The sequence below is a fragment of the Burkholderia sp. LFS061 genome (assembly GCF_047978125.1).
In the GTDB taxonomy this organism is placed as follows: domain Bacteria; phylum Pseudomonadota; class Gammaproteobacteria; order Burkholderiales; family Burkholderiaceae; genus Burkholderia; species Burkholderia pyrrocinia_C.
The window spans coordinates 57,672-115,342 of record NZ_JBFPFS010000003.1; the positions used below are offsets into that span (position 1 = coordinate 57,672).

At 67.1% G+C, this 57,671-nt stretch carries 44 protein-coding genes (2 of these 44 cut by a window edge); 4 read left to right on the top strand and 40 right to left on the bottom strand.

Annotated features, from left to right (window positions below; all coding sequences use genetic code 11):
- Positions 1-1,143: the beginning of an amino acid adenylation domain-containing protein gene (locus ACNQQL_RS03260; RefSeq protein ID WP_347063189.1), read on the bottom strand. The gene continues 8,523 nt to the left of window position 1, outside the view; only the first 1,143 of its 9,666 coding nucleotides appear in the window; the start codon lies at positions 1,141-1,143; its stop codon lies beyond the left edge, outside the window.
- Positions 1,144-1,427: 284 nt separating this feature from the next.
- On the opposite strand from ACNQQL_RS03260, the gene ACNQQL_RS03265 reads away from it, so the two are divergent.
- The gene (locus ACNQQL_RS03265) at positions 1,428-3,173 is read left to right on the top strand and encodes a cyclic peptide export ABC transporter (protein ID WP_347063190.1); all 1,746 of its coding nucleotides are present in this window, start codon (positions 1,428-1,430) and stop codon (positions 3,171-3,173) included.
- A 179-nt stretch (positions 3,174-3,352) separates the two neighbouring features.
- Here the strand turns inward: ACNQQL_RS03265 and ACNQQL_RS03270 are convergent, their stop codons facing one another.
- The 12 genes from ACNQQL_RS03270 to ACNQQL_RS03325 all read right to left on the bottom strand — a co-directional run bounded on the left by ACNQQL_RS03270 (position 3,353) and on the right by ACNQQL_RS03325 (position 15,657).
- Positions 3,353-4,375, bottom strand: coding sequence for an iron-siderophore ABC transporter substrate-binding protein (locus tag ACNQQL_RS03270; RefSeq protein ID WP_347063191.1), 1,023 nt, complete (start codon positions 4,373-4,375; stop codon positions 3,353-3,355).
- Positions 4,372-5,172: a siderophore-iron reductase FhuF gene (gene fhuF / locus ACNQQL_RS03275; RefSeq protein ID WP_072441448.1), complete on the bottom strand. Its 801-nt coding sequence runs from the start codon at positions 5,170-5,172 to the stop codon at positions 4,372-4,374. The genes ACNQQL_RS03270 and fhuF overlap by 4 nt, the downstream gene beginning before the upstream one ends.
- Positions 5,169-7,259, bottom strand: coding sequence for a Fe(3+)-hydroxamate ABC transporter permease FhuB (gene fhuB / locus ACNQQL_RS03280; RefSeq protein WP_347063192.1), 2,091 nt, complete (start codon positions 7,257-7,259; stop codon positions 5,169-5,171). Before fhuB ends, fhuF begins: the two co-directional genes overlap by 4 nt.
- Entirely contained in the window at positions 7,256-8,104 is an 849-nt protein-coding gene (locus ACNQQL_RS03285; protein ID WP_347063193.1) for an ABC transporter ATP-binding protein, read from the bottom strand. Before ACNQQL_RS03285 ends, fhuB begins: the two co-directional genes overlap by 4 nt.
- Positions 8,094-9,113: a TauD/TfdA family dioxygenase gene (locus tag ACNQQL_RS03290; protein ID WP_347063194.1), complete on the bottom strand. Its 1,020-nt coding sequence runs from the start codon at positions 9,111-9,113 to the stop codon at positions 8,094-8,096. Before ACNQQL_RS03290 ends, ACNQQL_RS03285 begins: the two co-directional genes overlap by 11 nt.
- A gap of 44 nt (positions 9,114-9,157) precedes the next feature.
- A complete protein-coding gene (locus ACNQQL_RS03295) occupies positions 9,158-9,400 on the bottom strand; it encodes an MbtH family protein (RefSeq protein ID WP_047900635.1) in 243 nt (80 codons plus the stop codon).
- Between the two features lie 88 nt (positions 9,401-9,488).
- A complete protein-coding gene (locus ACNQQL_RS03300; protein WP_204426313.1) occupies positions 9,489-10,157 on the bottom strand; it encodes an RNA polymerase factor sigma-70 in 669 nt (222 codons plus the stop codon).
- A gap of 166 nt (positions 10,158-10,323) precedes the next feature.
- Entirely contained in the window at positions 10,324-11,346 is a 1,023-nt protein-coding gene (locus tag ACNQQL_RS03305) for a fimbrial protein (RefSeq protein ID WP_416392513.1), read from the bottom strand.
- Positions 11,343-12,089: a molecular chaperone gene (locus tag ACNQQL_RS03310; RefSeq protein ID WP_347063196.1), complete on the bottom strand. Its 747-nt coding sequence runs from the start codon at positions 12,087-12,089 to the stop codon at positions 11,343-11,345. The genes ACNQQL_RS03305 and ACNQQL_RS03310 overlap by 4 nt, the downstream gene beginning before the upstream one ends.
- Positions 12,090-12,105: 16 nt before the next feature.
- Entirely contained in the window at positions 12,106-14,559 is a 2,454-nt protein-coding gene (locus ACNQQL_RS03315) for a fimbria/pilus outer membrane usher protein (protein WP_347063340.1), read from the bottom strand.
- A 122-nt stretch (positions 14,560-14,681) separates the two neighbouring features.
- Positions 14,682-15,194, bottom strand: coding sequence for a fimbrial protein (locus ACNQQL_RS03320; RefSeq protein WP_034184132.1), 513 nt, complete (start codon positions 15,192-15,194; stop codon positions 14,682-14,684).
- 154 nt (positions 15,195-15,348) lie between these two features.
- A complete protein-coding gene (locus ACNQQL_RS03325) occupies positions 15,349-15,657 on the bottom strand; it encodes a hypothetical protein (protein ID WP_347063197.1) in 309 nt (102 codons plus the stop codon).
- Positions 15,658-15,778: 121 nt separating this feature from the next.
- On the opposite strand from ACNQQL_RS03325, the gene ACNQQL_RS03330 reads away from it, so the two are divergent.
- Positions 15,779-15,940 carry a hypothetical protein gene (locus tag ACNQQL_RS03330; protein ID WP_347063198.1) on the top strand — a complete coding sequence of 54 codons (162 nt, stop codon included), beginning with the start codon at positions 15,779-15,781 and terminating at the stop codon, positions 15,938-15,940.
- Between the two features lie 96 nt (positions 15,941-16,036).
- Here ACNQQL_RS03330 and ACNQQL_RS03335 read toward each other — a convergent pair whose 3' ends face one another.
- The 3 genes from ACNQQL_RS03335 to ACNQQL_RS03345 are packed head-to-tail and all read right to left on the bottom strand — an operon-like array spanning position 16,037 to position 21,870.
- Positions 16,037-17,512, bottom strand: a complete 1,476-nt coding sequence (locus tag ACNQQL_RS03335) for an efflux transporter outer membrane subunit (RefSeq protein WP_347063341.1) — start codon at positions 17,510-17,512, stop codon at positions 16,037-16,039.
- On the bottom strand, positions 17,512-20,649 hold the full coding sequence (locus ACNQQL_RS03340; protein ID WP_347063199.1) for a multidrug efflux RND transporter permease subunit: 3,138 nt from the start codon (positions 20,647-20,649) through the stop codon (positions 17,512-17,514). The genes ACNQQL_RS03335 and ACNQQL_RS03340 overlap by 1 nt, the downstream gene beginning before the upstream one ends.
- A 15-nt stretch (positions 20,650-20,664) precedes the next feature.
- On the bottom strand, positions 20,665-21,870 hold the full coding sequence (locus tag ACNQQL_RS03345) for a MexX/AxyX family multidrug efflux RND transporter periplasmic adaptor subunit (RefSeq protein WP_347063200.1): 1,206 nt from the start codon (positions 21,868-21,870) through the stop codon (positions 20,665-20,667).
- Positions 21,871-22,019: 149 nt separating this feature from the next.
- Here ACNQQL_RS03345 and ACNQQL_RS03350 point away from each other — a divergent pair, with 149 nt between their 5' ends.
- Both ACNQQL_RS03350 and ACNQQL_RS03355 read left to right on the top strand, forming a co-directional pair.
- Complete coding sequence (locus tag ACNQQL_RS03350) at positions 22,020-22,667, top strand: TetR family transcriptional regulator (RefSeq protein WP_174418752.1); 648 nt, start codon at positions 22,020-22,022, stop codon at positions 22,665-22,667.
- A gap of 339 nt (positions 22,668-23,006) precedes the next feature.
- Positions 23,007-24,272, top strand: coding sequence for a M23 family metallopeptidase (locus ACNQQL_RS03355; protein WP_347063201.1), 1,266 nt, complete (start codon positions 23,007-23,009; stop codon positions 24,270-24,272).
- Between the two features lie 165 nt (positions 24,273-24,437).
- Here ACNQQL_RS03355 and ACNQQL_RS03360 read toward each other — a convergent pair whose 3' ends face one another.
- The 24 genes from ACNQQL_RS03360 to ACNQQL_RS03475 all read right to left on the bottom strand — a co-directional run.
- Positions 24,438-25,163: an amino acid ABC transporter permease gene (locus tag ACNQQL_RS03360; protein ID WP_347063202.1), complete on the bottom strand. Its 726-nt coding sequence runs from the start codon at positions 25,161-25,163 to the stop codon at positions 24,438-24,440.
- A gap of 2 nt (positions 25,164-25,165) precedes the next feature.
- On the bottom strand, positions 25,166-25,888 hold the full coding sequence (locus ACNQQL_RS03365) for an amino acid ABC transporter permease (protein ID WP_347063203.1): 723 nt from the start codon (positions 25,886-25,888) through the stop codon (positions 25,166-25,168).
- Positions 25,889-25,981: 93 nt separating this feature from the next.
- A complete protein-coding gene (locus tag ACNQQL_RS03370; protein ID WP_175739745.1) occupies positions 25,982-26,797 on the bottom strand; it encodes an ABC transporter substrate-binding protein in 816 nt (271 codons plus the stop codon).
- Between the two features lie 203 nt (positions 26,798-27,000).
- On the bottom strand, positions 27,001-28,173 hold the full coding sequence (locus ACNQQL_RS03375; protein WP_347063204.1) for a fimbrial protein: 1,173 nt from the start codon (positions 28,171-28,173) through the stop codon (positions 27,001-27,003).
- 59 nt (positions 28,174-28,232) lie between these two features.
- Positions 28,233-31,244, bottom strand: coding sequence for a GLUG motif-containing protein (locus ACNQQL_RS03380; RefSeq protein WP_347063205.1), 3,012 nt, complete (start codon positions 31,242-31,244; stop codon positions 28,233-28,235).
- Positions 31,245-31,324: 80 nt separating this feature from the next.
- A complete protein-coding gene (locus ACNQQL_RS03385; protein WP_347063206.1) occupies positions 31,325-31,972 on the bottom strand; it encodes a fimbria/pilus periplasmic chaperone in 648 nt (215 codons plus the stop codon).
- 154 nt (positions 31,973-32,126) lie between these two features.
- On the bottom strand, positions 32,127-34,763 hold the full coding sequence (locus ACNQQL_RS03390) for a fimbria/pilus outer membrane usher protein (protein WP_347063207.1): 2,637 nt from the start codon (positions 34,761-34,763) through the stop codon (positions 32,127-32,129).
- Between the two features lie 179 nt (positions 34,764-34,942).
- Positions 34,943-35,701 carry a molecular chaperone gene (locus ACNQQL_RS03395; protein ID WP_347063208.1) on the bottom strand — a complete coding sequence of 253 codons (759 nt, stop codon included), beginning with the start codon at positions 35,699-35,701 and terminating at the stop codon, positions 34,943-34,945.
- A gap of 24 nt (positions 35,702-35,725) precedes the next feature.
- The gene (locus tag ACNQQL_RS03400) at positions 35,726-36,310 is read right to left on the bottom strand and encodes a fimbrial protein (protein ID WP_347063209.1); all 585 of its coding nucleotides are present in this window, start codon (positions 36,308-36,310) and stop codon (positions 35,726-35,728) included.
- Between the two features lie 963 nt (positions 36,311-37,273).
- A complete protein-coding gene (locus ACNQQL_RS03405) occupies positions 37,274-38,578 on the bottom strand; it encodes an MFS family transporter (protein WP_072441484.1) in 1,305 nt (434 codons plus the stop codon).
- Between the two features lie 235 nt (positions 38,579-38,813).
- Positions 38,814-40,493: a SpoVR family protein gene (locus ACNQQL_RS03410; protein WP_204426304.1), complete on the bottom strand. Its 1,680-nt coding sequence runs from the start codon at positions 40,491-40,493 to the stop codon at positions 38,814-38,816.
- Positions 40,490-41,758 (bottom strand): YeaH/YhbH family protein, encoded by a 1,269-nt coding sequence (locus ACNQQL_RS03415; RefSeq protein WP_034184124.1) that lies wholly within the window; start codon positions 41,756-41,758, stop codon positions 40,490-40,492. The genes ACNQQL_RS03410 and ACNQQL_RS03415 overlap by 4 nt, the downstream gene beginning before the upstream one ends.
- Before the next feature lie 125 nt (positions 41,759-41,883).
- Positions 41,884-43,806 (bottom strand): PrkA family serine protein kinase, encoded by a 1,923-nt coding sequence (locus tag ACNQQL_RS03420; protein WP_034184123.1) that lies wholly within the window; start codon positions 43,804-43,806, stop codon positions 41,884-41,886.
- 553 nt (positions 43,807-44,359) lie between these two features.
- Complete coding sequence (locus ACNQQL_RS03425) at positions 44,360-46,141, bottom strand: methyl-accepting chemotaxis protein (protein WP_347063342.1); 1,782 nt, start codon at positions 46,139-46,141, stop codon at positions 44,360-44,362.
- Between the two features lie 281 nt (positions 46,142-46,422).
- Positions 46,423-47,352 carry a ribokinase gene (gene rbsK, locus ACNQQL_RS03430; RefSeq protein WP_347063210.1) on the bottom strand — a complete coding sequence of 310 codons (930 nt, stop codon included), beginning with the start codon at positions 47,350-47,352 and terminating at the stop codon, positions 46,423-46,425.
- Positions 47,349-48,380: a LacI family DNA-binding transcriptional regulator gene (locus ACNQQL_RS03435; RefSeq protein ID WP_072441495.1), complete on the bottom strand. Its 1,032-nt coding sequence runs from the start codon at positions 48,378-48,380 to the stop codon at positions 47,349-47,351. Before ACNQQL_RS03435 ends, rbsK begins: the two co-directional genes overlap by 4 nt.
- 35 nt (positions 48,381-48,415) lie before the next feature.
- Positions 48,416-49,435 carry an ABC transporter permease gene (locus ACNQQL_RS03440; RefSeq protein ID WP_347063211.1) on the bottom strand — a complete coding sequence of 340 codons (1,020 nt, stop codon included), beginning with the start codon at positions 49,433-49,435 and terminating at the stop codon, positions 48,416-48,418.
- Complete coding sequence (locus ACNQQL_RS03445; RefSeq protein WP_347063212.1) at positions 49,432-51,045, bottom strand: sugar ABC transporter ATP-binding protein; 1,614 nt, start codon at positions 51,043-51,045, stop codon at positions 49,432-49,434. The genes ACNQQL_RS03440 and ACNQQL_RS03445 overlap by 4 nt, the downstream gene beginning before the upstream one ends.
- A gap of 145 nt (positions 51,046-51,190) precedes the next feature.
- Positions 51,191-52,141: a sugar ABC transporter substrate-binding protein gene (locus ACNQQL_RS03450; RefSeq protein WP_072441500.1), complete on the bottom strand. Its 951-nt coding sequence runs from the start codon at positions 52,139-52,141 to the stop codon at positions 51,191-51,193.
- A 594-nt stretch (positions 52,142-52,735) separates the two neighbouring features.
- Complete coding sequence (locus ACNQQL_RS03455) at positions 52,736-53,662, bottom strand: CysB family HTH-type transcriptional regulator (protein WP_034184116.1); 927 nt, start codon at positions 53,660-53,662, stop codon at positions 52,736-52,738.
- A 75-nt stretch (positions 53,663-53,737) separates the two neighbouring features.
- Complete coding sequence (locus tag ACNQQL_RS03460) at positions 53,738-54,796, bottom strand: sulfate/molybdate ABC transporter ATP-binding protein (protein WP_204426301.1); 1,059 nt, start codon at positions 54,794-54,796, stop codon at positions 53,738-53,740.
- 13 nt (positions 54,797-54,809) lie between these two features.
- Entirely contained in the window at positions 54,810-55,760 is a 951-nt protein-coding gene (gene cysW, locus ACNQQL_RS03465) for a sulfate ABC transporter permease subunit CysW (RefSeq protein ID WP_204426300.1), read from the bottom strand.
- Positions 55,757-56,671 (bottom strand): sulfate ABC transporter permease subunit CysT, encoded by a 915-nt coding sequence (gene cysT / locus ACNQQL_RS03470; protein ID WP_347063213.1) that lies wholly within the window; start codon positions 56,669-56,671, stop codon positions 55,757-55,759. Before cysT ends, cysW begins: the two co-directional genes overlap by 4 nt.
- Before the next feature lie 122 nt (positions 56,672-56,793).
- Positions 56,794-57,671, bottom strand: the 3' portion of a protein-coding gene (locus ACNQQL_RS03475; protein WP_204426298.1) for a sulfate ABC transporter substrate-binding protein. 160 nt of this gene lie beyond the right edge of the window; only the last 878 of its 1,038 coding nucleotides appear in the window; the start codon falls outside the window, past its right edge; it ends in the stop codon at positions 56,794-56,796.

Here is a 57,671-nt window from a genome sequence, read left to right on the forward strand (position 1 = left end):
CGGATCGGGAATGAAGCGTTCGGCCGTCAGCGCCGGGCGGCCGTGATAGCCGCGCGCGATGCAGACGCCGCCGAGCAGCAGCTCGCCCACGCCATCGGCCTCATCGCCGTCAATGTGCGCGACGCGCGGGCCGATCACGCGGCCGATCGGCAGCGACGCATACGCGTCGTCGGCGGCCAGCACCGGCGTCTCGCCCGGTTCGACCGGCCACAGCATCGGCGAGATCACGGCCTCGGTCGGCCCGTAGCCGTTGATCAGGCGTACCGACGGAAACGTGCAGCGCACGAATTCGAATGCTTGCTGCGGCAGCGCTTCGCCGCCGAACGCGAGCACGCGCAATGCCGGCGGCACGCCGTCGCGCGCGGCGACAGCCGCGAATTCGCGCAGGTACGCGGGCGGGAACGCGGCGACGTTGACCGATTCGCGCACCATCAGCGCATGCGCGGCGTCGGGCGCGAACGGCTGCGGCGGCGCCACGACGATACCGGCGCCGACCGCGAGCGGCGCGAGCCAGCACTCATGCGCGGCGTCGAAATTGACCGACGCGAAATGCAGCAGACGGTCGCCGGCCTCGATCGGCAACGCGGCCGCGAGCGCGTCGCAGTGCGCGGCGAGCGGCCCATGCTCGACGACGACCGCCTTCGGCGTGCCGGTCGAGCCCGACGTATAGATCATGTAGGCGGCCGCACGCGGGTGCACGGGCACGTCTTCGTCATCGGCAGCGAGGTCCTGCTCGCCCGCCGCTTCGGCAGCCGCGTCGAACGCATGTTCGAACGGCGCGCCGAGCGCCGCGCGGCCGGCTTCGTCGACGATGCCGTGCCGCAGTTGCGCATCCTGGACGATCCAGTCGAGGCGCGCGGCCGGATGACGCGGATCGAGCGGCACGAACACGCCGCCCGCCTTCAGCACGGCCAGCAGCGCGACGAACAGCTCGCACGAGCGCTCGACGCAGACGCCGACCCGCACTTCCGCGCCGACGCCGGCCGCGCGCAGTTGCCGGGCCAGCAGCGACGCACGCGCGTCGAGCGCGCCGCGCGACAGGCGCAAGTCGTTCTGGAAAGGTACCGCGATTGCCGGTGCGTCGGGCGCGACGCCCGCCAGTTCGCGGATTCGGTGATGCAGCGCAGTCGGGAAACTCGTCATGTGCGTGAAATCCTTCGGTCCGGCCGCTTCGGCCAAGTCTCGGGGCCGCTTGGGGCGGCTTCACTGGTGTGACGAACGGCGCGGCCGATTTTTTACCGTTTTGCACTCGAAGCGTGCTTGGGCGTTTTTTTGCAGGCGCTGCTAAATATTTGCGCGGCCCGTTCGTCTATCAGGAAGGAAAGCCGGAACCGGCGCGCCCCGGCCGCCGCTTTCGCTTCAGTTTTTCCGTTTCCGCGTTTTCCGTTTCCGCGTATTCGCTTGCCTTCCCTTTACCGACGTTGCCGATGACTGCTGCCCACGAGCCTTCTTCCCCGCCGTCCCTCGACGCCTCGCCCGCCCGCCCCGCGGCGCGCCTGATCCTCGCGCTGCTGCGCGAAAGCCGTACGTCGCTCACGCTGGCGCTGACCGCGTGCGTGCTGAACGGCGTCGCGAGCGTGCTGCTCGTCGCGACGCTGAACCGCGCGCTCGCGCAGCCGGGCGCCGCCGATGCGTCGCTCGCGTGGCGCTTCGCGCTGTGCGCGGTAATCGCGCTCGTCACGCGAATCGTGTCGGGCACGCTGTTCGCGCGCCTGTCGCAGGACACGATGGCGCGGCTGCGCGTGCATCTCGCGCGGCGCGTCGGCGCGGCCGAGCTGCGCGACATCGAGCGGATCGGCGCCGCGCCCGTGCAATCGGTGCTGACCGACGACGCGACCAACGTGTCGATGCTGTTCTTCGCGCTGCCGAACCTGGTCATGCACGGCTCGATCGTGTTCGGCTGCCTCGGCTATCTCGCGTGGCTGTCGTGGCCCGTGTGCGTGCTGGCGCTGGCCGCGATCATCGCCGGCTCGCTCGGTTATCACACCGGCGACCGCCGTGCGATCGCGTCGCTCGAAGCGGCCGGCCAGGCGCAGGACCGCCTGTTCGGCTATCTCGGCTCGCTGTTTTCCGGCGCGAAGGAACTGAAGCTGCACGATGCGCGCGCGCGCCAGTTCGTCGACGGCCAGCTCGGCGCCGCGATCGGCGAAGTGCGCGACCACCGCCGCCGCGCGTTCAGCGCGTATGCGGTCGGCGTCGGCTGGATCATCTTCCTGTTCTACGTATTCCTCGGCGTGGCGTCGTTCTGGCCGCAGCTCGGCGTGCATGCCGATCCGGGCGCGGCGGCCGGCTACGTCGTCGTGTTCCTGTTCATGCTCGTGCCGCTCGACGGGCTCCTGAACAACCTGCCGACCGTCAACGCGGCACGCGTGTCGCTCACGCGGATCGAGGGCGTGATGGCCGAATTCGGCGCGCTGCGCACGGTGCCGCCGGCGGCCGACGCGGCTGACGTGCCGCCGGCCGGCGCCGTCACGTTGCGCGGCGTCACGCACGCGTATTTCCACGAGCGCGACGAACGGATGTTCAGCATCGGGCCGATCGACCTGACGATCAAGCCGGGCGAGCTCTTGTTCATCGTCGGTGGCAACGGTAGCGGCAAGACGACGCTCGCGAAGGTGCTGACCGGACTCTACGAGCCCGAGGAAGGCACGATCGAGGTCGACGGCCGCACGATCGGCTGGCGCGAGCGGGCAGCGTACCGGCAGCGCTTCAGTGCGGTGTTCAACGATTTCCACCTGTTCGATGCGCTGCTCGGCATCGTCGATCCTGACGATCCGGCCCGCGCGCAGGCCGATGCGCGGGCGAACGCGCTCGTCGCGAAGCTGGCGCTCGACCACAAGGTGAAAGTGGTCGACGGTGCGTTCTCGACCCGCGCGCTGTCGACCGGGCAGCGCAAGCGGCTCGCGCTCGTCGTCGCGTATCTGGAAGACCGGCCGTTCTACCTGTTCGACGAATGGGCGGCCGACCAGGATCCGTCGTTCAAGGCCGTGTTCTACGAGCAGCTGCTGCCCGAGCTACGCGCGCGCGGCAAGGCCGTGATCGTGATCACGCACGACGACCGCTATTTCGACCTCGCCGACCGGCTGCTGAAGCTCGACAACGGGCGCATCGTCAGCGACACGATGCCGGCGCGTTTGCGTGCTCAGGATGGTGTCGACGCGCTGAGCGCGTAAGCCATTCATCGATAGATCGCCGACGCGCGGCAATGGCACCGCGTCGGCGATGTTAGGTCAAGAAGGGAATGTATTGTTGACGCATGGCGGAAAGGGAAAGTCGAGACTATCCACCCTCATGCAGATGACAACGCCACGTCCGTCAAAGCGGCGTTATCCGCCGACAAACCGCCGCGCGCTCAACGCGCGGCCGGCAGCTTCAGCATCGTATCGGTCATCACGTCGGCCAGCTTCAGCGCCGACATCGGCCCACCGAACCCCCAGATATTGCGTTCGATGAGCGCGATCCGGCGCTCGCGCAGCGCGGGCACGAAACTCCACACCGGCGAATCGAGTTTCGCCGACAGCGGCACGTCCATCCCCGACGCGGTCACGAACAGCACAGCCAGGTCGCGCTGCGTGAGCAGGTCGGCCGACGTCACGTACAGCGTGCCTTCCCGCGTCGGCTTCTTCGGCCACGGATCGAGCCCGAGCGCACGCGCGAGGCCCGCCGACGTGCTGTTGCCCGTATAGGCCCAGTAGCGGTCGGGCAAGCCGAGATCCTGCAGCAGCGCGATGCGCTCGCCCTTTCTTCCCGCTGCCGCGAGCCGCGCCGCATTGCGCGCGATGCCCGCGTCGAGTTGCGCATCGACCGCCTGCGCGCGCGCGTCGCGCCCCGTCACCGCGCCGATCGTCCGGAAGATCTGCCGCATCCAGTCGAGCTGCGTGACGGGCACGCCGCCGTCGGAAACATTCGGGCTGAACTGGAACAGGATCGTCGGCGCGATCCGGTCGAGCGCGTCGAAGATCGGTGCATGCCGGAAGCCGACGCCGATGATCAGGTCGGGCTTGACCGCCGCGATCGCCTCGAGCCCCGGCTCCTGCCGCGAGCCGACGTCGGTCACGTGCGCGAGCCGGTCGCTCTGGTAGCCGAGCCAGCCCGGATAGAACGCGGTATCTGCCATCCCGACCGGCACGAGGTCGAGCGCGACCACGCTTTCCGCGAACATGAAGTCGAGCGCGACCACGCGCTGCGGCCGCACGGGCATCTTCGCGCTCGCCTGCGACACGACGGGATTGCCGGCCAGCGACACGGCGCCCGGCGTGCCGGGTCCGCCGCCGGCAACGGCAACCGCGCCGGCCGACGCGGAAAACACGCCGCAGCACGCGGCACCGAGCACGGCGAGTGCGCCCAACGCGTGCCGGCGGCCGGCATGCGTCACCGGATCGCGTCCTGCCCGGCCAGCGCCGCGTCGTCCATCGTCAATAGCAGGGGGCAGCTTCCACACAGTTGCGTTTCTCCAGGAATTTCGTAGCGCAGGCAGCACACGCGGCGCGCGCGAAACGGCGTCGGCAGCAGCGGCGAGCGCGGCACGGCGTCGCGCACCGGCATGCGCAGCGGATTCGGTTCGCACGCGAAGCACGTCGAGCCGAACAGCCAGCCCGCGTCGCGCACGGGATCGGCCGCGCAAGGCAGCGAACGGCAGGTGTCGAGCAGATAGTCGAGCAGATTGCCCGCGTTGCTCCACAGCACGCGCGGCGTGACGCGGCCCATCGCCGCGAGCAGATCGATCACCGCGCCGAGATGCTCGACGAGCCCCGCATAGCGCGGCGCGGGGTCATCGCACGGCGCGCCGAGCGCGTCCGCCGCGAAATACAGCGCGGCGGGCATCCCGTCGTCGAGCGCGACGAACGTGCGTTCGGGCGCCATGTCGAGCGGCCGGCCGAGCGTCAGCGCGGCGACGACGCCGGCCGGCGCCGCACGGCCGAAATAATATTTGCTCCATTGCGAAATCAGCGCGCGCGCATGCCGTGCCGGATCGCCGCCGTAGTGACGAACCATCGCGTCGAGCACGGCCTCGCGATGCGAGGGCAACGCGCTGACGGGCACGACGATGCGGCCCGGCGCGTGTGCGTCGTCGGGCATACCGAGCCAGACGACGTCGAGATGTTCGGCGAACGGTTCGGGCGCGAACGCCGAGAAGCGCGTGGCCCGCGCGCCGTCGAACGACGGCGTCATCGCCCTGCGCGCCGGGCGCGGCGCCCCTCGAGGATCAGCAGCCCGAGCAGGTACGGCGCGCCGATCAGCGCGGTCAGCACGCCGGCCGGCACTTCGCGCGGCGCGACGACCGTGCGCGCCGCGAGATCCGCGACGCCGAGGATCAGCGCGCCGCACGCGGCCGCGAGCCATAGCCGCGTGCGATGCCGGCGCGCGCCGAGCATCGTCGCGACGTGCGGCGCCATCAGCCCGATAAAGCCGACCGGCCCGACCGCCGCGACGGCCGCGCACGCGGCGAGCGTCGCGATCGTCAGCGCGAGCGGCCGCAGCGCGGCCACCGGCAGGCCGAGCGCGGCTGCCTGGTCGTCGCCGAGCGCGAGCATGTCGAGGGGTCGCGCGAGCCACGCGAACACGGGCACCGCGAGCACGCACCACGGCAGCAGCATCGACACCTCACCCCAGCTGCGGCCATAGGTGCCGCCGACGAGCCACACGACGAAGCGCGCGGGCTGCACGCTTTGCTGCGTGATCAGCCATTGCGCGAGCGTCGTCCATAGCGCGCCGATCACGATACCGGTCAACGCCACCGCGAGCGGCGCATAACGATGCCGGTGATTCAGCGCGAGCGTGATCGCGAGCGACAGTCCGCCGCCGATCAGCGCGGCCGCCGCGAGCGTCACATGGCCCATCAGCGGCCACGTCGACAATGCGAACAGCGTGACGAGCCCCGCGCCCTGCGTGACGCCGAGCACTTCGGGGCCCGCGAGCGGATTGCGCACGACGCTCTGCATCGCGACGCCGCTCACGGCCAGCAGCGCGCCCGCGAGCAGCGCGCACAGCAGGCGCGGCATGCGCAGGTCGATCAGCATCCGCGCGAGCGCATCCTGGCCGGACAGCGCGGCGGACCAGCGCGCGGGCGACAGCCACTCGGGGCCGGCCGACACGCCGACCGACACCACCAGCGCGCCGATCACGACGAACAGCGCCGTGCGCAGCGGCCAGCCGAGGCGTTCGAGCCAGCCGACGAACCGCGTCGAGCCGCCGCCCGCCGCGCGTTCGGCATCCGCATGCAGCACGCCCGACCATGCAGCGCCGCGCCGGATCATCGCGAGCATCAGCGGCGTGCCGACCAGCGCGATCGCGACGCCGGTCGACAGCGTCGCGTCGAGTCCCGACGCGAGCACCGCGCTGTCGGTGACGAGCACGAGCGCGCCGCCGGCGAGCGCCGACAGCGGCACCAGTACGCCGAGCCGCGCCGCGCGCGCACCGCGCACCTGGCGCAGCAGGTTCGGCGCGACGAGGCCGACATACGACAGCGGGCCCGCGATGCTGACGGCCACGCTCGTGAACGCGACCGCGACGAGCGTCGCGGCGAGCCGCGACGCATCGACGCGCACGCCGGCCGCGGCCGCCGCGTCGTCGCCGAGCGTGAGCGGGTTCAGCGGCCGGATCACGAACGGCAGCGCGACCAGCGGCACGACGAGCCAGCGCGCGGCGAGCGCGAGGCCCGTCGCGCCCGGCTGGTAAAGGCTGCCGTTGGTCCACAGCGCGGCGCCCGCGATGTTCTGCTCGAAGAACGCGAGCACGAGCGTCGACAGCGCCGCGAACAGCAGCATGCACACGCTGCCCGCGAGCACGAGCCGCAACGGCGTCGCGCGCCAGCCGCCGGCCGCGACGATCGCGACTGCAGCGGCGGCCAGCCCGCACACGAACAGCAGCGGCACCGATGCGACGCCCGCCAGTGCCGGCACGAGCATCGCCGCGAGCAGGCCGAGCTGCGCGCCGCCCGTCACGCCGAGCAGGTCGGGCGACGCGAGCGGATTGCGCGTGAGCGACTGGAACAGCGCCCCCGCGATGCCGAGGCAGCCGCCCGCGACGAGCGCGGCCGCGACACGCGGCAGGTTGAGGTCGAACAGGAACACGTGCGCGAGCGCGGCGGCGTCGCTGCCGGGCGCCGCCGCCCACCACGCGCGTAAATCGGGTGCGACGCGCAGCGCCGCGAGTATCGCGATCAGCGCGACGAGGCCGATCGCAATCGTGCCGGCCCGGCCGGTGGCCGCACCCCTCCCCGTCGCCGCGAGGCGCTTGCGCATCGCGAACGTCGTCATACGGCGAGATCCCGATCGAAGACGCCGGCCGCCTGCGGCGTACCGACGCTCGACGGCCCGTAGGCCGGCACGCACATCGGCGCGCCCGTCTGCGGATGCGCGAGCTTCAGCATCTCGACGCCGAACGCCGCGCGCAGCCGCGCCGGATCGAGCATCGCGTCGGGCGAGCCCTGCGCGACGAGGCGGCCCGCGCGCATCAGCACGATCTCGTCGCTGTACGCGGCCGCCTGATTCAGGTCGTGCAGCACCCACACGATCGTCAGCCCGCGCGCGCGGTTCAGCGCGCGCAGCGCATCGAGGATGTCGAGCTGGTGATGGATGTCGAGATAGGTGGTCGGCTCGTCGAGCAGCACGATCGGCGCCTGCTGCGCGAGCGCCATCGCGATCCACGCGCGCTGGCGTTCGCCGCCCGACAGCGCGCCGACGTCGCGGCCCGCATCGTCGGCAAGGCCGCTGGTCTCGAGCGCCTCGTCGATCGCCGCATGGTCGGCGCGCGACAGGCCGCGCAGGAAGCCGCCGTACGCATAGCGCCCGTACGCGACGAGTTCGCGCACCGTGAGGCCCGACGGAATCTGGTTGAACTGCGCGAGCATCGTCAGCTCGCGCGCGAGCGCGCGACGGCGAAACGACGCGAGCGGCTTGCCGTTCACTACGACATGGCCGGCACGCGCGGGCTGCAGGCCCGCGAGCGTGCGCAGCAGCGTGCTCTTGCCGCAGCCGTTCGGCCCGCACAGCGCGGTCACGCGGCCGGCCGCGATCGACAGGTCCAGCCCGTCGATCACGACATGGTCGCGATAACCTACCGTCAATCCGCGCCCGGCAAGCGCGGCGGTACTACGCGTCATCGGTCCTCCGCTCGGTCGCGCGCGGGACCGTGTAACTCTGCGCCATCGCGACGACGACCTTGCGCGGCCCTTCGAACGGGTCGCGCGCATGCGCGGTCAGCATGTTGTCGAGCATCAGCACGTCGCCCGTGCGCCACGGGAACACGATGCGCTGCTGGTCGAGCACGCCGCGGATCTGCGCGAGCGCATCGGCCTCGAGCGGCTCGCCGTCGCCGTAGTACACGTTGCGCGGCACGTTCTCGAGCCCGACCGCATCGACGAGCGCTTCCTGCATGTCGTCGTCGAGCGCGGACAGATGAAACAGGTTTGCCTGGTTGAACCACACGCGGTCGCCGGTGCGCGGATGGCGCGCGACGGCCTGGCAGCGTTCGCGCGTGCGCAGCAGCAGTTCGCCGTCGTCGTCGGTGCGCCATGCGCATTCGATGCCGCGCGCCGCGCACATCCGCTCGACCTCGGCCGGCTCGTCGGTGCCGAACGACTGCTGCCACGGCAGGTCGAGCCCCTGCCCGAAATTGCGCACGTACAGCAGCTCGCGCCGCTCGAAACGCGCGATCAGCGCCGGATCGAGCGCGCGGTACACGGCGCGGCTGTCCGCGATCGGCGTCGCACCGCCCTTCGGCGCCGCGAGCGCGCAGTGGAACCAGATCCGCAGCGGCCATTCGCGCGTATACGACTGCTCGTTGTGCAGCGGAATCGCGCGGTGCGGCGGGTATTCGGTCGACGTGTAGACCGCGCCTTCGACCTGGCTGCGCGGCGTCGACGCGTATTCATAGCCGATCAGCGGATCGCCGAACGATGCCGCGAACTGCTGGAACGCGTCGATCGACGGCACGCGAAAGCCCGTGAACAGCACGCCGCCCGCCCGTTCGAGCGTGTCGGCGGCGATCTCGCGCGCCAGCGGCGCGACTTCGTCGATCGACATGCCGTCGCTGCCGCGCGGCGACACGACGGTGGGCAGCCCCGGCTCGATACGCAGGTCGTCGAGCGTCGGCAACGAAAGCAGGGTCATGCAACGTCCTCTTCAGGTGGCGCGCCGGGTCGCGGCGCTGCGGGTCACGATGCGCGCGTCGCGCGCTCGCCGTCCATTGCGCGGCGCAGGCTCGCGGGGCGCATGTCGGTCCAGACGGTTTCGATGTGCGCGAGACAGTCGGCCTTCGGGCCGCTCACGCCGACCTCGCGCCAGCCGGCCGGCACGGGCCGGAATGTCGGCCAGATCGAATACTGTTCTTCGTCGTTGATGACGACCGTGTAGACGAGATCGTCGGTGTCGGCGGAAGGCGTCGTGGCTTGCGTCATGATCGGAAAAAAGCAGGAGACGGTTGAAGGATGCGAAGCGGCGGATTGCGCCGCTCCTGTCTGTTAGACGATTGGCCGGCGCGTTTTTTTACCGCCGCCGCGCACGGCCGCCCAGGAACACCGGGCACGCGACGCCGCGATGGCACGCGTCGAGGCATTCCGCGCAGTGGCGCTCCGCGTCGCGCACCATGAAATGCACGAGCGTCTGCGATACGTTCAGCGCGCGCGCCGCGGTCTGCAGCGTCTCCTCGCGCAGCCGCACCATCTCGAAGGCGGCGCGGCTGCGCGCCGGCAGGTCGTCGAGCGCGGCCCACACGCGCCGCAGCGTATCGCGCGTCATCAGCGCGGCTTCCGGCGTCGGCTCGGGCGACGGCACGTCGAAGCCGTCGTCCTCTTCCGTGTGATAGACGTTTTCGAGGCTCTGCCGGCGGCACGCGTCGATCGACGCATTGCGCACCATCCGCGTCACGTACGCGACCGGCTGGCGCACCGCGTCCTGGTTCGGGAATTCGACGAGCTTCACGAATACGTCGTGCACGACGTCCTCGGCACGGCTCGCGCAACCGACGAAGCCGCGCGCGACATTGACGAGCATCGCGCGATGCGAAATCAGCACGTCGAGCAGCGCGCCCTGCGCGCGGGGCTCCGCGGCACGGCGCGCGCGCGGTGCGGCGCGCAACGGCAGGTCCGGATAACTGCCGACGAACGGGTTCGCCGTTGCCGCCGCCGGTCGGTCGAGCACTTCCGCCATCGCCATCGATCTGCTCCGTCAAATTCCGAGATAGCGCAATTTAACGTAAACGCAAATCATTCTCAATCCGATTACCAGATACCCCTTCCGGTTGTCAGGATTTGTCTGAACAATTGACGGGATCGTTGTTCGAGCGAACGTGATCGCGCGATGCCGACCGCGCACGCATGCGTCAATAGATAAACAACCGGATCGTCGCCGTCGCATCGAATCGCCCGATCTTCGGCGGCCCGAACGACTTCAGCACCGCATCCATCAGCACGCTCTGATTCATCACGTTGGACGGAAACTGCGTCAGCGTGAACTGTTCGTTGAACGGAATCGCCTTGCCCTGGCTGTCTTCGATGCCGATGCCGAAATTGCTGTCCTTCGCAGGTACCAGCAAACCGTTCTGAACCGGATAGCTCGTTTCGAAGTACCCGTCGACGCGCACCGCGACGTTGCATTTCTTGGTCAGCGACAGCGAAAAGCGCTTGCGCGGCACCGCCGGCAGGAAGCCGTTGCCGACCGCCTGCACCTGTCCGAAATTGACGATGCCCGGCTCGGGCGTCACGAGTACGTCGACGAAGCACGGCGTCGGCTTGAGGTTGCGCAGGCCGCTCAGACGGTACTGGAAGCTCGTGCCGAATGCATTCAGCCCGAACTCGCCGTCGAACTGGAACACCGTATAGATATCGCTCGGCGGCTGGACCCAATTGCCCTTCTTGCGCACGACGACCTGATAGTCGATGCTGATGCGCGTCTGCTGGCAACGCCCGCGGTCGAAGTCGTACCTGCTGCACGGCGGCACCGAATATCCGGTAAACACCCCGCCGCCGCGATTGCTGGTCTTGTCGAAATAGTCGACGCCCTTGTAGCGGATGCCGATCTCGAGCCCCCATGCGGCAGGGTTCGTGCGATTCGGATTCGCGTAGAAATAAATGTTGTCGACGACCTTCAGGCTGCCGTCGTCACCCAGGTCCTTGTAGCAGTACCCCGACGTCGTGCGCACCGGCGACACCCAGATCACGTAGCCGTCCGGCGCGTCGGTCGGATATGACGCAACACCGCCGATCGGCTCGGTCAACGAAGTCGCGCCGCTGTTGGTCAGGCAGCGCAGTGCCCACGCAGGCTGCACGGCCGCGACCAGCAGCACGAGTACGACCCAGCGCAACCATGCCGCCGGCGATTCCCGATGACGCATTCCCCCGCTCATTTCTTCACGCTCTTGCAAGCCCCTGCCTCGCACGCATACTCGACCGCCACCTGGCCGCCGTAATCGTCGATATGCGTGACGAACAGCGTCGACGGCGTCGCGGCCTTGAACGGCACGTCGGCCGTGCTCATCGGGCTCACCATCACGGGCTCGATCGGCACCGGCGTCTTCTGCGCGCCCGAGCTCACGTCGACCACCGTCACGTGATACGGCGTCGGGTTGTCGAACACCAGCTTGTGCGCGGCCGCGTCGACGCGCAGCGTCATCGGCAGCGTCCAGTCCTCGTCGCGCGCGGGCTGCGCGGCCTTCGGCCGGTAGAACAGCTTCATCTGCGTATGCAGCGCGATCTGCAGCGTGTTCGGCGTATCGGTCTTCGGCGGCACTTCGCGGATGTTCAGGTAGAACACCGATTCGCGATCGGCCGGCAACTCGGTGCCCGGCAGCTTCGCGATCCTCAGCACGTTGCGCTCGTTCGCCTCGACGCGCTGCAGCGGCGGCACGACCATCAGCGGCGACGTGATCTTGTTGCCTTTCGCGTCCTCGAGCCACGACTGCACGAGATACGGATACGTCGTGCTCTTGTTCGTGATCGTGACGATCGCGGCCTGCTCGCCTTCGTTGAAGATCACGCGCGTGCGGTCCGGTACGATCGCCGCATGCGCGGCGCCCGCGAGCAGCGCGCCGGCGGTCGCGAGCGCGCACGACGCGCGGCGCGGGAAGGAAAGGGAAAGAGAGTTTTTCATCGCAGGATCCGTGGAATCATCGTTCGACCCGCGCGGCCGCTGCGTGCGACTCGCCGGGCGTCTGGCACGTCACCGGGATCGGCGTGCCTTCGAGTTGGAGCTGGTTCGGCAGCGCATCGACCGTGCAGAGCGTGCGTTCGCCCGCGCGCACCGCGAGCGACGACTTCGGCTGAACCTGCGTCAGGAACGCCGCACCGCCCTCGCCGACGATGCCGAGCTCCTTGCCGTTCGCCGCGTCCTGCACCGACGCACCGAACGGCAGCGGCTTGCCGGCCGGGTCGGTCAGCGTCAGGTACAGGTTGCTGCCGCGCGCGGCGGCGAACTTCACGAAGCCGATCGCGCCGTCGGTCAGTACCATGCGCTGGATAGGGTTCGTCACCTGCACTTCGAGCGGTAGCTTCTCGACGTTGACGGTCGCGTCGTACACGTTGTACGGCGAGATGCCGTCGAGCACTGCATAGCCGCGCGAATCGGTATGCGTGAGCGTGCCGGACAGCGGCACGTCGGGCACGCCGTCGGTCGACACCAGCAGCCGCGTATCGCCCGCGTTGCCGTTCGCGTGCGCGGACACGCCGTACTGCGTCGCGACGAACGAACCGTCGACCTCGAGCGACGCGGCCGCATACGCATTGGCGAGCGTCGACGCCTGTGCCGTGAGCTGGTACGCCGACGCACGCTGGCGGAAGCTCGCGTTCGCCGATGCGCGGCCGTCGGTCGCGCCCGCGTTGACCTGGTAGGTGCGGCCATCCGGATCGTCGTAGATGTAGCCCGCGTTCACGCTCGTGCTGCCGCTGCCCGTCGTCAGGTTCGACGTGACGGTGTGGCGGCCGCCGATCGGCAGCGTCGCGGTGATCGAAAACTGGTTGCCGCTCGCGCCCGCGCTCTGCGTGCGAAATGCCGACACGCTGACGTTCAGGTTGCGCAGCGCGCCGACCGAGAACGCACGCGTCAACGTGAGGCCGACGCGCTGCTCGGACGAGCGCGCCCAGTAGGTCGTCTGGTCGTACGAGAAATAGGTCGACGTGTCGCCGAAGCGCTTCGACATCGTCGCCGAGTAGCGCTGCTTGCTGTTCGCGAGGCCGTACGCGGTCGGGTCGCCCGTGAACTGCGCGAAGTTCGTGTAGTCGCGTTCGGAGAAGCGGTAGCCGAAGAAACGCACGTCGGCGTCGAGCCCGTCGAAGTGCTTCGAGTAGTTGACACGGTACGAGTTGCCGTTGCGCGTCGCGCCGTTCCACCACAGGCGCGCCCGCGCATGCGTGACGTCGGCCGACACCGCGCCGAACGCGCCGAAATCGCGGCCGATGCCGAGCGCGATCGACGTATAGCCCGATGCGGCGATGAAGCCGCCGTACACCGTGACGTCGAGCGGCAGACCATACGCGATTTCGCCGAAGCCGAAGAACGGCGTGATGCCTGCGCCGCCGAACAGGCGCGGCTTGCCGACGGCAGCCTTGTAGCGCAACTGCCCGGTGCGCGCGAGAAACGGCACGGCAGCCGTCGTCACCTGGAAGCGCTGCACGCTGCCGTCCTCTTCCTCTACCGCGACGTCGAGCGTGCCCTGCACGCTCGTGTTGATGTTCTGCAGCGCGAACGCGCCCGGCGACACGCGCGTCACGTACAGCACGCGGCCCGCCTGCGACACGGTCACGGTCGCGTTGGTACGCGCGACGCCCGCGATCAGCGGCGCATAACCGCGCAGCGAAGGCGGCAGCATGCGGTCGTCGCTGCGGATCGACGCGCCCGTCAGCGCGAACGTGTCGAAAATGTCGGAGCTCAGGTAGTCGTCGCCGAACGTCACCGTCGACTGGATCGACGGCAGCGCGCGAAACGCGTAAAGCCGGCTGAAGCGGAACGTGCGGTCCGCGTACGCCGTGTTGCCCACGTTCGACTGCGCCTGGTAGTCGCCGCGAAAGCGCCATGCATCCCAGTTCGCGCCGATCGTCCCGTAGGCCTGGATCGAATTCGTCTGCCCGCCGCCCGCACCGAAGTTGCGGTTCGTGTTCGCGATCACGCGATAGTCGAGCATCGCGCCGGGAATCCCTTCGGACCAGCGCTCCGGCGGCAGGTAGGTCGAATCGGTGAATTCGAGCGCGGCCTGCGGAATCGTGATCTTGAGCCGCCCGTCGCTCTTCAGGTAACGCACGGTCGCCCCCTCGATCGCGCCGAGGTCGACGCAGCGTCCGCCCTGGAAGCGCGGCAGGTCCTTCGCGAGCGAAGGCTTCAGCCCGAACTGCGCGACGAGCTCCGGCCGCAGGCATGGCTTGCCCGCTCCGGACGCGTCGACGGCGACGAACTCGATCGCCTGCAGCCCGTAGAACAGGTCGTTGACCTGCACATCGAGCATGTACTCGCCCGGCAGCGTGAAGTCGGCCTGCGAGAACTGCGACAGGTCGACATTGCTCGTTCCGTCGATGTCGAGAAACGACGCATTGAATTCCGTCGCATGGCTCTGGCTGCCGACGACCAGCACGCAGACGCAAAGGAAGGAATGTCTGATTCGCACGCGACGCTACCGGAAGTCCGAGGAGAAGGAAACAGGAAGGAAAGAAGAAGGAGGAAGGGATGCACGCACCCCTCCTCCGATACGGACGCTTACTGGTAGCGGACCGTGAAGTTCGCGACGCCGTCGGCGGTACCCGGCGTCACGCCGGCTGCCGTCGCTTCGTACATCGCTGCGAAGCGTGCGATGTTCGTGCCGTTTTGCAGCACGGTCGGGGCCTTCTGCTCGGCGCCGTTGTCGAGGTATTCGCCCGACGCGGCCTGCAGGCGGATGCCGACGTTGGTTGCCGAACCGATCGTGGCGAGCAGCTTCGGCTGGCCCGCGCTCGACGTGCCCGTGAACGTGAAGTACGCGTTCTGCGCGATGCTCGTGTCGCAGTCGGTCAGCTTGATGTCGAAGTTGGTCGGCGTGGACTTGTCGCCAGCCTGCTTGAACACGTTGGTCGGCACCTTGCCGAGGTTCACGGTCTGGTTGACCGAGCCCGAATCGATGCCGCATGCGCCCGCGACGATCTCGCCCGTGAAGTTGATCGTGCCGGTGCCCGCTGCGAAGGCCGAGGTCGACAGGGCCGCGAGTGCGACAGCGGTCAGGAGGGATTTTTTCATGACGTTTTCCGTGAGAATTGCAAAGGGAATGGACGACGTGGCGGATACAAAAGGCAGCGTGTGGTTGGCTCCCGTCCGTCACGAGGCGGCATTATCGAGATAATCGTGAAAGTTTTTTGTAAATCATTGTTAAATGCTTCTGACAATGTTCGATTTACATCTCGCAAATCACATCCCCTCCCGACAATCCCCAATCCACTCGATTTACCCCGAAGTTATTTTTTTCCCCACGGAACCGATTGAAGATTAACGATATTTTTCTTCGATAGCCCAAATAATCCACCTCATCCTTGCTGGTATTGGCGCGCCTCGGACTCGATCCGAAAAAGACAAAACCTTGTCCAATGCCGCCATCGTTGCCGGACGGCAACACCGACATCAAATCATTTTCAACTGACAGGAAATTAACCCCGAATTTAGACAGCCCCGATTTATTGCGCAAACGATTGCGAAACGAATACAAACGTTTTGCCGCGACACTTTGTCACCCTCATTAATTCCAATACACGAATTAATCCGATCGTCAATTATCGATCGAGATTCAGGCATTTGCGTGGCCGTTGGCACGCGATGTGCGTGTCTGAATGGACGAGATGAAAAAGGAAGATGCGCGGCGCACGTTTGCGCCGGATGGCGACACGATCGGTCGCCGGATGCGGGCCGTTCCGGAAGATGCCCTTCCGCGCTGCCATGGGATGAAAAACGATCTGGATGACTTGCCCGGCAGCGGAAGCCAACGCCAATAGCGATCGGCGATGCAGCGGGCAACGATGTCGATCGAGACGGCGACCGTGCGGCCGCCGTCTCGTTGCCCGGCGCGCTGCGGCGTCAGGCAACGCACATCATGCGGAAGCCGCGACCTCCGTCGACGCCGACCCCGATGCGGGCGCCCAGCCGCCGCCGAGCGCGCGATACAGCGCGATCGCGTTCGCGAGCCGGAGCTGCTTGAGCCGGATCAGTTCCTGCCCCGACTCGTACGTGCTGCGCTGCGCGTCGAGCAGTTCGAGATACGTCGCGACGCCGCCCGCATAACGGCGCTCCGCGAGCTTCAGCCGCGCACCGTCCGCCGTGTAGACGTCCTGCTGCGCAGCCAACTGACGATCGATCCAGTCGCGCGCGGCGAACGCGTCGGCCACTTCGCGGAACGCGGTCTGCACGGTCTTCTCGTATTCGGCGACCGCGATGTGCTTGCGCGCGTTCGCGACGTCGAGGTTCGCGCGATTGCGTCCGCCCGCGAAGATCGGCAGCGTGATGCGCGGCGCGAACGTCCACACGCTCGTGCCAGCCGCGAACAGGCTCGAGAACGCGTCGCTGACCGAGCCGTAGTCGGTCGTCAGCGCGATGCGCGGGAAGAACGCCGCGCGTGCGGCGCCGATCTGCGCGTTCGCGGCCTTGAGCCGCGCCTCGGCCTGCCGGATGTCCGGCCGCCGTTCGAGCAGCGCGCTCGGTGCGCCGGGTGCCACGGGCGCGATCGACAACGTGTCGAGCGCGGTCGCGTCGCCGGGCACGTTGCGCGCGAAATCGCCCGCGAGCAACTGCAGCGCCCGCCCGGCCTGCGCATGCTCGCGCTGCAGCGCGGCCTGCGACGCACGCGCGGACGCCACCAGCATCTCGGCCGAGCGCAGCTCGATCGCGTCGCTCGTGCCTGCCGCGTAGCGGCGCTGCGTGAGCGCGGCGATGCGCTCGCGTGCGTCGAGCGTGCGCTGCGCCAGCGCGAGCTGCTCGTACAGCGAGCGCTCCGACACATATGCCCCCGCCACTTCGGCGATCACGCCGATACGGACCGTGCGCTGCGCGTCGGCCGTCGCGAAATATTCGGCGAGCGCCGCGTCGGACAGGTTGCGCACGCGGCCGAACAGGTCGAGTTCGTACGCACTGACGCCGACGCCCGCGCGATACAGCCCGCTGATCGCGCTTTCGCGCACGACCGGGTCGTACTGGCGCACGCGTTCATAGCCGAGATTCGCATCGACCGACGGCATCAGGTCCGCGCGCTGCACGCCGTACAGCGCACGCGCCTCCTCGAGCCGGCCGGCCGCGATCCGCAGGTCGCGGTTGTTCGCGAGCGCCGCGTCGATCCACGCCTGCAGCGCCGGATCGGTGAAATACGCATGCCAGTCGTCGAGCCGCGCGGCGTCGGCAGGCGTTGCATCAGACGTCGCAGCCGGCTCCAGGCTTCCGTCGGCTGGCGCATAGGTGGCCGGCACCGGCGCCGCCGGCCGCTCGTAGCGCGGCGCGAGCGAGCAGCCGGCGAGCGCGAGCGTGGCGGCCAGCGCGAGCTGCGCCCGCAGCACGGCGCGTGCATTCAGCGCAAACATCATCGGGATCCCTCCATCGTCGCCGGCTGCGTGCCGCCGCGCCGGCGCGGGCCGACGTCGAACAGGCGGCCGACGATCACGAAAAACAGCGGCACGAGGAACACCGCGAGCACGGTCGCCGTGATCACGCCGCCGAGCACGCCGGTGCCGATCGCCATCTGCGCGCCGGATGCCGCGCCCGACGCGAACGCGAGCGGCAGCACGCCGACGCCGAACGCGAGCGACGTCATCACGATCGGCCGCAGCCGCAGCCGCGCGGCCTCGAGCGCGGCATCGACGAGCGACATGCGCTGCGCGACCAGATCCTTCGCGACTTCGACGATCAGGATCGCGTTCTTCGCCGACAAACCGATCGTCGCGATCAGCCCCACCTTGAAATAAATGTCGTTCGGCATCATCCGCAGCGTGACGCCGAGCACCGCACCGATCACGCCGAGCGGGACGACCAGCATCACCGCGAACGGGATCGACCAGCTCTCGTAGAGCGCCGCGAGCGCGAGGAACACGACCAGCACCGACAGCGCGAACAGCATCGGCGCCTGCGCGCCCGACAGCCGCTCCTCGAACGACTGTCCCGACCACGCGTAGCCGATGCCGGCCGGCAGCTTCGCGGCGATCCGCTCGATCGCGGTCATCGCCTCGCCGCTGCTGTGGCCTGCCGCGGCCGAGCCGTTGATCGTGAACGACGGATAGCCGTTGTAGCGCGTGAGCTGCGGCGGCCCCATCGTCCAGTGCAGCGTCGTGAACGCCGCGAGCGGCACCATCTCGCCGCGCGCGTTGCGCACGCGCAGCTTCTTCACGTCGTCCGGATCGAGCCGGTGCAGCCCGTCGGCCTGCACGACCACGCGCCGCACCTGCGTGCCGTGCATGAAGTCGCCGATATAGTCCGAGCCGAACATCACCGCGAGCGTCGTGTTGATCTCGTCCATCGACACGCCGAGCGCCGACGCCTTCGCGCGATCGATGTCGAGCTTCAGTTGCGGCGCGTCCTGCGTGCCCGCGAACATCAGGTCGGTGAGCGCGCGGTCCTTGCCGCCCGCCGCGAGCAGTTGCTCGCGCGCGGCGCTGAACGTCGCGTAGTCGAGCCCGCCGCGGTTCTGCAACCGGAAGTCGAAGCCACTCGACGAGCCGAGATCGGGCAGCGCCGGCGAGTTCATCGCGAACACCGTCGTGTTCGGCGTGCCCGCGAAGCGCTCGTTGACGCGCACGACGATCGACTGCACGTGATCGCGCGCGGCCTTGCGCTCCTTCCAGTTCTTCAGCGTGACGAAGATCATCCCGCCGTTCGGCCCTTCGCCGTACAGGTTGAAACCGCCGAGCGCGAACGTATACGCGGCCGGCTCGTCGGTGCGGATATACGACTCGACCTCGCGCACGCTCTGCATCGTTTCCGCGAGCGGCGTGCCCTGCGGCCGGATCACCATCACCATGAAGTTGCCCTGGTCCTCGTCCGGCAGGAACGCGGTCGGCAACTGCGTGAGCATCAGCGCCGCGGCCGCGGTCAGCGCGCCGTACACGACGAGCCAGCGCAACGGCTTCTTCAGCATCGCGCCGACACGCGTCGCATAGCGCTGCGTCGCACGCGCGACGAAGCGGTTGAACCAGCCGAAGAAACCGCGCTTCTCGTGATGGTCGCCGGATACGGGCTTGAGCAGCGTCGCGCACAGCGCGGGCGTGAGCGACAGCGCGAGGAATGCCGAGAAACCGATCGACACCGCGAGCGACAGCGCGAACTGCCGGTAGATGTTGCCCACCGCGCCGCCGAAGAACGCCATCGGCACGAACACCGACGTCAGCACCACGGTTATCCCGACGATCGCGCCGCTGATCTGCTTCATCGCCTTGACGGTCGCGTCGTACGGGCCGAGCCCTTCCTCGACCATCAGCCGCTCGACGTTCTCGACCACGACGATCGCATCGTCGACGAGGATGCCGATCGCGAGCACCATCCCGAACATCGTCAGCACGTTGATCGAGAAGCCTGCCGCATACATCACACCGAACGTGCCCGCGAGCGCGACCGGCACGACGAGCGTCGGGATCAGCGTCGCGCGCAGGTTCTGCATGAACAGGAACATCACGAGGAACACGAGCACGCCGGCCTCGATCAGCGTCGTGACGACCTTGTTCATCGACACGCGCACGAACGACGACGTCTCGTACGGAATCTGGTACTTCACGCCCGGCGGGAAGTACGCGGACAGCTCGTCCATCGTCGCGCGCACGCGCTTCTCGGTCGACACCGCATTCGAGCCCGGCGCGAGCTTGATGCCCATCCCGGTCGCGACCTTGCCGTTCACGTACGACGGATAGTTGTAGTCGTTGCCGCCGAACTCGACGCGTGCGACGTCGCGCAGGTATAGCGCGGAGCCGTCGGCCTGCGTGCGCAGCGCGATCGCGCCGAAATCGGCCGGCGTCTTCAGCGGCGCGTCGGCGAACACGGTCGCCGCGATCGGCGCGCTGGCCGGCACCGCGCTGCGGCCGATGTCGCCAATCGTCACGCGCGCGTTGTGCGCGCGCACCGCCGACGCGATGTCCGACGCGGTGAGGCCGTGCCCGGCCATCTTCACCGGGTCGGGCCAGATCCGCATCGCATATTCGGCGCCCCAGAACTGCACCCTGCCGACGCCGGCGACGCGGCGCAGCGCCTGCACGACGTTCGCCGATGCATATTCGCCGAGCTGCACGTCGGTCATCCGGCCGTCGTCCGACGTCAGCGACACGACGAGCTGGATGTTGTCGGCGGCCTTCTCGACCTGGATGCCGTCGCGGCGCACGGGCTCGGGCAAGCGCGCCTCGACCGTCTTCAGCCGGTTCTGCACTTCGACGGCTGCGAGATCGGCGTTCACGCCCTGCTTGAACGTCAGGTACAGCGACGCCATCCCGGCGCTGCTCGTCGCGGACGTATACATCAGCCCCGGCGCGCCGTTCATTTCGCGCTCGATCAGCGCGGTCACCGATTCCTCGACGACCTGCGCGGACGCACCCGGGTATGTCGCATAGATGCTGACGACGGGCGGCGCGATGTCCGGATATTGCGCAACGGGTAGCGTGCGGATCGCGAACGCGCCGCCCAGCATGATGAAGATTGCGATCACCCACGCGAAGACGGGGCGATCGATGAAGAAACGTGCCATGTTGGTTTGAACCGGTCAGGTTTGACGGGCGGCCGCTTGCGAAGCGGCCGCTGCCGGCGCCGCCTTCGACGGCGGCGCCTTCTCGACGGGCTTGACGGCCGTATCAGGCGCGAACTGCGCGGCATTGTCGACGATCACGCGCTCGCCGCCCGTCAGGCCGCGCGTGATGCGCCAGTCATGGCCGCTCATCTGGTCGGCCGCGACCTCGACGTCCTTGACCTTGCCGTTCGTGCCGACGACACGCACCGATGTGCGATCGGTCGTGCGCAGCAGCGCGTCGCGCGGCACGAGGATTGCCCGCTGGTCGACCGCGGTGTCGAGCGCGATCCGCACATACGCGCCCGGCAGCAGCTCGCGCTCCGGATTCGGGAACAGCGCGCGCATCGCGACGGTGTCGGTGGTCGGGTCGACCGCGAGATCGCTGAACAGCAGCTTGCCCTTCAGCGGATACGCGGTGCCGTCGGCGCGCAACAGCGTCACCGCGATGTCGTGCTGCGCAATTCCCGTCGCGCGGCCGCTCTTCACCGCGCGGCGCAGCGCGTCGACATCGGCGGCCGGCTGCGAGAAGTTCACGTAGATCGGATCGAGCTGCTCGACGGTCGTGAGCGGCGTCGCCTGGTCCTGGCCGACGAGCGCGCCTTCGGTCACGAGCGCGCGCCGTGCGCGGCCCGCGATCGGCGCGGTGACGGTCGCATAGTCGAGCTGCAACTGCGCACGCGCGAGCTCGGCCTTCGCGGATACAACCCCGGCTTTCGCCTGCGTGTCGTCGGCAACGGCCTCGGTATGGTCGCGCTCGCTGACCGCGCGGTCGCGCACCAGATCGTCGTAACGGCGGCGCTTGTCGCTCGCCGCGAGCGCGGCGGCCTGCGCCTTCGCGAGCGCACCCTGCGCGGCGTCGCGCGCGGCCTTCAGCGGCGCGGGATCGATGCGGAACAGCACCGCGCCCTGCTTCACTTCCTGGCCTTCCTCGTAGGTGCGCGCGGTGACGATGCCCGCGACCCGCGCGCGCACTTCCGCCTGCCGGTACGCGTCGAGCCGGCCCGGCAATTCGACGGTCATCGGCACGGCTGTCGGGCGTACCGTGACGACGGTCGCCTGCTTCGCGGTCTCTTTCTCCGCGTCCTGCCCGCCCTTGCCGCATCCGGCCACGACGAGCGCGGCCGCCAGCGTGAACGGCGCCAGCCGGCGGTAGCGCGACAGGAAGCAATTGTTGTTATTCATGGTGACCTCGGATCGTTCGCCGCCGATAAAATGCGGCGGCTCAGGGTGGTCGATTATAATCAGTCACGACTGATTAAATAAACGCTGTTTCAACCTGAACGCCACACTGTCTCAATAAAACGACAGCGAATTGTAAGGAAACTCACGACATGGCCCGCAAGACCCGGGAAGAATCGCTCGCAATCAAGCACCGGATCCTCGACGCCGCCGAGCTCGTGCTGCTCGAGAAAGGCGTCGCGCAAACCGCGATGGCGGACCTCGCCGAGGCCGCCGGGATGTCGCGGGGCGCCGTCTATGGCCACTACCGCAACAAGATGGAAGTGTGTCTCGCGATGTGCGACCGCGCGTTCGCGCGCACGTCGGAAGGCTTCGACGCGGGCGACGGCCTGCCGCCGCTCGCCACGCTGCGGCGTGCCGCGTCGCACTATCTGCAGGAGTGCGGCGAGCCGGGCCCGATGCAGCGCGTGCTCGTAATCCTCTATACGAAGTGCGAGCAGAGCGAGGAAAACGGCGCGCTGCAGCGGCGCCGCATGCTGCTCGAGCTGCAGATGCTGCGAATCACAAAGGCGCTGCTGCGCCGCGCGATCGCGGCCGGCGAACTCGCCGCCGATCTCGACGTGCATCTGGCCGCCGTCTATCTCGTGTCGCTGCTCGAAGGCGTGTTCGCGTCGATGATCTGGACCAACCGGCTGCGCGGCAATCTGTGGAACGACGCCGAAGCGATGCTCGACGCCGGCTTCGACGCCGTCCGCACGTCCGCCGCGCTGCGCGGCCGCGCGCAAAAATTGCCGAATTGACGAAAATCGTCGTAACAAATGCTGATTTAACCCGATTTACCGCACTGCGAAACGAATGAGCTGACCCCCTTTAAAATTTTTAACGTTTCGCGGAACATCGGTAGACTGACGCTGTCATCATTCTTTAGCGTCTTCGTGATAACCGGGTTCGACCCGGTAAACACGCCGCCGTTCGAAGCGGGCCCGCCCCGCGCGTTGGGTCGAACGGAAACGACACAGGCCCCCGGCGGGGCCTGTTTTGTTGCACGCCCGCCGCCCGCCCCGTCGCCATTCGACGGTTGAGCCGCCGGCGGCCCCTGCCCACACCCCCTTTGAACCGCTTTCCTGGATGTGGACACCTTGGTCAAGCCTGCCGCAACTCCTGATGCTTTCGCGCCCGGCCGCGCGCAGCGCGTCGTGCGCGCGCTCGTGCCGGCCGCCGTGCTCGGCGCCCTCGCCGCCCTCGGCCTTGCCGCCGCGCTGCCGGCCGTATCGCAACTGCCGGGCGCCGTCGACTCGGGCACGGCCGTGCTGCCGCAGCGCGTGCTGTCCGACACGCCGTTTCCCACCGCACAGCATTTCGTGACGAGCGAGCTCGCCCGCACGATCGGCGAGCGCAATGAATACGGCGAACGCAACGACCGCAGCCTGCAGCCGGGCCTGTTTGCGCCGCTCAGCGCACACCGCAACGACATGCTCGGCTATGCGAGCCTGTTCCAGCTTGCGCCGCCCGAAAACCAGCACGGAATGCGCGCGGGCGACATCGAGTTCACGCTGTCCGATACGCTGAACCGGCTCGACGTGCCGCCCGAGGTGCGCATCCAGCTCGGCGATCTCGTCACCGGCAAGGTCGCGATGCGCGCGAGTGCACAGCGCGGCGACTATTACCGCGTCGCGTTCGATACGACCGACGGCACGCCGCGCCTCACCGCACTCGAACTGCGCGTCGCCGGCCGCACGTTCGGCGCGATCTGGTTCCGCGCGCCGGGTGCCGAGCACGGCGCGTACTACACGCTCGACGGTTCGCCGCTCGAAGCCGCCGCGTTCACGATGCCGGTCAAGTGGACGCGCATCAGCTCGTTCTTCGGCGAGCGCGTCCATCCGCTGTCGCAGGCGATGGCGCTCCACACGGGCGTCGATCTCGCCGCGCCGTCCGGCACGCCCGTCGGCGCGGCGGCCGACGGCGTCGTGTCGTTCGTCGGCACCGATCCGGGCGGCTACGGCCGCTACGTGATCGTCGATCACGCGGATGGCTACTCGACCTATTACGCGCACCTGTCCGCGTTCGCGCACGGGCTCAAGACCGGCGAAATCGTGAAGCAGGGCCAGCGGCTCGGTTCGGTCGGGATGACGGGTGCCGCAACGGGCCCGCACCTGCATTTCGAGGTGCGCGTCGCGAACGACCCGGTCGACCCGCTGGTCACGCTTGCCAACGCGCAGACGGCGCTGTCCGACATGCAACTCACCGCGTTCCGCCAGGAAGCGGCGCAATGGCGCTTCCGCCTCGCGTCGATCAATACGGCGCCGTTCGCGTTCGCGCAGAACGACGGGCCGCTGTGGGGCGATTTCGCGACCGACAAATCGACGCTGCGCGCGGTCTTCAACACGCACTACTCGGCGTCGTGACGCGCGTGCCGCCCGCCGCCGCTCCGGAAGCGGCGGCGCAGGCGGCCGGCCATCTACCGCTCCTGTCCGTACTGCACGCCGGGCCCGACCTGCCCGGTGTGCTGCCCGCTGCGGATATTCACTAGCGCTTCCCCACTGGCCGTTCGTCACGGCCACGGCACACCGTCACCGCGCGGGTTCCGTGCGCTCGGCGCTCGCCTGCTCGACACGTTCCGCACGCTGGCCGCGCGACAACAGCCAGCGTGCCGCGCCGTCGAGCGACGTGCACAGCACCAGATAGATCGCCGCGACGAACAGGAAGATCGGCGCCGGATACACCATCAGCCGGTTGTTCACCTGCGTCGCGACGAACGAAAGTTCCGGCACGCCGACGATATACGCGAGCGACGTGTCCTTCACGAGCGCGACCCACTGGTTGACGAACGACGGCGTCATGATCCGGATCGCCTGCGGCAGCAGCACATGGCGCACCGTCTGCCAGCGCGTGAGCCCGAGCGACAGCCCGGCCTGCCATTGGCCGTCGCCCGCGGCGACGATGCCCGCATGCACCGCATGCGCGAGATACGCGCCGCCGACGAGCGCGAGCGCGCAGACGACCGTCGCGAGCCCCGGCACATCCATATGCAGCAGCACGGGCATCAGGAAGTACATCCAGAAGATCAGCATCAGCACGGGAATCGCGCGGAAGAACCCGATGAACGCGAGCAGCAGCAGGCGGCCGGGACCGCGCGCGAGCGCCATCGCGACACCGAGCGCGATGCCGAGCACGGCCGATGCAACGGCCGACGCGATCGCAAGCACCAGCGACAGCGCGGCGCCGCCGAGCGGGCCTTCCGGGAACGCGCCGACGAGCAGGTACGGCAGGTTGGAGAGCAGCAGCGAAAAATCCATCGTCAACGCCTCGCGCCAAGCCGGTCGCGCCATTGCGTGGCCGCGTACGCACCGGCCTCGATCGCGGCCACCGCCGCGACGTACAGCAAGGTCGCAACGCCGAACGCGGCGAAGGTCTTGAACGTTTCCGTTTCGACCTGCCGCGACGCATACGACAGCTCGGCCACACCGATCGCCATCGCGAGCGACGAGTTCTTCACGAGATTCATGTATTGGCCGAACAGCGGCGGCAGCGCGATGCGCACGGCCTGCGGCAATACCACGTAGCGCAGCGACTGCATCGGCGTGAGGCCGAGCGCGGCTGCCGCGTCATGTTGCGCGCGGCGCACGCCGCGCAGGCCGGCTTCGTATTCCTCGGCGACGAACGCGGCCGTGTATGCGCTCAGCCCGACCCAGCCCGCGACGAATTCGAACGATGGCCATGCGAGCGTGAGCGGGCCCGCGCTCACTTCATGGCGCACGTTCAGCCACGCGATCCACGTGTCGGGCAGCAACGACGCGACGCCGAAATACCAGAACAGCAACTGCACGAGCAGCGGCGTGTTGCGGAACGCGACGACGTATGCGGCGGCCGCCGTGCGCGGCACCCTGCCGCGCGCATGCCGCATGACCGCGAGCAGCAGCCCGCCGGCGGTCGCGGCGACGGCCGACGCGGCCGCGAGGCCGAGTGTCAGCAGGAAACCCTGCCAGAGCCAGGACAGATATTTGGGAGCCAACCCGAGCATGCTGAGGGACGTGCGCTAAGCACGCGATCGGAAAAAACAAAACGCGCCGCGATGCCGGTGTTCCGGCAGGCCGCGGCGCGCGTGCAGTATGGATCAGGTCTTGTCGCCGATGCGGAAGATGCGCGTGAGCGGCGTCTTCGTCGTCGGCCCGAACCATGCGTCGTAGATCTGCGTGGCACGGCCGTTCGCCTCGAGCCCCTTCAGCGTGTCGTTGACGAAGCCGAGCAGGCGCGTCTCGCCCTTCGGCACGCCGACGCCCATGTAGTCGTTCGAGATCGTGAAAGCGGGGATCTCGTAGTTCTGCTTGTCGGGCACGTTCGCGAGCAGGCCGATCAGCTTCGGGCCGTCCTGCGTGATCGCCTGCACGTTGCCGGCGCGCAGCGCGGCGAACGCGAACGGCGTGTCGTCGTACGCGACGATCGTCGCCTTCGGGAATTTCTCGCGCAGCGTGATCTCGTTCGTCGTGCCCTTGTCCGCGCCGACGCGCAGGCCGTTCAACTGGTCGGCCGATTTCAGCACGCCCTTCTTCGCGAGAAACTGCTGGCCCGACGAGAAATACGGAATGCTGAAGTCGACCTGCTTCGCGCGCTCGTCGGTGATCGTGAAGTTCGCAAGCACGAGATCGACCTTGCCGGACGTCAGGAACGGAATGCGGTTCGCGGGGTTGGTCGGCTGGAGTTGCAGCTTCACGCCGAGCTTGTCGGCGAGTGCCTTCGCATAGTCGACGTCGAGGCCGACGATGTGGTTGTTCTTCGCATCGACATAACCGAACGGCGGGTTGCTGTCGAACGTCGCGACGCGCAGCACGCCGGCCTTCTTGATGTCGTCGAGGCGGTCCGCATGCGCGACCGTGCCTGCGGTAACGAGCGCAGCCCCGACGAGCCACGTAGCGAGAGTGTGGATTTTCATGAGCACGACCTGATTTGTCATGAAGGCCGCCGCGGATCGCGCGGCGGCCGGTTCGAGGAACATCGCGACGAAGTGTGGTGTCGCGAAGCCGCTAACGTATCAGCGCGTGCGGCGAATCCGAACCAACAAATGGTGCTTTGCTCAGCGGGTTTCGTGATGACGCCGGGCCGGCGCCGGCCTGATCGCCGAACCGCGCGTCACGTTCATGGAAACGTAAACGAGAATTCCGCGCCGCCGCCGGCATAGCCGGGCTGCAGCTCGGCATCCGCACCGGTACGGATGTACTGCGCGCGCAACGGCATCACGGCCATGTCGCCGGTGCGGCGCATCGGATACTGGGTGGCCGCGCCCGGCTCGCCGTACGCGATCCGCTCGCCGGTCAGCGCATTCGTCATCACGATGTTGAACCCGCGCGCGACCGTCTGCCCGGCAGGCGCGCTCAGTTGCAGCAGCGTCTTGTCCGGATTCGGCTGCGCGGCCTTGTCGCGGAAACTGATCGACGGCTTTGCCGCTGCCGCGCACTGGCTGAGCGCGATATCGAAATCGACCGGCTTCGACATCGAGTTCACGCTGGGAAAATGGTTGATCGCGAAATTGCCGAGCGTCACCGGCACGATCATGTTCGACTGGATCTCGCAGCGATTCGGTACATGGATCTCGCACTCGCTGCCGATGCAGACGTTGCCGACGCCGACAAAGGCCTTCATCTGCTTGCACAGGTTGGGCGGCGTCGTCTGCTCCGGCACCGTCACCGTGCCGCCGATCGACGCGACGCCTTTCGGAAAGTCGATCGCATAAATCGCGACGGTCGGATTGCCCGGCAGGTTCTTGACGACCAGCTTGCCTTGCGGCAGTTGCGAAACAGGCTTGTCGAGCACCAGAAACTGCCGGAAGCGCGCCATCTGTATATCGTTGCCGCCTTCTCCCGCTCGACCGAGATCGGTCTTTGCGGTTACCACCGGCAGTGCACCTTGCTGCAGCGTGCGCTCGCTGCTGTCGTCGGACACGCCGGCCCATTTGAAGCCGATCCCGTTGACATTCGTCTGCGCAACACCGTCCGCGATGACGCTGCCCGGCGTCCAGTGTGCGGCACTCACCAGTTCGTGCGCCGTCGGCGCGGTGCCGTACGTAAACGAGACCATCAGCGAAACCGTGCGTTGATACAAGGTCGCGCCGACCGGCGTCGCGCTCGTCAACGGCGTGACCATGCGCCAGGATGACGCTTCGGGGTTGCTGAACGTGCAATTCAGCGCGGTCGCACCACTGCCGCCTTGCGCCATTGCGTGCGTGCCGAATGCGAGGATGTATCCCGCCGTCGCCAGGCGACGCATCACCCGGCCGACTCGCCCGAGCCGGCGCCGTCGAATCGTCTTCATGCTGCCCTCCCGTTGAATCGGCGGCGGGCGCCGGCCATGCTCGCCCGCCGCCTGCTGCATTACTCGATCACACCGAGATTGAGACCGGCAATCTTCTGCAGCGCAGCCTCGCCGGACGTGACGCTGTTGCGGAAGATGCCCCGGTTGATGCCAACGAGGCCGCCGAAGGTCTGGTTCGACGATCCATTGACCCGCCCGCTTGCGGCAGCGCGCTCGACGAGCCCCGCGTTCAGGCCGACCAGGCCGCCGAGCGTCGAGTAGTAGCCGGCGCCGACCGTCCCCGACGCCGATACGTCGCGCATCGTGCCGAGGTTTTCGCCTGCGAACCCGCCCACCGTGCTCGACGAGCCGCCCGTCACGTTGCCGGTTGCCGACGCGGCCTCGATCGTGCCGAACCGCGTGTTCGCGCCGGCGAACCCGCCCACCGACGCGCCGGTACCGGCCGACACGTCGCCGCTCGCGTCGACGTTGGCCAATTCCGCCTCGTTGCTGCCGACGAAACCGCCCGTCTTGCTGTAACTGCCGCCCGTCGTCTTGCCGCGTGCGACCGCGTGAGCAATTCGGCCGCCGAGATGACTGCCGACGAAACCGCCATTGGCGCCCTGACCACCCGTTACCGCACCATGCGCTTCCGCCATGTCGATGAACGCGTTGTCGCCGAGATTGATGCCGACGAAACCGCCCGTCGAACCTGTCGATGAACTCGAGACGGTGCCCAGCGCCTTGCTGTCGGCCACGTTGCCCTGGTTCAGCCCGACGAAGCCGCCGATTGCCTGCGCGTATCGGCCATCCACGACACCGCTCGCACTCGAACCGGTGATCGTGCCGGTATTGCTTCCGACGAACCCGCCTGCCGTGCCGCTCGAGCCGCCCGTCACGCGCCCCAGCGCCGATCCGTCGACGATCTTGCCGAGCAGGTTCGCACCCACGAGCCCGCCGACGTTCACGCCGGCGAGGTTGTAGCCGGATGTGGTGCCGGATGTGGTGCCGCGACTCGTCGAGCGCAGAATTTCACCGCCCCGGTTCACGCCGACGAGACCGCCGATCGACGCGCGGTTCGATGCGCCGCCGGATACGGTCGCGTTGGACTCGCTGTCGGACACGATGCCGGCAAGCTGATCCAGGCGGTTCTCGCCGACCAGGCCGCCGACGGCGTCCGACATGCTGTTGCCCGTTACCGATCCCGAATACGACGTCCGGGAAATCTCGCCGCTATTGATGCCGACCATACCGCCCAGCGCATTGTTGCGGCTGGCGCCGGCACTCACCTGCATACCCGTCGCGGTCACGTTCGAGATCTTGCCGGCGTTTTCGCCTACCAGCCCGCCGATGGCCACCGGACCGACGCCCGACGCAGCGCTGACACGCAACGACTTCAGGTTGAGGTTGGCGAGCGTGCCGGTGTTGCGGCCGAACAGCCCGGAATACGCATCGCTGCTCGCGATGGTGAGGTTGCTGATCGTGTTGCCGAGGCCGTCGAACACGCCGGCGAACGACGCGCCCGAACCGATCGTCTTGAACGCGGTGCCGTAGTAATAGGAACCGGCGATGTCGTTGCCGAGCACGTACAGCCCGTCGAGATTCGCATTGACGGCCTGCAACTGCTGCAGATTCTGGATCACGGTATAGCGATAGCCGTTCGATTCGAAACCGGCGCCGGCCCCCGACAGCGTCACGGCCGCGCCGCCGGAGAGCGAGTGCGCGACGCCGTAGTCGAGCGTCAGCAGCGCGTTCGCGCCGGTCAGCGCGATCGGGGCCGCGATCCGCACGCTCTGCTTCGCGTCGATGGCCAAACGCGCATTCGCGCCTGTCGCGCGCAGCGCGCCGTTGACCGACACGTCGCCCTGCCGGCTGGCCAGCGTCAATCGGTTGCCGCCGGCCCAGGTCACCGGCCCGTCGACCGACAGTTGCCCGCGTTCGGCGACCAGTTCGACATCGGTGGTCGCGAGATTGCGCGACAGCGTGTCGGCCACGATCGTGCCCGGCTGATTCGCACCGGCCTTGACCGACACGTCCGACGACGCGATACGCCAGGTGCCGACGCGCCCGTTGGTCGCGCGCGTGTCGACCATCGTGCCGAGCGCCACCTTCACGTCGGCGCCGCGCGTTTCGACCGTGCCGCCGTTGCCCGGCGTCGTCGCGCTCGCGTTCAGCACGCCCGCGACGTTGACGGTGCCGGCGTCGTGACCGTCCAGCGAGATCCGGCCCGCGGCACTCCTGAGCGTGCGCGCCTCGATGACGCCCTGGTTGTTGACCACCGTGCGCAGCAGCGTATCGGCGGTCTTCGCGCTCATCAGCACCTGCCCGCCGTCGGCCCTCAGCAACTGCTCGTTGCTGACCAGCGCGTTGACGATGCCCTGGTCGATCTGCACGCTGAGCAGCTTGCTGCCGTCGAAGTTCAGCGTGGCGTCGCTGCCCGCGCCCAGCGCGACGGTGCCCATCTGCGCCTGGACGATCCCCTTGTTGACGACTTTCGCGCCGAGCAGCGCGATCGCGCCGCCTTCGCCCGCCACGAGATTGCCGGCGTTCTGCACTTCGCTCGGCGACTGGCCGGAAAACCGGAAGCGGCCTGCCTCGAAGTCGTCGTTCCTGATATCCAGCGTCGTCGCCACCAGGCCGCCGACATTGACCTGCGCGCTCTTGCCGAACAGGATGCCGTTGGGATTGACGAGGAACACGCGGCCGTTCGCATCGAGATTGCCGTGGATTGCGCTGCCGTCCTGGCCGACGACCCGGTTCAGCGCGATCGACGCCGCGGACGGCTGGTTGAACGTGACGCGCTGCCCTTTGTCGATGTTGAACGTTTGCCAGTCCGTCACCAGCTTCTCGCTATGCTGGTTGATCGACATCTGCTGCCCGTTGTCGTAGCGATGAATGTCGGCTTTCCCGGACACGATCTTCTCGCCTGTCGGCAGCGCATGCGCGGATGTCGCCGCGCCGCCGGCGAGCAGCGCCAGCACCGCGACGACACGTGCGCGCGTCGCGGACTTGCCGTGCCGGCGTACCCGTTCGCCGGCGACCTGCCAGGCGCCTTGCGCATCGTTCCATATCAAAGAGTAGGTCTTGTTCACTTTCGTTTTTCCTTGTTGTGGTTGAATCCCTGCCGATGCCCGCGGCAGGACGGGTACTTCAAGCATTCCCGCCCCGTCGGTCACGGCGGCGCGAGCCGCGCCCGGTATTCGTGCGTTGCACCGCTGTCGTCGACGGCGTCGAACACGATCTCGCCCGGCCCCGCGCCGGCCTGCGTGCCGATCGGGATCTCGGCCCGGCCGAACGGCGCGACATCCGTCGCCGTGTTCGCCGGCACCGCACGCTCGCCGTTCAGCAACACGCGCGTCAGCGTCACGTAGTACGGCGTGGGATTGAGCGCGACGATCGACGCCGCCGCCTTCGTGCCGGCGTGCGTCCATGCGAGCCGGTTCGGTGCGTCGTCCGGATCGCCGTCGAGACCGGGCGGCCGAACCAGCAGCTTCATCCGGAGCCGGTACGCGAGGCGCAGCGCGTGGTCGCCCGCCGGCGCGGCCGGCGGCACTTCGAGCAGGTTGATCCAGAAACAGGATTCCCGATCCGCGGCGAGGCCGCCGCCGAGCGACTGCACACGGATCGACAGCGGCTGCCCCGGATCGAGCCGGGCGAGCGGCGGCGTGACGACGAACGGCACGCGCAGGCGGCTCGGGTCGGCGTTCGCATCGCCATCGTCGAGCCAGGCCTGGACAAGAATGGGTGCGTCCCCGCCGTTGCGCGCGAAGATCGTCAGTGCGCGCGCATCGCCCGGATAAACGAAGCGGGTACCGGTCACGGACAACGCTGCGTCGCACCGGACCGTACCGATGCTCGCGATGCAGGCCAGCACCGCCGCGCGCACGATGCGGCCGGCGCCGGGCCGTCCACTCAAACGGCGCGGCAACGCGCGGATGACGGAAACGAAGCGAAATGCCGAGCCGTGCATTGGGCTAGCGCGCCTCGATACGGCCGGCCGACGGTACGGCCGCCGTCGGCATCACCGTCGCCGCGCGGCAGATGCCCGCCAGCGTCACATAGCCGCTTCCCGAACGCTGCGCGACCGGCACCGCGTAATCGATCACGCACTGCTGATCCGCTCGCGTGCCCCACTCGACGCGAATCCGGCCGTCGTGTTCGGCACTGCGCACGAACAGGCGGCTGCCCTGCCCGACCACGCCGAGCGCCGCACCGGTACCCGCGTCGAGCGCACGGGCGGCGAACGGCAGCGGCCGACCGTCGTCGGTCTGCGCGTCGATCAGCAGCGCACGCGCTTTCAGCGTGTCGTAGGACAGCATGACGATCGAACCCGAGCGTGGCGCCACGCTGTGCGATACGGTTTTCAGTTCGACGTCCTCGGGCACGTCCTTCGGATCGATGTCGATCCTGTTGAGCTGATATGGAATGAGGCTCGGCACGATCGCGTAACCGAAGCGGTCGACGCGTGCGCTCGTGTTCGCAACCAGTGCGCCGCGCGCATTCGGCGCATGCACGACGCCGATGGTCTCGCTCAACGTGGGTGCCGGTGTCAGGCCGCCCGGGTGCAGCACGAGGCCGCCCGTTGCGCTCGCCGACGCCTGCTGGTAATCGCGCCCGATGCCGAGATTCGCCGACAGGGACACGGCCGGCCGCTGATAGCCGACACCGAAACTGCCCGACGACGCCCGGTTGTTGCCGTCGTAGCTCGACGACAACGAGTACGATCCGTCGTTCCGCTCGCCGAAACGGCCCGCCAGGCTCGCCGTCGCGCTCGTACCGGTGCTGCTGTCGTGCGTCATCAGCGTGCTGAAGATCGGTGCGCGCCGCGTATTGCGCCCCAGCGGAATCGATATGTTCAGGCTCGCGAGCGTGCTGCCCGCCCCGCCGCCGAACGACGGTTCCCGCGCGGACAGGTTGCGCACGCGCTGCACCGACGCAGTCACCGTGGCGTCACGCCATTGCGTGCTGTATCCGAGCGTGAAGCTGAGCGACTGTCCGCCTCCCGCCCAGTAGCTGAGCGCCGATCCGTTCGCATAGAGGTTGCCCGACCGCCCGATCTGCTGGCTCACGTTGAGATCGACCCGATTGCGCAGCCGCGAAAACGACACCGCGCCCTGGTCGCTCCGGCCGTTCAGCAGCAACGCGTCGCGCAGGCCGAGATAACCTTTCGTCGAGTAGCGATAGGCGAGCAGCGAAAAGTTCGTGCCGCTGTTCGGCAGGTTCTTGCTGTACGACACGCGGATACTCGAGCCAGTCAGGCGCTCGCTGCCTGGCGGCTGGGTCCGCGCGATCGTGACGTCCGCCGCGAAGCCGCCGATCGACGTATTGAGCGCGACGCCCATCAGCACCGACTGGTAGCGGTTCGCGAACGCGGCGCCGCCGTAGCTCGTCACCGCATTGCTGACGCCGCGCTGCACGGTGAACTGGCCGACGTACTGCGTGCCGATGTCGCCGCCGAGTTCGATCGCTTGCCCCGCCATCGCGCTGAACCGTGTGCTGCCTGGACGCAGCAGTTGGACCGTCGTCGCGAAGGGAACCACGAAGCTGCGTGTTTCGCCGTTGGCCTCGGTCACCGTCACGTTCAGGTCGCCGCCGTAGCTCATCGCCTGCAGGTTGTCGATCGCGAACGGCCCCGGCGCGACGGTCGTCTCGTGAACGAGATAGCCGCGCTGGTAGATCGATACCTTGGCATTCGACTGCGCGACGCCGCGCACGACCGGCGCGTAGTAGCGCTGCTCGTCGGGCAGCATCCGGTCGTCGCTGGAGAACTGCACGCCGCGAAACGACACGGCGTCGAACAGCGCGCCGCTCGTCGAGCTTTCGCCGGCCAGCAGTTGCGCACGCCAGTCGGGCAGATCGGTTTGCGCGTAGACGTAGCCGCGCTGATAGTGGGCGCCGCCGCGCTGCGACCAGGTGAGGTTGCCGTTGTGGCGAATCCGGAACCGCCCGGCGCTCGCGGCCATCGAGAGGCCCGTGTAGAGCTGCGAGAATTCGTAGCCGCTGGAACGCGTCGTGAACACGCTGGCGTTGTAGTTCAGCCACGCGGCCGGCACGCCGTTCGTCCAGTTCGCCGGATCGACGTAGGTACTCTGGCTGGCGAGCCGCATGTAGAACTGCGGCACCGTCAGATACAGCTTCTGCTCGGCCGCATCGAACGACAGCGCGGCGCCGGGCACGTACCGGGACGGTGCATCGCAGATCAGCCCGTCGGGCATCGGGTTCGGCGGCTGGCTGGCGTCCTGGCCCCGCGCGCTTCGGTCGAGGTCGACGCCAGCCCGCTGCAACAGCATCCGGTCGTAGCAAGGCAGCACGTCACCATGGGCATCGTGACGGAACGTGATGTCTTCCACGCCGCGCCACTGCCCGTTGACGATCATGTCGACACGATGCACGCCCGGCGCCACGGTATTCGGTCGCTCGAACGGCGTCGTATCGATCGGCTCGCTGTCCGGGCCATGCATCAGCATCGAATCGTCGAAGTGGGTCGCACCAGCCGCCGGCGCAGCCGGTGCCGTACCTGCGGTCGCGCGGTGCGCGTCCTCCTGCGCCACCGTATCGATCGTATCCGCGACGGCGTTCGTACCCGACGCCATCGCGACCGATGCGAACACGGAAGCGACCGCCAGCAGGCAAGGCCGCTGCGGAAGCCGCGGGGCGAGCCCCGACGCGCATGAAGATTGGAAACCTGCAGAACTGCGCATGTGGATACAGTTAGTTAGCATACCGAATCCATGATTCGAATCCGGCATGCTGGATCGTGCCTTCTGGATGCGTTGCGTGGACGGACTGCTCAGTCGGTCAATTTTTTGGTTATCGTGCTTTGCCCGCCGTAGTCGTCGATGGTCATGAAGCGCACGGCCGTCGGGCGATGCGACTGCGCGGCGGCGCCCTGCAACGGGAAGCGCTGGGAGCCGAACGGCGCGACCATCCCGCCACTGGCCGGTATGAACGTGCCGCCTACGTCGCCCTCGACCATCCCGAACGACACGTAATACGGCGTCGGATTGGAAACCTCGAGCGATATCTGCCGCTTGTCCGTGTGGGACGAATCGGCGGACACCTTCCAGACCAGTTTGTCTGGCGCCGTTTCGACGTCGTTCGCGAGCGACGAGGGCCGGTAAAACATCTTGATGCGGGTTCGGAAGGCGAAGCGCAGCCGGTTATCCGCGTCCGGTTGTACCGTCGGCACTTCGAGCACGTTCAGCCAGAACACCGATTCACGGTCGACGGGCAACTGCGCCTGCATGTTCGTAATGCGCAGCACGGCGCCCCTCCCCGCCTCGACGCGCACCAGTGTCGGCGCAACCACGAATGGCGTGCGCATCTGTTCGGGCGGAACGTCGGCGCGACCGTCGTCGATCCAGCTCTGCGCGAGTACCGGTTCGGAGCCGGAATTTTCCATCCGGACAGTCACGTCGCGAGCGCGTTCGGGGAAAATCACCCGGGTACCGTCCAGCAAAAGCGCCGCCTGCGCCAGCGTGGCGCAGGCGGCCCACGCCATGACACCGGCCACGACTTGTAAATAAGGATAACGAATTGACAAGGTCATGACGTGGAACGGGAAATGCACCGATCAGTGGTAAGCGAGCATATAGCGGATGAACGAATTGCCCGAACCAGTCTTGATCGCGTCCGGCGCGGCCGTCGACACGTACGACGCCGTGTAGGTCAGGGTCGCGGCGTTGTTCGCGACGGTCGCGACCTGAGCATCCGCGATGTTCTGCGGCTTGCCGAGCGTGATCTTGCCGGCCTTTCCGTTACCCGCGTCGCTGATCTGGATCTCGACGCCTTCCGCCGGCTTGGTGCCGATGAGCTTCAGGTTGCCGGTCGCCGGATTGATGTTGACCGACACCGGGTCGAAATCGATCACGACCTTCGTGCCGTTGGTACAGCCCGTATTGCCGCCGATAGCGAGGTTGAACGTGACGGGCGTCGACGTCGCACCGATCTTGTCGAAGGTGCTCGGGCTGATGCGATCGCCGAGTTGCACTTCTTTCCGGTTGCCGGGCCCGGGCGCTTCTCCATTGATGTTGCAGGTGACGTCGGAGATGCTGCCGTAGAAATCGAGCTGGCCGTCGAATGCGTGGGAAACCGACGGCACCAGTGCGACACTCGCGATACCCGCTGCAACGCAACCCCGAAGCAGATTCATTTTCATCGTTGAATTCCTCTAAAAATGGACGATTCTTCTCGGAACAGACCGATCGACACGCGGACATTCAACCCTTCCGCCGACTGCCCGCAATACGGATCGGATCGTCGCATTTCGGATGATTTCATCCGAAAAAATGACGACCGCACCATTCTATTTACCCAAACGATTTCCCGATATCGTACGAGTAAGAAATATCGGATCCATTTGTCCATTCAGAAGAAATTCGAATGACTGCACCGAGTCGATAGCCGCGCGCGGGCGTGCTCACGGCCATCTGCGTATGCCGACCGGATCACGCGCACGGCTCTTGAATCGGCTTCCGGTAGCGGCGAGAAATGCAGTCCAGTCGGCACTTTCATCGCGGACGCACAAAGCCATCAAAAAAATCATCAAATTTATCAAAAAAGACAACGATTGATTATCTTGAAATTCGATTAATCAAGGATGTCCTATTGATGAAAATCGAAAATTTGACAAATCGTATAATCGAGGACGCCTCCCCTCGATCATTCCACCCATGAATTAACTGTGCATATAGCATATTGACAATCTGAATTCGCGTCTCGTACCGGGGCATCATTGCGAGCCCGCATTTCTTCGCGCGACCGCATCGACGCAGACATCGTTACGAACTTGTCCCAAACGCATCGTCCCGGGCGGGTATCCACCGTTTCTCGCCCGGCACCGGACGCAGCACGCAAAAAAACGCCCGCTGCAAGCAGCGGGCGCGAATCCCAGTCAAGGAGGTGTCACACGAACTACGGGTTCAGAATAAAAGGAGCGCCGGCCGACGACAACGAATGGATCGCCATATCGATATCGCGTGTGCGTCGATACGCTTGCACGGGTTCGCACGAACATAGCCCGTCCGCTGCAAAAAAAAACGGCGCCCCGCCGCAATGGCGGGACGCCGCTGGTGGTGCGCCGGGCTGCGCCGGCCGGATGGTCGGGCAGCGCCGTGCACGATCACGGTTCGTTGCGCAGATACCCTTCCTTGCTCGGATCGCGCATCCGCCACGACACGATCAGCGAGATCGCGCACAGCACCGTCACGTACCAGTAAAAGGTTTCCTCGCTGCCGATCGACTTGAACCACAGCGCGACATACTCGGCCGAGCCGCCGAAGATCGCGTTCGCGACCGCGTACGACAGGCCGACGCCCATCGCGCGCACTTCCGGCGGGAACATCTCGGCCTTGATGAGGCCGCTGATCGACGTATAGAAGCTGACGATCGCCAGCGCGACCGTGATCAGCACGAACGCGGCCACGGGGCTCGTCACGTCTTTCAGCGCATGCATCAGCGGCACCGTGCCGATCACCGCGAACGAGCCGAACAGGATCATCGACGTGCGGCGGCCGATCTTGTCGGACAGTGCGCCGAACACCGGCTGCATCAGCATGTAGACGAGCAGCGCGACGGTCATCACGTTGCTGGCCGTCTTCGCGTGCATGCCGGCCGTGTTCACGAGGTACTTCTGCATGTACGTCGTGAACGTGTAGAAGATCAGCGAGCCGCCGGCCGTGAAGCCGACCACCGTGAAGAACGCGCCCTTGTGCCGCCACACGCCGCGGATCGTGCCGGCGTCCTTCTTGTCGCGCGATGCGCTCGTCGACGTCTCGTCGAGCGATTTCCGCAGGTACAGCGAGATCAGCGCGGCCGCCGCGCCGACGACGAACGGAATGCGCCAGCCCCACGCCTTCAGTTCATCGGTCGACAGCGTCTGCTGCAGGATCACGAGCACCAGCAACGCACAAAGCTGGCCGCCGATCAGCGTCACGTACTGGAACGACGCGAAGAAGCCGCGCCGGCCCTTCAGCGCGACCTCGCTCATGTAGGTCGCGCTCGTCCCGTATTCGCCGCCCACGGACAGGCCCTGGAACAGGCGCGCGACCAGCAGCAGCGCCGGCGCGAGCGCGCCGATCTGCGCATAGGTCGGCAGCACCGCGATCACGAGCGAGCCGCCGCACATCATCAGCACCGAGATCATCATCGCCGCGCGGCGGCCGTGACGGTCGGCGATGCGGCCGAACAGCCAGCCGCCGATCGGGCGCATCAGGAAGCCGGCCGCGAACACGCCGGCCGTGTTCAGCAACTGCGTCGTCGTGTTGCCGCTCGGGAAGAACGCCGGCGCGAAGTACAGCGCGCAGAACGAGTAGATGTAGAAGTCGAACCACTCGACGAGGTTGCCCGATGAGGCGCCGACGATGGCGAACACGCGCCGCCGGGTGTCATGCGCGGACAGCGCAGCTTGGTCGGTCTGGACGTCCATGGATTGGTCTGTTCCTTTTAATGCTTTCTGGGCGAGACGGCTTGGGGGCCGCCGCGTGCGGTCGCACGTGGCACCGGTTCCGGCGGCACGGCGCTACGCGATTTTAGCGAAATGTAAAGTAACAGGCTTTCCGGGTTCGTCCGGATGTAGAAAATTTTTCTCCCGCCGCGCGTTCGTCATATGAAAACGCCAGCCCGTGGGCTGGCGTCCGATGCAAACTATTCGAAAGCGGCGCTCACACGCGCACCTCCGGCGGCACGTAGCGGCACTCGTAGCGCTTGCGCACGGTGCCGGCCTCGTCGACGCTTTCCAGGTACACGTCGAACTGCCACAGCCGCGCCATGTGCTTGAGCACTTCGTCGCTGTCGCTCGACAGGTGGCGGTTGTCGGTCATGAAGTGGCGCAGCGTGAGGCTGCGGTCGCCGCGCGTGTTCACGGCCCACACCTGGATGTTCGGCTCGCGGTGATGGATGTCGTACTGCCGCGACAACGCCTGCCGCACGTACTGGTAGCCGGAATCGTCGTGGATCGCCGACACCTCGAGCGAATCGCGCATGTCGTCGTCGAGCACCGAGAAGAGCCGCATCTCGCGGATCAGGTTCGGCGACAGGTACTGCGCGATGAAGCTCTCGTCCTTGAAGTTGCGCATCGCGTAGTGCATCGCCGGCAGCCACGGGGTGCCCGCGATTTCCGGAAACCACTTGTAGTCCTCTTCCGTCGGCGCTTCGCAGATCCGCCGGATGTCGCTCATCATCGAGAAACCGAGGGCGTACGGGTTGATCCCGCTGTAGTACGGCTTCGTGACGGGCGGCTGGTAGACCACGTTGCTGTGCGAATGGAGGAACTCCATCATGAAGCTGTCTTCCAGCTTGCCCTGGTTGTACAGCGTGTTCAGCAGCGTGTAGTGCCAGAACGTCGCCCAGCCTTCGTTCATCACCTGCGTCTGCCGCTGCGGGTAGAAATACTGGCCGATCTTGCGCACGATGCGGATCACTTCCCGCTCCCACGGCTCGAGCAGCGGCGCGTTCTTCTCCGCGAAATACAGCAGGTTCTCCTGCGGCTCGGGCGGATAGCGGTCTTCCTGCTCCTCCATCAGCTCGGGTTTCTTGCCCGGCAGCGTGCGCCACAGTTCGTTCACCTGCGACTGCAGGTACGCCTCACGCTCGCGCCGCAACGCCGCTTCCTTCGACAGCGACGGCTTCTGCGGCCGCTTGTAGCGGTCGACGCCGTAGTTCATCAGCGCATGGCACGAATCGAGCAGTTCCTCGACGCGATCGAGCCCGTAGCGCTCCTCGCATTCCGCGACGTAGTTCTTCGCATACACGAGATAGTCGATGATCGCGTGCGCGTCGGTCCACAGCCGGAACAGGTAGTTGCCCTTGAAGAACGAGTTGTGCCCGTACGCCGCGTGCGCGATCACGAGCGCCTGCATCGTCATCGTGTTCTCTTCCATCAGATACGCGATGCACGGGTTCGAATTGATGACGATTTCGTACGCGAGGCCCATCTGGCCGCGGCGGTAGCTCTTCTCGGTCGAAAGGAAGTGCTTGCCGAACGACCAGTGGCGGTAGTTGACGGGCATCCCGACCGACGCATACGCGTCCATCATCTGTTCGGCGCTGATCAGTTCGAGCTGGATCGGGTAGATGTCGAGCTCGTATTGTTCGGCGACCTGCGAGATGTGCGTGTCGTATTCCTCGAGCAGTTCGAACGTCCAGTCGGACGGGCACGGCAGCGGCTTGCGTTCGGCAACGTTCATACGCGCTTCCTTTTGCCCGGAACCGGGCAAGTCGGCGGCCGGCGGCGACGGTTCGGCCTGCGCGCGTTGCTGCGATGCGGCAGGGCCGGCCGTGTCGCCGCCGGAGGGGCGCGGCTCGTAGCCGCGCGACTCGTTGTGCAGATGGCGGGTCGTCATGACGTTTCCACCTGCTTTTCGAACAATTCGCGAAACACCGGGTAAATGTCGGCAGCCGATTCCACTTTTTTCATCGCGAGATGCGGTTGCGACAGCGCCAGTTGCGCGTATTCCAGCCACAAATTCTGCTCTTCCGGCGCGACCTGGATATACGCGAAGTAACGCGTCTTCGTGAGGATATCCTCTTCCAGGATTTTGCGACACTTGGGCGAATCGTCGGTCCAGTTGTCGCCGTCGGACGCCTGCGCGCCGTAGATGTTCCATTCGGTTGGCGAGTAACGCTCGTTCTGCACCTTGCGCATCAGTTCGAGCGCGCTCGATACGACCGTGCCGCCGCTCTCGGTCGAATGGAAGAAGGTATCCTCGTCGACTTCCTCGGCGCGCGTATGGTGACGGATGAACACGACCTCGATGCGCTCGTAGTTGCGCTTGAGGAACAGGTAAAGCAGGATGAAGAAGCGCTTCGCGAGATCCTTGCGCTGCTCGTCCATCGAGCCCGACACGTCCATCAGGCAGAACATCACAGCCTGGCTCGACGGCTGCGGCTGCTTCACGCGGTTGATGTAGCGCAGGTCGAACGGATCGATGAACGGAATCCGCCAGATGCGTCCCTTCAGGTGATGGATCTCGGCCTCGAGCGTCGCGATTTCCGCGCGGCGGTCTTCCGGATCGCTCTTCATCGCTTCGAGCTGTGCCTCGAGTTCGCGCAGCTCGTTGACGAGCGGCGAGCCGAGCGCGATGCGCCGGCCGAGCGCGCTGCGCAGCGAACGCACGACGTCGATGTTGTTCGGCGTGCCTTCCGCCGACCAGCCCGCGCGCACGTTCTTCCAGCTCGGCACCGTCAGCAGGTGCGTCTTCACGAGGCGCGGCAGTTCGAGATCGTCGAAGAAGTACTGCATGAACTCGTCGCGCGACAGCTCGAACACGAAATCGTCCTGCCCTTCGCCCTCGTTGCTCGCCTGACTGCCGCCGCCGCCCGAACCGCCCTGCGGACGCGGGATCTTGTCGCCGCGCACGTAGTCCTCGTTGCCGGGATGCACGTATTCACGACGCCCGCCCGGCCCGTGCCGGAAATTCGGCTCCGCGATGTCCTTGCGCGGGATCGTGATGCTCTGCGTGCTCTGGATATCCTTGATGCTACGGTCGCGCACCGCGTCGGACACGGCACGACGAATGTAGTTCTTGACGCGACGCAGAAAGCGTTCGCGGTTGGCGATGCTCTTGTTCTTGCCGGCCAGCCTGCGGTCGATGATTTGATGAAGCACTGCCGGTCTCCCGCTCGAAAGTCGATATGCCGGGACGCTCGCCGCACATGCCGTCTCCCGTCATGCGGGCGGCGTCCCTGAAAGCGCCCGTGCGGACTCGCCGCACGGGCTCGGTACCGCGCGCGTCATGACGACTTGCGCACGCGCAGGTACCAGTCGCAAAGCAGCCTCACCTGCTTCGGCGTATAGCCCTTCGCGACCATCCGGTTTACAAAGTCCTCATGCTTGCGCTGCTCTTCCGCCGAACCCTTTGCGTTGAACGAAATCACCGGCAACAGTTCCTCGGTGTTCGAGAACATCTTCTTCTCGATCACGACGCGCAACTTCTCGTAGCTCGTCCACACGGGGTTCTTGCCCGCATTCGCCGCCCGCGCACGCAACACGAAGTTCACGATCTCGTTGCGGTAATCCTTCGGATTGCTGATGCCGGCGGGCTTCTCGATCTTCTCCAGCTCCGCGTTCAGCGCGGCGCGATCGAAACTCTCGCCCGTATCGTGATCGCGGAATTCCTGATCCTGGATCCAGAAGTCGGCATACGTGACGTAGCGGTCGAAGATGTTCTGGCCGTACTCCGAATACGACTCGAGGTAGGCCGTCTGGATCTCCTTGCCGATGAAATCCGCGTAGCGCGACGCGAGCACGTCCTTCACGAAGGACAGGTACTTCTGCTCGGTTTCCGGCGGGAACTGCTCGCGTTCGATCTGCTGTTCGAGCACGTACATCAGGTGCACGGGGTTGGCCGCGACCTCGCTCGAATCAAAGTTGAACACGCGCGACAGGATCTTGAACGCGAAGCGTGTCGACACGCCCGTCATCCCTTCGTCCACACCCGCGTAGTCGCGATATTCCTGGTACGACTTCGCCTTCGGATCGGTGTCCTTCAGGTTTTCGCCGTCGTACACCTGCATCTTCGAGAACAGGCTCGAATTCTCCGGCTCGTGCAGGCGCGACAGCACCGAGAACTGCGACATCATCTTCAGCGTGCCCGGCGCGCATACGGCCTCGGCGAGCGACGAGTTGCGGATCAGCTTCTCGTAGATCTTGGTCTCTTCCGACACGCGCAGGCAGTACGGCACCTTCACGACGAAGATCCGGTCGAGCAGCGCCTCGTTGTTGCGGTTGTTGCGGAACGCCTTCCACTCCGACTCGTTCGAGTGCGCGAGGATGATCCCGTCGAACGGAATCGCGCCGAAGCCCTCGGTGCCCTTGAAGTTGCCTTCCTGCGTGGCGGTCAGCAGCGGGTGCAGCACCTTGATCGGCGCCTTGAACATTTCGACGAACTCGAGCAGGCCCTGGTTCGCGAGGCACAGGCCGCCCGAGTAGCTGTATGCGTCGGCGTCGTCCTGCGCATACTGCTCGAGCTTGCGGATGTCGACCTTGCCGACCAGCGACGAGATGTCCTGGTTGTTCTCGTCACCCGGCTCCGTCTTAGCAATGCCGATCTGCCGCAGGATCGACGGATAGCGGCGCACGACGCGGAACTGGCGGATGTCGCCGTTGTATTCGTGCAGGCGCTTGACTGCCCACGGGCTCAGGATGCTCTTCAGGTAGCGCCGCGGAATGCCGTACTGTTCCTCGAGGATCGGGCCGTCTTCGTCGTAGTCGAACAGCCCCAGCGGCGATTCGTTGACGGGCGAGCCCTTCAGGGCATAGAACGGCACGCGCTCCATCAGTTGCTTCAGACGCTCGGCGATCGACGACTTGCCGCCGCCCACCGGACCGAGCAGGTAGAGGATCTGCTTCTTCTCTTCGAGCCCTTGCGCGGCGTGGCGGAAATACGCGACCACCTGCTCGATCACTTCCTCCATTCCGTAGAACTCACGGAATGCGGGATAGACCTTGATGACCTTGTTCGCGAAGATCCGCGACAGGCGCGGCTCGTTGCGGGTATCGATGTGTTCAGGTTCCCCGATTGCTGCCAGCATGCGTTCACCAGCCGTCGCGTACGCGGATGGATCGTTCTTGCAGAGCGCGAGATACTCCTCCAGCGAGAGCTCTTCCTCTCGCATTTTTTCGAAGCGGTTCGCGAAGCTGCTGTAAATATCCATGCTACCTCCCTCGCCTGAGTCTGAAGACGTGCCTGCCTTCGTACGACTGCGCAGAAGCAAGCGCGTTCGAATTCATCCTAAACCCTTTCTAATTTTTTTTCACGAACTCTTCGTATGAAGTTCGTCATTCTCGACAACACCGCTTGGACAACGTATTTCGTCGTTTTACAATCGACCTCCCAAGCCGCAGAAACTGCATCCGTCGCGTCTCGTCGAACAACGGATCGTCTTGTGCGTTGGACACTTCCGACGTCGTCACGCCCCCCCTTCATCCCTATACGTTCGAGCCGTCGTTTACGACGACACGCCGCGCGCACCGTTACAATTTTTTTGCCGTGCCCCTTACGGAGATACCCGTACGACGGATGCGGGAACACGACGCGTACCGTTGCGCGTATTGCGCGCATCCGTCGGTGCTGATCGCGCGATGCATGCGACGATGCGTGACCGTTCACGCGCGCTGTCACATTTTGTCCGCCGCCGAAACGACGACGCCCGCATGTCGCGGGCGTCGTTCGTCACCAAATGGGGATAGATGCGCGGCACGCGCGAATCAGAAGGTCTCCCAGTCATCACCGCCGGCGGCGGCAGCGACCGGCGCCGCTGCGGGCGCTGCGGATGCAGCGACGGGCTTGCGCGCCGGCATCGCCGCAGCCATGCGCTTCGGCGGTGCATCGCGATCGTCGCGCGCAGCAGCCTGTTGTGCCGGTGCCGGCGCGGCAACGGCCGCCGCGGGAGCGCGCGATGCGTGACGCACTGCGACCGGCGCGACGCCGCCCGGGCGTGCCGCTTCGTCGTCGAGCTGGAACACCGACGCCGTTTCACGCAGGCGCGCGGCCTGTTCGTCGAGCGACTGCGCGGCGGCCGCGGCTTCCTCGACGAGCGCCGCATTCTGCTGCGTGACCTCGTCCATCTGCGCAACGGCGCGCGCCACCTGGTCGATCCCGCCGCTCTGCTCCTCGGACGCCGCGGCAATTTCACCCATGATGTCCGTCACGCGCTGGACCGCACTGATCACGTCGCTCATCGTGCGCCCCGCTTCGTCGACCAGCGTGGAACCCGACCGGATGCGCTCCACCGACGCGTCGATCAGCGCCTTGATCTCCTTGGCCGCGGTCGACGATCGCTGGGCGAGGCTGCGCACCTCGCCCGCGACGACCGCGAAGCCGCGCCCTTCCTCGCCCGCGCGTGCGGCTTCGACGGCCGCATTCAGCGCAAGAATGTTGGTCTGGAACGCGATTCCCTCGATGATCGCGATGATGTCCGCGATCTTGGCCGAGCTGTCGTTGATCTCACCCATCGTGCCGACCACCTGGCCGACCACCGTATTGCCCTTGTTTGCAATCTCCGATGCATTCGCGGCCAGCGCGCTTGCCTGGCGTGCATTGTCCGCGTTCTGTTTCACGGTGCCGGTCAGCTGTTCCATGCTCGATGCGGTTTCCTGCAGCGCAGCGGCCTGTTCCTCGGTGCGCGACGACAGGTCGATGTTGCCGGCCGCGATCTGGCGGGCCGCCGTTGCGATCGACTCGCTGCCGCCGCGCACGGTGCGAACCGTGTCGACGAGCCCGCGCTGCATCTTCGCGAGGCCGTCGAGAAGCTGGCCCATCTCGTCGCGCCGGTGCACGACGATCGGCCGGCGCAGGTCACCTGCGGAAATCGCGTCGAAATGCGCGAGCGCGTCCGCGATCGGGCGGCCGATCGCGCGGCTCAGCGTCAGCCACGACAACAGCGCGGCGCCGATGCCGGCCGCGAGCGCGACGATCGACAGCACGCGCAGCGTGTCGTACACCGATTGCGCATGATCGAAGCCCTCCTTTGCAGCGGTGAACTGGAAGTTGCGCAGTGCCTCGCTCGCCACCGAGAGGTCGTTGTAGCGCGCCTGGAGCTCCTTCGCGCCGTCGCCGATGCGATCGCGCTGGTCGGCCCCGACGATGCTCGCGAACGCGTCGCAACTGCGTTGCAGCGCCAGCCGCTTCGCGGCGACATCCTGCGCCAGGCGATCCTCCTCCGCGTCGCGCGGCAGCGCGAGGTATTTCTGCCACCACGCGTCGGACTGCGTGCGCATCGCGCGGCTGCGCTCGATGGCCGCCGCCGAGTCGGGCGTGCCGGACAGCAGCGCCGCGCGGTCGAGCGCGAGGCGCTCGCGCGCGGCGAACATTTCCGCGACCGCCACGTCGACCGCACTCGGCATCTGGTTCGTGAAAATATCGCGCGTCGAGTCGTTCGCACGCGTCATCCCGTACAGCCCGAGCACGCCGGTTACGCCCAGCAGCACCGCCAGAAACGCCATCGTCAAACCGATGCGCGCACGAATCGTCAGGTTCCTGAAGACCATCATCCTTCCTGTGTTGCGTCGTCATGAACGGGCCGGGCCCGTTGGCTCGAAGCATTGCTTCACTCGGTGCATTTACGACCGTACGCTGCACAACTTGATGGTTTCCACGGTATTTTCTCGAATTATTTGTCTGTTTATTTCATCCTTCCGAATAATTGGTGCGAGATCCGGGTAGCGACAAACAGGATGGGAGAGGGCTCGCGCGATGCCGGCCGGGGCAGCAGACACGGCCGGCCGTCTCGTGCGACGGCCGGCCGTGATGCGGCATCAGGGATCCAGCCCTATTCGGCCAGTTCCGCGAGTGTCGGAATCGACGGCTGCGCGCCCGCTCGCGTGACCGACAGCGCCGCCGCGCGTTGCGCGAAGCGGATGGCCGCGTCGACGTCCGCGCCGGCTGCGATCCGCGCGGAAAAACCGCCGATGAAGGTATCGCCGGCCGCCGTCGTGTCGACGGCCTGCACGGTCGGCGCCGGATAGTGCCGCGCGGTACCGTCGGCCGTCAGCGCGAGCACGCCGCGCGCACCGAGCGTGACCAGCACGTTGCGCGCGCCGCCGGCCTGCAGCGAACGCGCGGCGGCTTCCGCCTCGGCCGGATCGCGTACCGGCAGCGCGGTCAGCGCTGCGGCCTCGACTTCGTTCGGGATCAGGTAATCGACGAGCGGCAGCCAGCCGGCCGGCAGCGGCGCGACGGCCGGGGCCGGATTGAGTACCACCGTGCGGCCGAGCCGCCGCCCGGCCGACAGTGCCGCGAACACGGCATCGGGCGGCGTCTCGAGCTGGCAGATCAGCACGTCGGCCGACGCCAGCGCGGCTTCGTGCCGTGCGATCGTATCGGTCGTGACCTCGCCGTTGCCGCCCGCGACGATCACGATCGCGTTCTGGCTCGCATCGTCGACGACGATCAGCGCGACGCCGGTCGACGCCGACGCGCTCGTCGCGAGCCCCGTGCAGTCGATGCCCTCGGCTTCGAGGCCCGCGCGCAGTGCCGCGCCGTGCGCGTCCGCGCCGACGCAGCCGATGATCGCGACCTGCGCGCCGAGCCGGGCGGCGGCAACGGCCTGGTTGCCGCCCTTGCCGCCCGCCGCCTGCGCGAACGCGTGCCCGGCGAGCGTTTCGCCCGGCAGCGGCAACCGCGGCGCACGCACGACGAGATCCATGTTCAGGCTGCCGACCACCGTCACGCGGCCGGCGCCCGCAACGGGCGCCGTCATGCGCGACCGCCCGATGCGGCCGGTTCGCGGTAGATCGCCGTCGACTCGCGCAGTACGAGGCGCGGCGACACGACGCGACGGCGGCTCGGCACGGCCGTCGAGCCGCCGCCGATCCGCTCGATCAGCGTCTGCGCGGCCATTTCGCCGAGCGCGCGCACCGACTGGCCGACCGTCGACAGCGCAGGATACGTGTAGCGGGAAAATTCGATGTCGTCGAAACCGATGATCGAGCAGTCGTCGGGCACGCGCATTCCGCGCTCGGCGGCCGCGCGCAGCGCGCCGACGCCCATCAGGTCGTTGCCCGCGAAGATCGCGCTCGGCCGCACCGATTCGAACAGCCGCGACGCCGCGTGATAACCGCCGAGGCACGAAAAGTCGCTTTCCGCGATCGCGCCCGGCACGATGTCGACCCCGCGCTCGGCCATCGCGCGGATGAAGCCGTGCACGCGCATCGCGCTGACGGCCGTGTCGGTCGGCCCGGTGATGCAGCCGATCTTCGCGTGCCCGAGTTCGAGCAGGTGGCGCGTCGCCAGGTACGCGCCGCGTTCGTGGTCGATCTGCACGAGATCGGCCGCGAGCCCCTCGATGTTGCGGTCGACGACGACGAGCGGCGCATGCGTGTCCGCGAGCGTCTGCGCCAGCACCGCATCCTCGCCTGCCGATGCGACGATCAGCCCGTCGATGCGCTTTTCCTGCAGCACGCGCAGGTAGTTGCGCTGCTTCACGGGATCGTCGTCCGAGTTGCAGAAGAACACGCAATAGCCGTTGGCCGCGCACTGATCCTCGATGCCGCGCGCAAGCTCCGCGAAGTACGGATTCGTGCTGTTCGGCACGACGAGGCCGATGGTCGCCGTCGCCCGTGCCTTCAGCGAGCGCGCCACGGCCGATGGCACGTAGTTCAGCTCGCGGATTGCGCCCTCGACCTTCGCACGCACATCCGCTGACACCGGCCGCGAATTGTTCACCACGTGCGAGACGGTCGTAAACGACACGCCCGCCATGGCCGCCACATCCTTGATCGTCGCCATTTCCCGTTTCTCTCTGGTCTGTTCTGTCTGTCTTTCTACCGCGCGCGTGCGCGCCGGCTGCGATACGTATCGAGCACGACCGCCACCACGATCACCGCGCCGGTGATGATCCGTTTCGTCGGCTCGTTCGCGCCGATCTGCGCCAGCCCAGCGGCCAGCACGGAGATGATCAACACGCCGAAGAACGTGCTGATCACCGAGCCGCGCCCGCCCATCAGGCTCGTGCCGCCGATCACGACAGCCGCGATCACCTGCAGCTCGAGGCCCACGCCCGCGTTCGGATCGGCCGCCTCGAGCCGCGAAATCTGGAACAGCGATGCGAGCCCCGCGAGCGCACCCATCAATGCGAATACGAGGATTTTATACGGCCGCGGGTTAACCCCGGCAAGTCGGACGGCTTCCTCGTTCGTGCCGATCCCGACGAGATAGCGTCCGAACACGGTGCGCGTGAGCACGAACTGGGCTGCGATCATCACCGCGACCGCGATCAGGAATGCCGGCGAGATGCCGAGCGCGATCGGGTTCGACAGGAAATCGAACGCGTCGCCGATATAGGCCGTGCGCGAATTCGTCAGTTGATAGGCGAGGCCGCGCGCGGCCTCCAGCACGCCGAGCGACACGATGAACGACGGGATCCGCCAGCCGACCGTGACCGCGCCCGTCAGCGCGCCCGTGACGGTTGCGACCGCGATCCCGATCAGCGCGGCCGGCAGCGGCCCCCACTGCCATTTCAGCGCGGCGACGCTGACCATCGACGCGGCGAGCGCAAGCACCGAGCCGACCGACAGGTCGATCCCGGCGATGATCAGCACGAAGGTCATCCCGACCGACATCACGACGAGATCGGGAATCTGGTTCGCGATCGTGCTGAACGTGTCGTAGGTCAGGAAATGCGAACTCAGCGCCGAAAACAGCGCGATCATCGCGGCCAGCGCGCCGGCGAGCCCGAGATAGTTCGACAGGCCGAGCCGCGTGCCGGACAGCATGCGCGCGCGGCGCCCCGTCACATCCTGCTGCGCGCCTGCATCGGTCGGGGATACGGGAGGCTGGGTCATTGCGGTTGTCCTGTCGTCGAAGTGCCGGGAGCCGCGCCCTGCGCCGGCCCCGCGTCCGGATGCTGCGCGCCGCCCGGCGGCGTCTCGCGGCCGAAGCCGGCGAACGCCGCGGCCAGCAGCGCATCCTGGGTCCAGTTGCCGCGCTCGAACACGGCGGTCATGCGCCCGGCCGACATCACGCCGATCCGGTCGCAGATCAGCATCAGCTCGCGCAGGTCGCTCGACACGACGACGAGCGCGCGGCCTTCGCGCGCGAGCGCGCCCATCAAAGTGTAGATCTCGAATTTGGCGCCGACGTCGATCCCGCGCGTTGGCTCGTCGAACAGCAGCACACCCATGTCGCGCGCAAGCCAGCGGCCGATCACGACCTTCTGCTGGTTGCCGCCCGACAGCTCGCCGACCGCCTGCGCGGCGCCGTGCGTGCGGATCCGCAGCGCGTCGATCTGCCGCTCGGCGAGCGCCGTTTCGCGCGCGGTGTCGACGATGCCGCCGCGCGCGAGCCGGTCGAGCTGGCCGAGCGACACGTTCGCGGTGACCGACTGCGACAGCAGCAGCCCTTCACCCTTGCGATCCTCGGTAATCAGTGCGATGCCATGCTTCACCGCATCGACGGGCGAACCGATCCGCGCCGGTTTCAGCGGCTGGCCGACCGCGATCATCCCGGCATCGGGCGTATCGGCGCCGTAGATCAGCCGCAGCAATTCGGTGCGCCCCGCGCCGATCAGCCCCGAAATGCCGAAAATCTCGCCCGCGCGCACCTCGAGCGACACGTCCCGCACGGCCGACCCGCGTGTGAGGCCCGACACGACAAGCCGCGGCGCGCCGATATGGCGTTCGCCGAGATCGATATGCTCGCCGACCTCGCGCCCGACCATCAGCGTGACGAGCCGGTCGGACGTCGTCGCCGCCATGTCGCCCGCATGCACGAGCCGGCCGTCGCGCAGCACCGCGACGCGCTCGGCGACGCGCGCGAGTTCCTCGAGCCGGTGCGAGATGTAGACGATCGCGACACCGCGCGCCTTCAGCCGGTCGATCTGCTCGAACAGCAGCGCGACTTCGCGTGCGGTCAGCATTGCGGTCGGTTCGTCGAGGATCAACACGCGGCAGTCGCCGATCAGGTTGCGCGCGATTTCGACCATCTGTTGATGGCCGATGCCGAGCGCGCCGACGGGCGTATCGGGATCGACCGTGTCGAGCCCGACCTGCGCCATCGCGGCGCGCGCGTCGTCGCGCAGCCGCGCGCGGTCGATGATCCCGAAGCGCCGCGGCAGGCGGTTCAGGAACAGGTTTTCGGCGACCGTCAGCGTCGGCAGCAGGTTCAGCTCCTGCATCACCATGCGCACGCCGAGCGCCTCGGCCTGCGTGCGGCTCGCGGGCGCATACGCTTGGCCGCCGAGCTGCATCGTGCCGGCGGTCGGTTCGACGAGCCCGCCGATGATCTTGGACAGCGTGCTCTTGCCGGCGCCGTTCTCGCCCGTCAACGCGAGCGCCTGGCCCGCCGCGAGCGTCAGCGTGACGTCGGCGAGCACGGGTTCGGTATAGGTCTTGCCGATGCCGGATACGGACAGCACCGGGGCGGCTGAACGGGAGGGTTGGAAGGTCGGTTCCATCGCGATCCTGGTTGCGGCCGCGCGCACGCGGCGCGCGGGTGTGACGCTCACTAGTGCATGTGCATGCAGTGGCCGTGATCGCGCTCACACCGGATAACGGCCGCCGCGCCCGATTCTTGAGGGCGGCGGCCGCACCGGCGCTGCGTCACTTCGTCACGAGATCCACCGGCGTCTCGACCACGCCGGACATGTCGGCCTGCTTGCGATGCTCGGCGATCGCCTTGAGCGCAGTGTCGATGCCGAACACGGCCTGCTTCGCCGCGTACTGATCGGCGGTCGCGAGCACGCGGCCGTCCTTCAGCATCGGCTTGATCGCGTTGATGTTGTCGTAGCCGACCACGGCCACCTTGCCCTGCTTGCCGGCTGCGCGCACGGCCGACACGGCGCCGATCGCCATGTTGTCGTTGCCGCACAGCAGCGCCTTCAGGTTCGGGTATTCGTTGAGCATCGCGGCAGCCACCGCATTGCCCTTGTCGATCTCCCATTCGCCGGACTGCACCGATACGACCTTCATCCCGCCCGCCTTCATCGCGTCCTCGAAGCCGGCCGTGCGCTGCTGCGCATTGGTCGTCGTCGACACGCCTTCGAGGATGCCGACCTGGTCGCCCGCCTTCAGCTTCTTCGCGAGGTAGTCGCCGATCTTGCGCGCGCCCTTGCGGTTGTCGGGGCCGACGAACGGCACGTTCAGGTTCTTCGACTTCAGCACGTCGGGATCGAGCCGGTTATCGATGTTCACGACGATGACACCCGCGTCGACGGCCTTCTTCACGACCGGCACGAGCGCCTTCGAATCGGCCGGCGCGAGCACGATCGCGTCGACCTTCGACACGATCATCTGCTCGACGATGCGGATCTGGTTCGCGGTGTCGGTCTCGTCCTTGATGCCATTGGTGATCAGGTCGAACTGATTCGCGTTGTGTTTCTGGTATTCCTTCGCGCCGGTTTCCATGGTCAGGAAGAACTCGTTGGCGAGCGACTTCATCACGAGCGCGACCTTCGGCTTGGCCGCAGATTGCGCGTGGACGGCCGGTGCGGCGGCGACCGCGACGGCGGCGAGCGCGACGGTCAGGAAGCGACGGCGAAAGCGGACATTCATACACATCTCCTGGCGACTGGCCCGAAGGGCCGGACTGTTGTTTTAATGTAAGCAAACGTTTGCGCCACACTACCCGGGCAATGGCCATCGATGCTGCTGTCGGTACCACGGAATGGAAGCGAGGCAGACGGCCGACTGCCTGGCGCGTGCTGTTGTTTACGCGCCGCCGCCGGCTGGAAGCCGGCGGAGTGAAAGCTATGCTGTACCGATTCGCTTCGGCGCGCAACCTGTCTGATCAATATTTAAGGGTTTTTTCGGAGTGCGCGATCGTGCGTCGCGACGCGCAAAAACCACACTTGCGCAGGCCGCCGCGCGTCACGCAGGGTCCTGCGGCACCGGCTCGTCTTCATCGGCCGACGGCGGCTCGCCGAAGCGGTTCACATGCGGCGTCCGGCAACGAAACCGTTCATCACGAACAACGCGATCGCGCCGACGCTCGGCACGAAGTGCAGCAGCATCCACCACCCGACTTGTCGATGCCGTGCAGCCGCTTCACGGCGACGGCACATCCGCCGCTGCGCTGCGCATCGCCTCCGGCGAGCGCATGCCGCGCCGCCCGGCGCAACCGCCCGAACGGCGCGCGAAGCGCTGTCGTCAGACGGCTTCGCGCAACATCCCCGCGATTTCCGCTTCGTTCAGGTGCGGCGCGAACATCTCGATCAGCCGGTACGCATACGCGCGCAGGAACGCGCCCTTGCGCAGCCCGACCCGCGTCGTGCTCGCCTCGAACAGGTGCTGCGTATCGAGCGCGACGAGGCCCGTGTCGCGCTGCGGATCGTAAGCCATCGCCGCGACGACGCCGATCCCCATCCCGAGCTCGACATAGGTCTTGATCACGTCCGCGTCGATCGCGGTCAGCACGACGTCGGGCACGGCGCCTGCCTGCGCGAACGCCTGGTCGATGTGCGAGCGGCCCGTGAAATCCTGGTCGTACGTGATGATCGGGTACTCGGCGATTTCGTCGAGCGTCAGGTTCTCGCGGCCGACGAGCGGATGGCCCTTCGGCACGACGACCGTGTGGTGCCACGAATAGCACGGGAACGTGACGATGTCCGGATAGCGGTCGAGCGCCTCGGTCGAGATGCCGAGATCGGCCTCGCCGTTCAGGATCATCTGCGCGATCTGCTGCGGGCTGCCCTGACGCAGCGCGAGATGCACCTTCGGGAACACGTCGGTGAACTGCCGGATCACCTTCGGCAGCGCGTAGCGCGCCTGCGTGTGCGTGGTCGCGACGACGAGGTGGCCGCTGTCCTGGTCCGCGAACTGGCGTGCGACGCGGCGCAGGTTCTCGGCGTCGAGCAGCATCCGCTCGATCAACTGGTGCACGGCCTTGCCCGGCTCCGTGAGGCCCGTCAGCCGCTTGCCGCGCCGAATGAAGATGTCGACGCCCAGCTCATCCTCGAGATCCTTGATCTGTTTCGACACGCCCGACTGCGACGTGTACAGCACGTTCGCGACTTCCGTCAGGTTCATGTTCTGGCGCACCGCTTCGCGCACGAACCGCAATTGCTGAAAATTCATGGGTATGCCTCTTAGGCTGTCGTTGTTTGATGGTCGAATCGGAGCGAATTCCGCCCCCTGCCCTGCATGCTCGCTTCAACGCGCGGGAAACACGCGCACCGCGCGCGGCACGGCCGTCGCGCCGTCGCCGACCTGCAGCGAGAGCGCACGCCATGCATCGCGATCGAGTTCCGCCTCGAGTGCGCCGCCCGCGCGCGCCTCGAGCTCGACGCGCACCGAACCGCCCAGCGGGATCACGCGGCGCACGTCCACGGCGATGCCGTCCCGGTGCCCTTCTCCTGCCGGCCAAAGCTGCAGGTCGTGCGGCCGCACGTATGCGTTCGCGGGGCCCGCGAAGTCGGCGTCCACCTCGATCGGTGCAGCGGCGCCCTCGGCGACGAAGCCGCGCCCGGCGACCGTGCCCGGCAGCCGGTTCGCCGCGCCGAGGAACTCGTACACGAACGCGCTCCGCGGATGATCGTAGACGTCCTGCGGGCTGCCGACCTGCTCGACGTGGCCGCGGTTCAGCACGACGATTCGATCGGCCACCTCCAGCGCCTCCTCCTGGTCGTGCGTGACGAAGATCGTCGAGATGTGCAGGTCGTCGTGCAGACGGCGCAGCCAGCCGCGCAGCTCCTTGCGGACCTTCGCGTCGAGCGCGCCGAACGGTTCGTCGAGCAGCAGCACCTTCGGCTCTACCGCGAGCGCACGGGCCAGCGCGATGCGCTGGCGCTGGCCGCCCGACAGCTCGGACGGATAGCGCTGCGCGAGCCAGTCGAGCTGCACGAGCTTCAGCAGCTCGTGCACCTTGTCGCGAATCGCGGCTTCCGACGGCCGCTCGCGGCGCGGCTTCACGCGCAGCCCGAACGCGACGTTCTCGAACACCGTCATGTGGCGGAACAGCGCGTAGTGCTGGAACACGAAACCGACCTGACGGTCGCGCGCGCCGACCGACGCGACGTCGAGCCCCTGCAGCACGACCTGGCCGGCGTCCGCGTGCTCGAGGCCCGCGATCACGCGCAGCAGCGTGGTCTTGCCGCAGCCGGACGGCCCGAGCAGCGCGACCAGCTCGCCGGCAGGGAAGTCGAGCGACACGTTGTCGAGCGCCGTGAAATCGCCGAAGCGCTTCTGAAGGTTACGGACGGTGATACCCATTCTGGTTGCCTCTTTACGATTTCGACGAAACGGCGGCGACAGGGCCGGCATGTGCGGGAACGGCGTCGCGCGCGCCGGCCAGTTCGGCGGCGAGATGACGCTCGGCGAGCAGCTTCAGCGCGAGCGTGACGAGCGCGAGCAGCGCCAGCACCGACGCCACCGCGAACGCCGCCGCGAAGTTGTATTCGTTGTACAGGATCTCGACGTGCAGCGGCATCGTGTCGGTCACACCGCGGATGTGGCCCGACACGACCGATACCGCACCGAATTCGCCCATCGCGCGCGCGTTGCACAGGATCACGCCGTACAGCAGGCCCCACCTCACGTTCGGCAGCGTCACGCGGCGAAAGATCTGCCAGCCCGACGCGCCGAGCACGCGCGCGGCTTCTTCCTCGTCGGTGCCCTGCGCCTGCATCAGCGGAATCAGCTCGCGCGCGACGAACGGGAACGTGACGAAGATCGTCGCGAGCACGATGCCCGGCACCGCGAAGATGATCTGCACGTCGTGATCCTGCAGCCACGGCCCGAGCCAGCCCTGCGCGCCGAACAGCAGCACGTACACGAGGCCCGAGATCACCGGCGACACGGAGAACGGCAGGTCGATCAGCGTCGTCAGCAGCGCCTTGCCGCGGAATTCGAACTTCGCGATCGCCCACGATGCGCACACGCCGAATACGAGATTCAGCGGCACGGCGATCGCGGCGACGATCAGCGTGAGCTTGATTGCCGCCCATGCGTCGGGATCGGCCAGCGATTCGAGATAGAAGCCGACGCCCTTTCTCAGCGCCTCGACGAACACCGCGGCGAGCGGCACGACGAGGAAGAACGCGAGGAACGCCAGCGCGATGCCCGTGAGCAGCCAGCGCACGACGCGCGACTCGCTGACGGGGTCGAGCCGGTTTGCGGCGCGCCCTTGCGCGGCCGACGACGGGGTTTTCAGCACGACGGTGGCCTCCTGGCTCATTGCTGGCCTCCTGCTGCGGTTGCGGTTGCGGTGACGGTCGCGGGCGCGGGGCCGCTTGCGCCCTTGCCGGACGAGCCGCGGCTCGTCCGGCGCTGCAAATACCATTGCAGCGTGTTGATCAGCAGCAGCATCAGGAACGACACGACCAGCATCACGACCGCGAGCGCGGTCGCGCCCGCGTAGTCGTATTGCTCGAGCTTCGTGATGATGAGCAGCGACGTGATCTCGGATTTCATCGGCACGTTGCCGGCGATGAAGATCACCGATCCGTATTCGCCGAGCGCGCGCGCGAACGCCAGCGCGAAACCGGTCAAGAGCGCCGGCAGCACGGCCGGCAGCACGACGCGGCGGAACGTCAACCAGCGCGATGCGCCGAGGCACGCGGCGGCCTCTTCCTGCTCGCGCTCGAAATCCTCGAGCACCGGCTGCACGGTGCGCACGACGAACGGCAGCCCGATGAAGGTCAGCGCGACCAGCACGCCGGCCGGCGTGAACGCGATCTTGATGCCGAGCGGCGCGAGATACTGGCCGACCCAGCCGTTGGTCGCGTAAACGGCCGCGAGCGAGATGCCGGCGACCGACGTCGGCAGCGCGAACGGCAGATCGACGATCGCATCGACGAGGCGCTTGAACGGGAACGTGTAGCGCACGAGCACCCACGCGACGAGGAAGCCGAACACGGCGTTGATCAGCGCGCCGCCGAGCGCGGCCGAGAACGTCAGCCGGTACGACGCGAGCACGCGCGGCGACGTGACGGCGGTGACGAACTGGTCCCACGACAGCGTCGCGGTTTTCAGGAACGTGGCGGCGAGCGGAATCAGCACCACGAGGCTCAAATAGGCCACCGTGATGCCTAGCGTCACGCCGAAACCGGGCAGCGCGCTCGGCTTGCGAAAGGTGTACGTCGTCATCGGATGCTCTTGCTGGGTCGATGCTGCTCATGGGCCCGACGCAAACGCCGGCGCGATGAATTGCGCCGGCGGCCCGTCGGGGATGCGGCGCGCTGTCGTGGCGCACCGCTGTCGTTATGGCGTTACTGCGGCTTGTAGATCGAGTCGAACACGCCGCCGTCCGCAAAATGCGTCTTCTGCGCATTCGTCCAGCCGCCGAACGTGTCGTCGACCGTGTACAGCTTCAGCTTCGGGAACTGCTTCGTCAGTTCCGCCGGCACGCTCTTCGAACGCGGCCGGTAGTAGTTGCGCGCCGCGATCTCCTGGCCCTGCGGGCTGTACAGGAAGTTCAGGTACGCGTCGGCCAGCTTGCGCGTGCCCTTCTTGTCGACCACCTTGTCGACCACCGCGACGGGCGGCTCGGCCAGGATGCTCACCGACGGCACGACGATCTCGAACTTGTCGGTACCGAATTCCTTGACCGACAGGAATGCCTCGTTTTCCCATGCGATCAGCACGTCGCCGATCCCGCGCTGCACGAAGCTCGTGGTCGCGCCGCGCGCACCCGAATCGAGCACGCCCGCGTTCTTGTAGAGCTTCGTGACGAACTCCTTCGCCGTCTGCTCGTTGCCGCCCGGCTTGTGCACCGCATACGCCCACGCGGCCAGGTAGTTCCAGCGCGCGCCGCCCGACGTCTTCGGGTTCGGCGTGACGATCGAGATGCCCGGCTTGGTCAGGTCGTCCCAGTCCTTGATCCCCTTCGGATTGCCCTTGCGCACGAGGAACACGATCGTCGACGTGTACGGCGACGCGTTGTCGGGCAGGCGTTTCTGCCAGTCCTTGTTGACGAGCCCCTTGTTCGCGAGCGCGTCGATGTCGTACGCGAGCGCCAGCGTGACGACGTCGGCCTGCAGGCCGTCGAGCACCGAGCGCGCCTGTGCGCCCGAGCCGCCGTGCGACTGCTTGAAGTTGACCGTCTCGCCCGTCTTCGCCTTCCACTCCTTGCCGAACGCCTGGTTGA

Coding starts and splice junctions, on each gene's coding strand:
- ACNQQL_RS03265 (WP_347063190.1), top strand. CDS start 1,428: ATGACTGCTGCCCACGAGCCTTCTTCCCCGCCGTCCCTCGACGCCTCG.
- fhuF (WP_072441448.1), bottom strand. CDS start 5,172: ATGACGCCGTCGTTCGACGGCGCGCGGGCCACGCGCTTCTCGGCGTTC.
- fhuB (WP_347063192.1), bottom strand. CDS start 7,259: ATGACGACGTTCGCGATGCGCAAGCGCCTCGCGGCGACGGGGAGGGGT.
- ACNQQL_RS03285 (WP_347063193.1), bottom strand. CDS start 8,104: ATGACGCGTAGTACCGCCGCGCTTGCCGGGCGCGGATTGACGGTAGGT.
- ACNQQL_RS03290 (WP_347063194.1), bottom strand. CDS start 9,113: ATGACCCTGCTTTCGTTGCCGACGCTCGACGACCTGCGTATCGAGCCG.
- ACNQQL_RS03295 (WP_047900635.1), bottom strand. CDS start 9,400: ATGACGCAAGCCACGACGCCTTCCGCCGACACCGACGATCTCGTCTAC.
- ACNQQL_RS03300 (WP_204426313.1), bottom strand. CDS start 10,157: ATGGCGATGGCGGAAGTGCTCGACCGACCGGCGGCGGCAACGGCGAAC.
- ACNQQL_RS03305 (WP_416392513.1), bottom strand. CDS start 11,346: ATGAGCGGGGGAATGCGTCATCGGGAATCGCCGGCGGCATGGTTGCGC.
- ACNQQL_RS03310 (WP_347063196.1), bottom strand. CDS start 12,089: ATGAAAAACTCTCTTTCCCTTTCCTTCCCGCGCCGCGCGTCGTGCGCG.
- ACNQQL_RS03320 (WP_034184132.1), bottom strand. CDS start 15,194: ATGAAAAAATCCCTCCTGACCGCTGTCGCACTCGCGGCCCTGTCGACC.
- ACNQQL_RS03330 (WP_347063198.1), top strand. CDS start 15,779: ATGGACGAGATGAAAAAGGAAGATGCGCGGCGCACGTTTGCGCCGGAT.
- ACNQQL_RS03335 (WP_347063341.1), bottom strand. CDS start 17,512: ATGTTTGCGCTGAATGCACGCGCCGTGCTGCGGGCGCAGCTCGCGCTG.
- ACNQQL_RS03340 (WP_347063199.1), bottom strand. CDS start 20,649: ATGGCACGTTTCTTCATCGATCGCCCCGTCTTCGCGTGGGTGATCGCA.
- ACNQQL_RS03345 (WP_347063200.1), bottom strand. CDS start 21,870: ATGAATAACAACAATTGCTTCCTGTCGCGCTACCGCCGGCTGGCGCCG.
- ACNQQL_RS03350 (WP_174418752.1), top strand. CDS start 22,020: ATGGCCCGCAAGACCCGGGAAGAATCGCTCGCAATCAAGCACCGGATC.
- ACNQQL_RS03360 (WP_347063202.1), bottom strand. CDS start 25,163: ATGGATTTTTCGCTGCTGCTCTCCAACCTGCCGTACCTGCTCGTCGGC.
- ACNQQL_RS03365 (WP_347063203.1), bottom strand. CDS start 25,888: ATGCTCGGGTTGGCTCCCAAATATCTGTCCTGGCTCTGGCAGGGTTTC.
- ACNQQL_RS03370 (WP_175739745.1), bottom strand. CDS start 26,797: ATGAAAATCCACACTCTCGCTACGTGGCTCGTCGGGGCTGCGCTCGTT.
- ACNQQL_RS03375 (WP_347063204.1), bottom strand. CDS start 28,173: ATGAAGACGATTCGACGGCGCCGGCTCGGGCGAGTCGGCCGGGTGATG.
- ACNQQL_RS03395 (WP_347063208.1), bottom strand. CDS start 35,701: ATGACCTTGTCAATTCGTTATCCTTATTTACAAGTCGTGGCCGGTGTC.
- ACNQQL_RS03400 (WP_347063209.1), bottom strand. CDS start 36,310: ATGAAAATGAATCTGCTTCGGGGTTGCGTTGCAGCGGGTATCGCGAGT.
- ACNQQL_RS03405 (WP_072441484.1), bottom strand. CDS start 38,578: ATGGACGTCCAGACCGACCAAGCTGCGCTGTCCGCGCATGACACCCGG.
- ACNQQL_RS03410 (WP_204426304.1), bottom strand. CDS start 40,493: ATGACGACCCGCCATCTGCACAACGAGTCGCGCGGCTACGAGCCGCGC.
- ACNQQL_RS03420 (WP_034184123.1), bottom strand. CDS start 43,806: ATGGATATTTACAGCAGCTTCGCGAACCGCTTCGAAAAAATGCGAGAG.
- ACNQQL_RS03425 (WP_347063342.1), bottom strand. CDS start 46,141: ATGGTCTTCAGGAACCTGACGATTCGTGCGCGCATCGGTTTGACGATG.
- rbsK (WP_347063210.1), bottom strand. CDS start 47,352: ATGACGGCGCCCGTTGCGGGCGCCGGCCGCGTGACGGTGGTCGGCAGC.
- ACNQQL_RS03435 (WP_072441495.1), bottom strand. CDS start 48,380: ATGGCGACGATCAAGGATGTGGCGGCCATGGCGGGCGTGTCGTTTACG.
- ACNQQL_RS03440 (WP_347063211.1), bottom strand. CDS start 49,435: ATGACCCAGCCTCCCGTATCCCCGACCGATGCAGGCGCGCAGCAGGAT.
- ACNQQL_RS03445 (WP_347063212.1), bottom strand. CDS start 51,045: ATGGAACCGACCTTCCAACCCTCCCGTTCAGCCGCCCCGGTGCTGTCC.
- ACNQQL_RS03450 (WP_072441500.1), bottom strand. CDS start 52,141: ATGAATGTCCGCTTTCGCCGTCGCTTCCTGACCGTCGCGCTCGCCGCC.
- ACNQQL_RS03455 (WP_034184116.1), bottom strand. CDS start 53,662: ATGAATTTTCAGCAATTGCGGTTCGTGCGCGAAGCGGTGCGCCAGAAC.
- ACNQQL_RS03460 (WP_204426301.1), bottom strand. CDS start 54,796: ATGGGTATCACCGTCCGTAACCTTCAGAAGCGCTTCGGCGATTTCACG.
- cysW (WP_204426300.1), bottom strand. CDS start 55,760: ATGAGCCAGGAGGCCACCGTCGTGCTGAAAACCCCGTCGTCGGCCGCG.
- cysT (WP_347063213.1), bottom strand. CDS start 56,671: ATGACGACGTACACCTTTCGCAAGCCGAGCGCGCTGCCCGGTTTCGGC.